Source organism: Caballeronia glebae (assembly GCF_001545035.1).
Lineage (GTDB): Bacteria > Pseudomonadota > Gammaproteobacteria > Burkholderiales > Burkholderiaceae > Caballeronia > Caballeronia glebae.
In genome coordinates, this window is the sequence record NZ_FCOJ02000025.1 from 1 (window position 1) to 55,133 (window position 55,133).

At 64.1% G+C, this 55,133-nt stretch carries 57 protein-coding genes and 2 tRNA genes; 26 read left to right on the top strand and 33 right to left on the bottom strand.

Going from position 1 to position 55,133, the window contains the following annotated elements:
* Positions 1 to 100 precede the first annotated feature (100 nt).
* The 3 genes from aroC to AWB82_RS18165 all read right to left on the bottom strand — a co-directional run bounded on the left by aroC (position 101) and on the right by AWB82_RS18165 (position 3,863).
* Entirely contained in the window at positions 101 to 1,207 is a 1,107-nt protein-coding gene (gene aroC, locus AWB82_RS18155) for a chorismate synthase (protein ID WP_086969596.1), read from the bottom strand.
* Between the two features lie 57 nt (positions 1,208 to 1,264).
* Positions 1,265 to 3,205, bottom strand: coding sequence for an MFS transporter (locus tag AWB82_RS18160; protein ID WP_086969597.1), 1,941 nt, complete (start codon positions 3,203 to 3,205; stop codon positions 1,265 to 1,267).
* 205 nt (positions 3,206 to 3,410) lie between these two features.
* Positions 3,411 to 3,863, bottom strand: coding sequence for a CBS domain-containing protein (locus AWB82_RS18165; RefSeq protein ID WP_086969600.1), 453 nt, complete (start codon positions 3,861 to 3,863; stop codon positions 3,411 to 3,413).
* Positions 3,864 to 4,115: 252 nt separating this feature from the next.
* Between AWB82_RS18165 and AWB82_RS18170 the strand changes: the two genes are divergently transcribed.
* The 3 genes from AWB82_RS18170 (at position 4,116) to AWB82_RS18180 (ending at position 6,760) form a co-directional block, all read left to right on the top strand.
* The gene (locus tag AWB82_RS18170; RefSeq protein WP_086969748.1) at positions 4,116 to 5,453 is read left to right on the top strand and encodes an O-acetylhomoserine aminocarboxypropyltransferase; all 1,338 of its coding nucleotides are present in this window, start codon (positions 4,116 to 4,118) and stop codon (positions 5,451 to 5,453) included.
* Entirely contained in the window at positions 5,450 to 6,292 is an 843-nt protein-coding gene (locus AWB82_RS18175; protein WP_086969601.1) for an alpha/beta fold hydrolase, read from the top strand. Before AWB82_RS18170 ends, AWB82_RS18175 begins: the two co-directional genes overlap by 4 nt.
* 147 nt (positions 6,293 to 6,439) lie before the next feature.
* Positions 6,440 to 6,760, top strand: coding sequence for an Mpo1-like protein (locus AWB82_RS18180; protein WP_086969603.1), 321 nt, complete (start codon positions 6,440 to 6,442; stop codon positions 6,758 to 6,760).
* Between the two features lie 18 nt (positions 6,761 to 6,778).
* On the opposite strand, the gene AWB82_RS18185 is transcribed toward AWB82_RS18180, so the two are convergent.
* On the bottom strand, positions 6,779 to 8,092 hold the full coding sequence (locus tag AWB82_RS18185; RefSeq protein ID WP_200818136.1) for a YihY family inner membrane protein: 1,314 nt from the start codon (positions 8,090 to 8,092) through the stop codon (positions 6,779 to 6,781).
* A gap of 90 nt (positions 8,093 to 8,182) precedes the next feature.
* On the opposite strand from AWB82_RS18185, the gene wrbA reads away from it, so the two are divergent.
* The 5 genes from wrbA to AWB82_RS18210 all read left to right on the top strand — a co-directional run bounded on the left by wrbA (position 8,183) and on the right by AWB82_RS18210 (position 12,386).
* Entirely contained in the window at positions 8,183 to 8,803 is a 621-nt protein-coding gene (gene wrbA / locus AWB82_RS18190) for an NAD(P)H:quinone oxidoreductase (protein ID WP_086969605.1), read from the top strand.
* Positions 8,800 to 9,210, top strand: a complete 411-nt coding sequence (locus AWB82_RS18195; RefSeq protein WP_086969607.1) for a DUF2069 domain-containing protein — start codon at positions 8,800 to 8,802, stop codon at positions 9,208 to 9,210. Before wrbA ends, AWB82_RS18195 begins: the two co-directional genes overlap by 4 nt.
* Before the next feature lie 161 nt (positions 9,211 to 9,371).
* The gene (locus AWB82_RS18200; RefSeq protein ID WP_086969609.1) at positions 9,372 to 10,826 is read left to right on the top strand and encodes an FAD-binding oxidoreductase; all 1,455 of its coding nucleotides are present in this window, start codon (positions 9,372 to 9,374) and stop codon (positions 10,824 to 10,826) included.
* Positions 10,823 to 11,626: a metallophosphoesterase gene (locus AWB82_RS18205; protein ID WP_086969612.1), complete on the top strand. Its 804-nt coding sequence runs from the start codon at positions 10,823 to 10,825 to the stop codon at positions 11,624 to 11,626. The genes AWB82_RS18200 and AWB82_RS18205 overlap by 4 nt, the downstream gene beginning before the upstream one ends.
* Before the next feature lie 49 nt (positions 11,627 to 11,675).
* A complete protein-coding gene (locus AWB82_RS18210; RefSeq protein WP_086969613.1) occupies positions 11,676 to 12,386 on the top strand; it encodes an SOS response-associated peptidase in 711 nt (236 codons plus the stop codon).
* Positions 12,387 to 12,404: 18 nt separating this feature from the next.
* Here AWB82_RS18210 and AWB82_RS18215 read toward each other — a convergent pair whose 3' ends face one another.
* On the bottom strand, positions 12,405 to 12,593 hold the full coding sequence (locus tag AWB82_RS18215; protein ID WP_086969615.1) for a hypothetical protein: 189 nt from the start codon (positions 12,591 to 12,593) through the stop codon (positions 12,405 to 12,407).
* Positions 12,594 to 12,716: 123 nt separating this feature from the next.
* Positions 12,717 to 13,655, bottom strand: coding sequence for a LysR family transcriptional regulator (locus AWB82_RS18220; protein WP_086969617.1), 939 nt, complete (start codon positions 13,653 to 13,655; stop codon positions 12,717 to 12,719).
* 166 nt (positions 13,656 to 13,821) lie between these two features.
* On the opposite strand from AWB82_RS18220, the gene AWB82_RS18225 reads away from it, so the two are divergent.
* From AWB82_RS18225 to AWB82_RS18240, 4 genes are read left to right on the top strand one after another with little or no spacing between them, the layout of a single operon-like run.
* Positions 13,822 to 15,381, top strand: a complete 1,560-nt coding sequence (locus AWB82_RS18225) for an efflux transporter outer membrane subunit (protein WP_086969619.1) — start codon at positions 13,822 to 13,824, stop codon at positions 15,379 to 15,381.
* Positions 15,382 to 15,390: 9 nt separating this feature from the next.
* The gene (locus tag AWB82_RS18230) at positions 15,391 to 17,592 is read left to right on the top strand and encodes an FUSC family protein (protein ID WP_086969621.1); all 2,202 of its coding nucleotides are present in this window, start codon (positions 15,391 to 15,393) and stop codon (positions 17,590 to 17,592) included.
* Positions 17,579 to 17,782, top strand: a complete 204-nt coding sequence (locus AWB82_RS18235) for a DUF1656 domain-containing protein (protein WP_200818137.1) — start codon at positions 17,579 to 17,581, stop codon at positions 17,780 to 17,782. The genes AWB82_RS18230 and AWB82_RS18235 overlap by 14 nt, the downstream gene beginning before the upstream one ends.
* Before the next feature lie 40 nt (positions 17,783 to 17,822).
* On the top strand, positions 17,823 to 18,686 hold the full coding sequence (locus AWB82_RS18240; protein ID WP_086969623.1) for an efflux RND transporter periplasmic adaptor subunit: 864 nt from the start codon (positions 17,823 to 17,825) through the stop codon (positions 18,684 to 18,686).
* A gap of 79 nt (positions 18,687 to 18,765) precedes the next feature.
* On the opposite strand, the gene AWB82_RS18245 is transcribed toward AWB82_RS18240, so the two are convergent.
* The 13 genes from AWB82_RS18245 to AWB82_RS18305 all read right to left on the bottom strand — a co-directional run bounded on the left by AWB82_RS18245 (position 18,766) and on the right by AWB82_RS18305 (position 32,905).
* Positions 18,766 to 19,569, bottom strand: a complete 804-nt coding sequence (locus tag AWB82_RS18245) for an ABC transporter substrate-binding protein (RefSeq protein WP_407643010.1) — start codon at positions 19,567 to 19,569, stop codon at positions 18,766 to 18,768.
* Between the two features lie 237 nt (positions 19,570 to 19,806).
* Positions 19,807 to 20,823: a succinylglutamate desuccinylase gene (gene astE / locus AWB82_RS18250; protein WP_086969625.1), complete on the bottom strand. Its 1,017-nt coding sequence runs from the start codon at positions 20,821 to 20,823 to the stop codon at positions 19,807 to 19,809.
* A complete protein-coding gene (gene astB / locus AWB82_RS18255; RefSeq protein WP_086969626.1) occupies positions 20,807 to 22,156 on the bottom strand; it encodes an N-succinylarginine dihydrolase in 1,350 nt (449 codons plus the stop codon). The genes astE and astB overlap by 17 nt, the downstream gene beginning before the upstream one ends.
* 15 nt (positions 22,157 to 22,171) lie before the next feature.
* Positions 22,172 to 23,644 (bottom strand): succinylglutamate-semialdehyde dehydrogenase, encoded by a 1,473-nt coding sequence (astD, locus tag AWB82_RS18260; protein WP_086969629.1) that lies wholly within the window; start codon positions 23,642 to 23,644, stop codon positions 22,172 to 22,174.
* Between the two features lie 10 nt (positions 23,645 to 23,654).
* Positions 23,655 to 24,686 carry an arginine N-succinyltransferase gene (gene astA / locus AWB82_RS18265; protein WP_086969631.1) on the bottom strand — a complete coding sequence of 344 codons (1,032 nt, stop codon included), beginning with the start codon at positions 24,684 to 24,686 and terminating at the stop codon, positions 23,655 to 23,657.
* Entirely contained in the window at positions 24,683 to 25,729 is a 1,047-nt protein-coding gene (aruF, locus tag AWB82_RS18270) for an arginine/ornithine succinyltransferase subunit alpha (protein ID WP_086969755.1), read from the bottom strand. The genes astA and aruF overlap by 4 nt, the downstream gene beginning before the upstream one ends.
* Before the next feature lie 16 nt (positions 25,730 to 25,745).
* Positions 25,746 to 26,972: an aspartate aminotransferase family protein gene (locus AWB82_RS18275; RefSeq protein WP_086969633.1), complete on the bottom strand. Its 1,227-nt coding sequence runs from the start codon at positions 26,970 to 26,972 to the stop codon at positions 25,746 to 25,748.
* 104 nt (positions 26,973 to 27,076) lie between these two features.
* Positions 27,077 to 28,048, bottom strand: coding sequence for a GlxA family transcriptional regulator (locus AWB82_RS18280; RefSeq protein WP_235023347.1), 972 nt, complete (start codon positions 28,046 to 28,048; stop codon positions 27,077 to 27,079).
* Between the two features lie 43 nt (positions 28,049 to 28,091).
* On the bottom strand, positions 28,092 to 28,919 hold the full coding sequence (locus AWB82_RS18285) for an ABC transporter ATP-binding protein (RefSeq protein ID WP_235023341.1): 828 nt from the start codon (positions 28,917 to 28,919) through the stop codon (positions 28,092 to 28,094).
* Positions 28,920 to 28,940: 21 nt separating this feature from the next.
* On the bottom strand, positions 28,941 to 29,672 hold the full coding sequence (locus AWB82_RS18290) for an ABC transporter permease (RefSeq protein ID WP_086969637.1): 732 nt from the start codon (positions 29,670 to 29,672) through the stop codon (positions 28,941 to 28,943).
* A gap of 22 nt (positions 29,673 to 29,694) precedes the next feature.
* A complete protein-coding gene (locus AWB82_RS18295) occupies positions 29,695 to 30,384 on the bottom strand; it encodes an ABC transporter permease (RefSeq protein WP_086969759.1) in 690 nt (229 codons plus the stop codon).
* 281 nt (positions 30,385 to 30,665) lie between these two features.
* A complete protein-coding gene (locus AWB82_RS18300) occupies positions 30,666 to 31,064 on the bottom strand; it encodes a hypothetical protein (RefSeq protein ID WP_086969639.1) in 399 nt (132 codons plus the stop codon).
* 245 nt (positions 31,065 to 31,309) lie between these two features.
* On the bottom strand, positions 31,310 to 32,905 hold the full coding sequence (locus AWB82_RS18305; protein WP_086969641.1) for an EAL domain-containing protein: 1,596 nt from the start codon (positions 32,903 to 32,905) through the stop codon (positions 31,310 to 31,312).
* Between the two features lie 273 nt (positions 32,906 to 33,178).
* On the opposite strand from AWB82_RS18305, the gene AWB82_RS18310 reads away from it, so the two are divergent.
* The 4 genes from AWB82_RS18310 (at position 33,179) to rpsU (ending at position 35,084) form a co-directional block, all read left to right on the top strand.
* Positions 33,179 to 33,718, top strand: coding sequence for a GNAT family N-acetyltransferase (locus AWB82_RS18310; RefSeq protein ID WP_086969643.1), 540 nt, complete (start codon positions 33,179 to 33,181; stop codon positions 33,716 to 33,718).
* A 54-nt stretch (positions 33,719 to 33,772) separates the two neighbouring features.
* Entirely contained in the window at positions 33,773 to 34,372 is a 600-nt protein-coding gene (locus AWB82_RS18315) for an IMPACT family protein (protein ID WP_086969645.1), read from the top strand.
* 26 nt (positions 34,373 to 34,398) lie between these two features.
* Entirely contained in the window at positions 34,399 to 34,707 is a 309-nt protein-coding gene (locus AWB82_RS18320) for a 2Fe-2S iron-sulfur cluster-binding protein (protein ID WP_086969761.1), read from the top strand.
* Between the two features lie 164 nt (positions 34,708 to 34,871).
* Positions 34,872 to 35,084, top strand: a complete 213-nt coding sequence (gene rpsU, locus AWB82_RS18325; RefSeq protein WP_006999077.1) for a 30S ribosomal protein S21 — start codon at positions 34,872 to 34,874, stop codon at positions 35,082 to 35,084.
* Positions 35,085 to 35,411: 327 nt separating this feature from the next.
* On the opposite strand, the gene AWB82_RS18330 is transcribed toward rpsU, so the two are convergent.
* From AWB82_RS18330 to AWB82_RS18345, 4 genes are all read right to left on the bottom strand, one after another.
* A tRNA-Met gene (locus tag AWB82_RS18330) sits at positions 35,412 to 35,488 on the bottom strand.
* A gap of 39 nt (positions 35,489 to 35,527) precedes the next feature.
* On the bottom strand, positions 35,528 to 37,072 hold the full coding sequence (locus AWB82_RS18335; RefSeq protein WP_086969647.1) for a peptide MFS transporter: 1,545 nt from the start codon (positions 37,070 to 37,072) through the stop codon (positions 35,528 to 35,530).
* 508 nt (positions 37,073 to 37,580) lie between these two features.
* Entirely contained in the window at positions 37,581 to 38,213 is a 633-nt protein-coding gene (locus AWB82_RS18340; protein WP_086969648.1) for a LysE family translocator, read from the bottom strand.
* Positions 38,214 to 38,277: 64 nt separating this feature from the next.
* Positions 38,278 to 39,354, bottom strand: a complete 1,077-nt coding sequence (locus AWB82_RS18345; protein ID WP_086969763.1) for a porin — start codon at positions 39,352 to 39,354, stop codon at positions 38,278 to 38,280.
* A gap of 302 nt (positions 39,355 to 39,656) precedes the next feature.
* Between AWB82_RS18345 and AWB82_RS18350 the strand changes: the two genes are divergently transcribed.
* Positions 39,657 to 40,400: an SDR family oxidoreductase gene (locus AWB82_RS18350; protein ID WP_200818138.1), complete on the top strand. Its 744-nt coding sequence runs from the start codon at positions 39,657 to 39,659 to the stop codon at positions 40,398 to 40,400.
* A gap of 17 nt (positions 40,401 to 40,417) precedes the next feature.
* Here the strand turns inward: AWB82_RS18350 and AWB82_RS18355 are convergent, their stop codons facing one another.
* Positions 40,418 to 41,098 carry a ribonuclease HI family protein gene (locus AWB82_RS18355; protein WP_086969650.1) on the bottom strand — a complete coding sequence of 227 codons (681 nt, stop codon included), beginning with the start codon at positions 41,096 to 41,098 and terminating at the stop codon, positions 40,418 to 40,420.
* 112 nt (positions 41,099 to 41,210) lie between these two features.
* On the opposite strand from AWB82_RS18355, the gene AWB82_RS18360 reads away from it, so the two are divergent.
* A complete protein-coding gene (locus AWB82_RS18360) occupies positions 41,211 to 41,717 on the top strand; it encodes a PRC-barrel domain-containing protein (RefSeq protein ID WP_086969652.1) in 507 nt (168 codons plus the stop codon).
* A 51-nt stretch (positions 41,718 to 41,768) separates the two neighbouring features.
* Here AWB82_RS18360 and AWB82_RS18365 read toward each other — a convergent pair whose 3' ends face one another.
* Positions 41,769 to 42,011: a hypothetical protein gene (locus AWB82_RS18365; RefSeq protein ID WP_086969767.1), complete on the bottom strand. Its 243-nt coding sequence runs from the start codon at positions 42,009 to 42,011 to the stop codon at positions 41,769 to 41,771.
* Between the two features lie 56 nt (positions 42,012 to 42,067).
* Here AWB82_RS18365 and AWB82_RS18370 point away from each other — a divergent pair, with 56 nt between their 5' ends.
* Complete coding sequence (locus tag AWB82_RS18370) at positions 42,068 to 42,319, top strand: hypothetical protein (protein WP_407643011.1); 252 nt, start codon at positions 42,068 to 42,070, stop codon at positions 42,317 to 42,319.
* A gap of 378 nt (positions 42,320 to 42,697) precedes the next feature.
* On the opposite strand, the gene AWB82_RS18375 is transcribed toward AWB82_RS18370, so the two are convergent.
* Positions 42,698 to 43,270, bottom strand: coding sequence for a hypothetical protein (locus AWB82_RS18375; RefSeq protein WP_086969654.1), 573 nt, complete (start codon positions 43,268 to 43,270; stop codon positions 42,698 to 42,700).
* Between the two features lie 234 nt (positions 43,271 to 43,504).
* On the opposite strand from AWB82_RS18375, the gene AWB82_RS18380 reads away from it, so the two are divergent.
* The gene (locus tag AWB82_RS18380) at positions 43,505 to 43,780 is read left to right on the top strand and encodes a hypothetical protein (protein WP_086969656.1); all 276 of its coding nucleotides are present in this window, start codon (positions 43,505 to 43,507) and stop codon (positions 43,778 to 43,780) included.
* Here the strand turns inward: AWB82_RS18380 and AWB82_RS37150 are convergent.
* Positions 43,738 to 44,028, bottom strand: a complete 291-nt coding sequence (locus AWB82_RS37150; RefSeq protein ID WP_143756766.1) for a hypothetical protein — start codon at positions 44,026 to 44,028, stop codon at positions 43,738 to 43,740. The genes AWB82_RS18380 and AWB82_RS37150 overlap by 43 nt on opposite strands.
* 235 nt (positions 44,029 to 44,263) lie before the next feature.
* On the opposite strand from AWB82_RS37150, the gene AWB82_RS18385 reads away from it, so the two are divergent.
* On the top strand, positions 44,264 to 44,788 hold the full coding sequence (locus AWB82_RS18385; protein ID WP_086969658.1) for a hypothetical protein: 525 nt from the start codon (positions 44,264 to 44,266) through the stop codon (positions 44,786 to 44,788).
* 306 nt (positions 44,789 to 45,094) lie between these two features.
* Here AWB82_RS18385 and AWB82_RS38340 read toward each other — a convergent pair whose 3' ends face one another.
* Positions 45,095 to 45,433: a hypothetical protein gene (locus tag AWB82_RS38340; RefSeq protein ID WP_235023342.1), complete on the bottom strand. Its 339-nt coding sequence runs from the start codon at positions 45,431 to 45,433 to the stop codon at positions 45,095 to 45,097.
* Here AWB82_RS38340 and AWB82_RS38345 point away from each other — a divergent pair.
* Positions 45,433 to 45,684 (top strand): hypothetical protein, encoded by a 252-nt coding sequence (locus AWB82_RS38345; protein ID WP_235023343.1) that lies wholly within the window; start codon positions 45,433 to 45,435, stop codon positions 45,682 to 45,684. The genes AWB82_RS38340 and AWB82_RS38345 overlap by 1 nt on opposite strands.
* A 157-nt stretch (positions 45,685 to 45,841) precedes the next feature.
* Entirely contained in the window at positions 45,842 to 46,024 is a 183-nt protein-coding gene (locus tag AWB82_RS18395) for a hypothetical protein (RefSeq protein ID WP_086969660.1), read from the top strand.
* Between the two features lie 143 nt (positions 46,025 to 46,167).
* Here AWB82_RS18395 and AWB82_RS37155 read toward each other — a convergent pair whose 3' ends face one another.
* The 5 genes from AWB82_RS37155 to acs form a co-directional block, all read right to left on the bottom strand.
* The gene (locus AWB82_RS37155; RefSeq protein ID WP_143756769.1) at positions 46,168 to 46,542 is read right to left on the bottom strand and encodes a hypothetical protein; all 375 of its coding nucleotides are present in this window, start codon (positions 46,540 to 46,542) and stop codon (positions 46,168 to 46,170) included.
* Between the two features lie 360 nt (positions 46,543 to 46,902).
* Positions 46,903 to 46,992: transfer RNA gene (locus AWB82_RS18405), tRNA-Ser, on the bottom strand.
* Positions 46,993 to 47,035: 43 nt separating this feature from the next.
* Complete coding sequence (locus tag AWB82_RS18410; RefSeq protein ID WP_086969664.1) at positions 47,036 to 49,060, bottom strand: sodium:solute symporter family protein; 2,025 nt, start codon at positions 49,058 to 49,060, stop codon at positions 47,036 to 47,038.
* Positions 49,057 to 49,389: a DUF4212 domain-containing protein gene (locus AWB82_RS18415; protein WP_086969665.1), complete on the bottom strand. Its 333-nt coding sequence runs from the start codon at positions 49,387 to 49,389 to the stop codon at positions 49,057 to 49,059. Before AWB82_RS18415 ends, AWB82_RS18410 begins: the two co-directional genes overlap by 4 nt.
* Positions 49,390 to 49,467: 78 nt before the next feature.
* Positions 49,468 to 51,450 (bottom strand): acetate--CoA ligase, encoded by a 1,983-nt coding sequence (gene acs / locus AWB82_RS18420; RefSeq protein ID WP_086969667.1) that lies wholly within the window; start codon positions 51,448 to 51,450, stop codon positions 49,468 to 49,470.
* Between the two features lie 333 nt (positions 51,451 to 51,783).
* Here acs and AWB82_RS18425 point away from each other — a divergent pair, with 333 nt between their 5' ends.
* From AWB82_RS18425 to AWB82_RS18435, 3 genes are all read left to right on the top strand, one after another.
* Positions 51,784 to 52,683, top strand: coding sequence for a DMT family transporter (locus AWB82_RS18425; protein ID WP_086969669.1), 900 nt, complete (start codon positions 51,784 to 51,786; stop codon positions 52,681 to 52,683).
* A gap of 203 nt (positions 52,684 to 52,886) precedes the next feature.
* Positions 52,887 to 53,474: a TIGR00645 family protein gene (locus AWB82_RS18430; protein ID WP_086969671.1), complete on the top strand. Its 588-nt coding sequence runs from the start codon at positions 52,887 to 52,889 to the stop codon at positions 53,472 to 53,474.
* Positions 53,475 to 53,524: 50 nt separating this feature from the next.
* A complete protein-coding gene (locus tag AWB82_RS18435; protein ID WP_086969673.1) occupies positions 53,525 to 55,048 on the top strand; it encodes a fumarate hydratase in 1,524 nt (507 codons plus the stop codon).
* The last annotated feature ends 85 nt before the right edge of the window (positions 55,049 to 55,133 follow it).

The window sequence follows — 55,133 nt, forward strand, 5'->3', positions numbered from 1 at the left end:
GCGGCGGCGGGCCGAATTATCCGAATATGTGATTTGTTCGACGCCGAAACGGAAACGGGCGCCGGGTTTCAAACCGGCGCCCGTTTTTCTATGACTCGATCTATTTCAACGGCGCCTGAGCCGCGATCTTCGGCGTTCCGACGACCACATCGCCGCACTGCGCACGATGCCGCAGCGCGTGATCCATCAGCACCAGCGCGAGCAGCGCTTCGGCGATCGGCGTCGCGCGGATGCCGACGCATGGATCGTGACGGCCAAAGGTTTCGACCATCGCACTCGCGCCTTCCTTGTCGATCGACTGGCGCGGCGTGCGAATGCTCGACGTCGGCTTGATCGCGATCGACACCGTGATGTCCTGCCCGCTCGAAATGCCGCCGAGGATGCCGCCCGCATTATTGGCCGCGAACCCTTCGGGCGTCATTTCGTCGCCATGCTGCGAACCGCGTTGCGCGACGCTCGCGAAGCCCGCGCCGATCTCGACGGCCTTCACCGCGTTCAGGCCCATCATCGCGTGGGCGATGTCCGCGTCCAGCCGATCGTAAAGCGGCTCGCCAAGACCGACCGGCACGCCCGACGCAACGACTTCGATGCGCGCGCCGACCGAATCGCCGTCGCGCCGCAGGTTATCCATATATTCTTCGAGCCGCGGCACGATTTCTTCATTCGGCGAAAAGAACGGATTCTCGGGCACGTGCCGCCAGTCGACGAACGGAATTTCGATTTCACCGAGCGCGCTCATGCGGCCGCGCGTTTCGAGACCGAACTTCTCGCGCAACCACTTCTTCGCGACCGCGCCGGCGGCGACGGTCGGCGCGGTGAGACGCGCCGACGACCGGCCGCCGCCGCGATAATCGCGCACGCCGTACTTCTGCCAGTAGGTGTAGTCCGCGTGACCGGGACGGAACGTCTGCGCGATGTTGCCGTAGTCCTTGCTGCGCTGATCGTTGTTGCGGATCAGCAGCGCGATGGGCGTGCCCGTGGTCACGCCTTCGAACAGGCCAGAGAGAATCTCCACCTGATCCGCTTCCTGCCGCTGCGTGACGTGACGCGACGTGCCTGGCCGGCGTCGATCGAGTTCGATCTGGATATCGGCTTCGCTGAGCGCCATGCCCGGCGGGCAGCCGTCGATCACGCAGCCGATCGCCGGACCGTGCGACTCGCCGAAATTCGTGACGGTGAAGAGCGTGCCAAGGGTATTGCCGGACATGAGCGTCGACCTGAAAAAAAGTGTCGGGGAAAGTCGCTATTATGCCAGCGGCGTCGCTTAGCGCCGCGCGCCCCGCAGCGCGCTCACCACGTCGTACAGATGCTGCGGCGTCGCGTCTTGCGGCGCGATCGGCTCGCCGACCGCGAGCGTCAGCCGCGTCATCGCTCCGCGATGAATCGGGCGCGGCCATTGCGCGTCCTCGTGGCGCGAGAACACGCTGCCCCACAGCCCGCGCAGCGCCATTGGCACGACGGGCGCCGGATGCCGTCGCAGAATCTCGGCAATGCCCTGCCGGAACGGATTGATCTCGCCCGTGCGCGTCAGCTTGCCTTCGGGAAAGATGCACACGAGATCGCCCTCTTCCAGCGCCCGCTCGCATGCGGCGTAAGCGCGTTCGAGCATGTCCGGGTCTTCGTGCGCGGGCACGATCGGGATCGCCTTCACATGCCGAAACATCCAGCCGACGAACGGCGTGCGAAAAATGCGGTGATCCATCACGAAGTGGATCGGCCGCGGACTTTCGGCCATGATGACCACGGCATCGACGAAACTCACGTGATTGCACACGAGCACGGCCGCGCCGTGCGACGGAATGCGCTCGGCATCGACTAGACGAATGCGATAGAACGTGTGGACCAGCGTCCACGCGATGAAGCGCAGCAAGAACTCCGGCACGAGCGAATAGATATAGACGGCGACGACGACATTGAGCAGCGCGGTCGTCAGAAATAGCCCCGGAATGCCGACGCCGAACGACGTGAGCGCGAGCGCCATCAGCGCCGAGACGATCATGAAAAACGAATTGAGGATATTGTTCGCCGCGATGATGCGCGCGCGATGTGTAGGCTGACTGCGCGCCTGAATGAGCGCGTAGAGCGGCACGCTGTAGAAACCGCCGAACATCGCGAGCAGGAACAGGTCCGCGAGAATGCGCCAGTGCGGCAGCGCAAGCAGGAATTCGCCGACGTTGAGCAAGTGCCCCGCGGGCGCGATGCGATGACTCGCGAAGAACAGATCGATCGCGAACACGCTGATGCCGATCGAGCCGAGCGGCACGAGTCCGATCTCGACGCGCCGCTTCGAGAGCCGTTCGCACAACAGCGATCCCGTGCCGATGCCGATGGAAAACGTCGCGAGAAGAATGGTCACGACGTCCGGGTCGGCGGAGAGCACGTCCTTCGCGAAATTGAAGAACGACGTGAGAAAGGTCGCGCCGACGAACCACAGCCACGAAATGCCGAGCAGGCTCAGAAACACAGTGCGATCGGATTTGGCGAGCTTCAGATTGCGCCACGTCTCCGAGAACGGATTCCAGTTGATGCGCAGATCGGGCTGCGACGCGTCCGACTTCGGCACGAAAACGGATGCAATGCGTCCGATGATCGCGAACGCGATGCATGCGAATGCGAGCAGCATCGCGCCATGTTCCGACGCGCCCGCCGCCGCCCCGCCGATGATCGTGCCGATCAGGATCGCGACGAACGTGCCCATCTCGACGAGCCCGTTGCCGCCTACAAGTTCATGCGAATCGAGATGCTGCGGCAAATAGGCGTATTTCACGGGACCGAACACCGTCGAATGCACGCCCATCAGGAAGGTGCACGCATAGAGCAGCGGCGCGCTATGGAGCACGAAGCCCGCGCCGCCGATCAGCATCACGACGATCTCGAAGCTCTTCACGAGGCGCGCCAGCACGGCCTTGTCGTACTTGTCGGCGATCTGGCCGGATGTCGCGGAAAACAGCACGAACGGCACGATGAAGATCGCGGAAATGAGAAAGGCGGCGGTCTTCGGATCGACGCCGGAAAAGCGCGCGGCCTGAAACGTGACAAGCGACGTGAAGCCGACCTTGAAGATGTTGTCGTTCATCGCGCCGAGAAACTGCGTCCAGAAGAACGGCGCGAAGCGGCGCTCGCGCAACAGGCGGAACTGGCCGTCGCCCTCGGCATGGGCGCGTCGGGAAGCGCGCGACGAGGCGCGCAGCGGGTTGTCACTCATGGGTCTTGCGAAAGAATGAAGTTCGGCGTCGATCGCGCACGTATTGCGACCGAATCCGAATGAAACGAAAAACCGGTCCGAGGGCGAACCTCACCCTTAGGCCGGACGAAAAAAAACGCGCCCTGAGGGCGCGCTTCGGCTGTTGATTGCGGCGCGGAATCGGCTCGACCGCGATGTCCGCGGCCTCGCGGCGCGACGTCGATGCTCAACGCGCCTCTTCCTGTTGCTCGGGCCAATCGCGGATATACGCCTTCAACATGCGATTCTCGAAGCCTTGCTCTTCCACGACTGCCTTGGCCACGTCGTAAAACGAGATTACGCCCATCAACTGACGCTTTTCCATGACCGGCAGATAGCGCACGTGATGTTCAAGCATCATGCGGCGCACTTCGTTCACGTCCGTTTCCGGCGTGCAGGTGAGCGGATGATCGTCCATGACCTTGCGGATGGTCGCGGCGCCGACCGAGCCGCCGTTATTGTGCAAAGTCAGGATGATCTCGCGGAAGGTCAGCATGCCGACCAGGTCGCCGTACTCCATGACGACGAGCGAGCCGATATCGTGCGCGGCCATCGTGTCGATCGCGTCGGAGAGCGCCGTATCGGGTGTCACGGTGAACAGCGTGTTGCCCTTCACCTTCAGAATGTCGCTCACTCGCATGACTGTCTCCTCGCGAAATGCCTGTTCAGATGCTCAAACGATGATGAAACAATAGGTCGATGCTATCGGAAAGACCCGCAAAAGGAAAGCGGACACGGCCCCCGATTCGCCCGCATTGGCCGAACGGACAAGGCTTTGCGCGATCGACGGCCGCGCGTTCGCCCTAGGTTTGGGCGCGCGCATCCGATGTTAGGATGATTGACCCTCATTTCCGCCGCACGCCGGCGCCGCCTCGCGCGCCGGCCGCCCATGATGCCAGCCAACCGTTTCGACACGCTCGCGCTGCACGCGGGCGCCGCGCCCGACCCCGCCACCGGCGCCCGCGCGACGCCGATTTATCAGACCACCTCGTTCACCTTCCGCGACAGCGATCACGCCGCCGCGCTCTTCAACATGGAGCGCTCGGGGCACGTGTATTCGCGCATCTCGAACCCGACCGTCGCGGTGTTCGAGGAGCGCGTCGCCGCGCTCGAAGGCGGCGTCGGCGCGATCGGCACGGCGAGCGGCCAGGCCGCGCTGCATCTGGCGATCGCCACATTGATGGGCGCGGGCTCGCATATCGTCGCATCCAGCGCGCTTTACGGCGGCTCGCACAATCTGCTGCACTACACCTTGCGGCGCTTCGGCATCGAGACGACGTTCGTGCCGCCGCACGATCTCGACGCATGGCGCGCGGCCGCACGGCCGAATACGCGGCTTTTCTTCGGCGAAACGCTCGGCAATCCGGGACTCGACGTGCTCGATATCGCCGGCGTCGCGGAAATCGCGCACGAGCACGCCGTGCCGCTACTCGTCGATTCCACGTTCACGACGCCCTACCTGCTGCGCCCGTTCGAGCATGGCGCGGATCTCGTCTACCATTCCGCGACCAAGTTTCTCGGCGGACATGGAACGACGATCGGCGGCGTGCTCGTCGACGGCGGCACGTTCGATTTCACCGCGAGCGGACGCTTCCCGGAGTTCACCGAGCCCTACGACGGTTTTCACGGCATGGTGTTCGCGGAAGAAAGCACCGTCGCGCCGTTCCTGTTGCGCGCCCGGCGCGAAGGCTTGCGCGATTTCGGCGCGTGTCTGCATCCGCAGGCGGCGTGGCAACTGCTGCAAGGCATCGAAACGTTGCCGTTGCGCATGGACCGGCATGTCGCGAACACGCGCAAGGTCATCGAGTTCCTGCTGAGTTCGCCGGCGGTCGAAGGCGTGGCCTATCCCGAGTTGCCGACGCATCGCGATCACGCGCTCGCCGAACGTCTGCTGCCGCGCGGCGCGGGCGCAGTGTTCAGCTTCGACTTGAAGGGCGGCGTGCCGGCAGCGCGCAAGTTCATCGAAACGCTCACGCTGTTCTCGCATCTCGCGAATGTGGGCGACGCGCGCTCGCTCGTGATCCATCCCGCATCGACGACGCACTTCCGCATGGATGCCGCCGCGCTCGCAGCCGCGGGCATCGGGCCGGGGTGCATCCGTCTGTCGATCGGACTGGAAGATCCGGACGATCTCATCGACGATCTCAAGCGCGGATTGAAAGCCGCGCAGAAAGCGGCCGAAACCGCTCAGCAGGCGGATGCCGCCGCGCCGCTCGGGAGCCGCGCATGATCCTCGACGCCCACGGCCGCGCGGCCTATGCCTACGCCGGCGGCAAACCTTTCGACGCGACCCGGCCCGCCGTCGTGTTCATTCACGGCGCGGAGCACGATCACAGCGTGTGGGCCTTGCAGACCCGTTATTTCGCGCATCACGGCTTCGGCGTGCTGGCGCTCGATCTTCCGAGTCACGGAAAAAGCGCCGGGCCCGCGCTTTCGACCATCGGCGAACTCGCCGACTGGGCGATCGCCGTGCTCGACGCGGCGGGCGTGCAAAAAGCGATCTTCGTCGGCCACAGCATGGGCTCGCTGATCGCGCTCGACGCCGCGGGCCGCTATCCCGAGCGCGCGACGGGACTCGCGCTGCTCGCGACCGCCGCGCCGATGGCCGTCTCCGACACGCTGCTCGACGCCGCACGCGAGCACGAGCCGGAGGCCATCGCGATGGTCAATCAATGGTCGCATTCGACGATCGCCGCGAAGCCGTCCAGTCCCGCGCCGGGTTTCTGGCTGCAGGGGATGAATCAGCGGCTCATGGAGCGCGTGAGCCTGCGCGGCGAAGCGCTGCTTTTTTACACCGATTTCAGCGCCTGCAACACCTACGCCGATGCGCTCGACCGGGCCGCAGCCGTGCGTTGCCCCGTTTGCATCGTGAGCGGCAAGCGCGACGCGATGACGCCGCCGCGCGCCGCCCGTGCGCTCGTCGATGGATTGAGGAAAGCAGGCGCGTCGGTGCAGACGGTGGAACTCGACGCGGGTCACGCGCTCATGTCCGAGCAGCCCGACGCGACGCTGGATACGCTATTCGCGTTCGCGCTTGCCTGCGCCAACGCGAAAACCGGGTCCGGCTGAAACTCCGCGTGCGGCGGACCGCGAAGCGCCGCCAGAGCCGCTTGCACGGCGCGACTCGCAGTCGCAGAATGGTTTTTGCTGGTCAATCATCCGACGTGCGCCACAAACAGGCGCACGGCACCAGCGCGCATCATCAGGGAGGCCGTCATGGCGCACACCGCACACGGTGAACATTTCGCGAATTTCGCCGAGTTCTATCCCTATTACCTCGAAGAGCATCGCAACGCGGTGTCGCGCAGGCTGCATTTCGTCGGATCGCTGGGCGTGATCGGCTGCCTCGCGATGGCGATCGCAACCGGCGACTGGCTCTGGCTGCCCGCGGCCGTCGTTTGCGGCTACGGCCTCGCGTGGATCGGCCATTTCTTCTTCGAGAAGAATCGCCCCGCGACGTTTCGCCACCCGGTCTACAGCCTGATGGGCGACTGGGTGATGTTCAAGGACATCTGTGTGGGCAAGATTTCGCTTTGACCCGCGCTAAATCGAAGCTCAGGCCGGCTGCTCCGGCATCGACGAGCGCGGAAGCTCGCGCAGGCGCGTGCTCGTGAGCGCCGATGCCCGCGCCGCGATCAACGAGCCGAGCGAGATCTCCAGCTTCTCGTTATCCAGCGCGTTCATGAGCGCGCCGCAATCGACCTGCGCCGCATCCAGCTTCAACTGATATTCCAGTTCGGCGCGATCGATCACGAATTGCTCGAAGAGCATCGTCACCGTGATCTGATTCGGATTGGCGATCAGCACATAGCGCGGCATGCGCGAATCTTCCAGCCGGCCGATCCAGCCGAGCGCGTCGAGCCGAGCGATCAGCCTCGTCGAGGTATCCAGGTCGCAGCGCGCCATGCTCGAAAGCTGCAAGGACGTGTAGCCAGGTTTGCCCTCGTCGCGGGCCTCGACGAGTCGCGCGAGGATTTCGAGCGCATCGAGCAGATCGCTGCCCGGAAAGTCGCGCCGATGATACTGACCCGTGCGAATCGCCGGCAGCGCGGACGTGACCATCGCACCGATGAGCGCCAACATCCAGCACAGATAGACCCACAACAGAAACACCGGCAACGCGGCGAACGCGCCGTAGACGGCCGTATAGGTCGGAATGCGCCGCACGTAATAACCGAAGCCGCGCTTGCCGAGCTCGAACGCGACCGCCGCGATCAGCCCGCCGACGATCGCATCGCGCCATTCCACCTTGCAGTTCGGCATATAGACGTAGATGAACGTGAAGGCGAGCGCGGTGAGCGGCAGCGAGACGCCCGTCAGCGCCCATTCGACGATCGGCGGCATCAGGTTGTGCGAGCCCGCGAACGCGACCGAGTGCGCGAACACGTACGAGGAGATGGACAGGCTGCAGCCGAAGAGAATCGGTCCGAGCGTGATGATCGACCAGTAGACGAGCACGCGCTGCGCCAACGGGCGCGCCTTCTTCACGCGCCAGATCACGTTGAACGCCGACTCGACCGTCATCATCGTCATGACGGAGGTCACGAACAGAATGATCATGCCGACGGTAGTGAGCCCCTTCGCCTTCGACGCAAACTGGTTCAGATACTTGAAGATCTGGTCGTTGATCTGCGGCGGCATGAGGTGCGCCGCGAGGAAATCCTGCAAGGACGCCTGGAACGAGCCGAAGATCGGGAACGCGGTGAAGAGCGCGAAGGCAACCGTTGCGAGTGGCACGATGGACAGCACGCTCGTGAACGTGAGGCTGCCCGCCACTTGCGCAACGCGGTCTTCGCCGATGCGCCGCGCGACGAAGCTGGCGAGACGCTTGACCGCCGCGAGGTCGATAAAAACGTGCTGCAAATGCATTCTCCGGTCGTCGCGGCCCGCGCGCGCAAAGCCGCGTCTAGCCACGAAAATCACCCAATACCTATAATAGCCGTTCACTAAAAAAGCCTTATGAACGACATCCTCGTGCTTTACTACAGCCGCCATGGCGCGACCCGCGAACTCGCACTCGCTATCGCGCAGGGCGTCGATAGCGTGGCCGGCATGCAGGCGCGCGTGCGCACCGTCCCGCCGGTTTCCACCGTCTGCGAAGCGACCCAGCCCGACATTCCCGCCGACGGCCCGCCCTACGCCGAATTGCGGGATCTCGAAGAATGCGCCGGCCTCGCACTCGGCTCGCCCACACGCTTCGGCAACATGGCCGCGCCGCTCAAGTACTTTCTCGACGGCACCACGCCGCAATGGCTTTCGGGCGCGCTCGCGGGCAAGCCCGCAGGCGTCTTCACTTCGACCGGCAGCCTGCACGGCGGCCAGGAAAGCACCCTGCTCTCGATGATGCTGCCGCTTCTGCACCACGGCATGATGATCGTCGGCATCCCGTACACGGAATCGCGGCTCACCACGACGCAAAGCGGCGGCACGCCCTACGGGGCGTCGCATCACGCGCGCGCGGGCGGTGACGAGAACCAGCGCCACGGCATTTCCGCCGATGAGAAGGCGCTCGCCGTTGCGCTCGGCGCACGGCTCGCGCGCACTGCCCTCAATCTTGTGCGCGGCGCCCGCCTCGCATGACCGCGCCGATCAAGGCTCCGGTCGCGTCCGGCTCACGTCCCAACGGCGCGTTTGCAATCGGCGCGCTGGCGAGCCTCGCCGCGCTCATCGTGCTCGCGCTCGCCTGGGAGCTCTGGCTCGCGCCGCTGCGTCCCGGCGCGTGGGCGCTCGCGTTGAAGGCGCTGCCGCTCGCATGCGCGCTGCCCGGCGTCGCGCGCAGGAATCTCTACACGCTGCAATGGGCGTCGATGCTCGTTCTGCTCTATCTCGCCGAAGGCATCGTGCGCGGCATGACCGATGCGCGACTCCCGGCATCGCTCGGCTGGCTCGAAGCCCTGCTCGCGCTCGCGTTCTTCGTCTGCGCGCTCGCCTACGTCGCGCCGTTCAAACGGGCGGCCCGATTGAACGCCCGTGCGAAAAAAAGCTGATACGTTCGCTTTTTCGGCCAGCGCGCCGGCAGGACGTGATGCTTTGTAGCACGAAACCCCGTCCCACGCGCAGGGCCTATGCCATTCGGCCGAGGTTCGCGCGCCGCATCCCTGCGCGATACTGTGTACTACGCTCTACCCGGAATCCTGTTCATCTGCCCATGACCGCAACTCAAGCTTTTATCGCCGCGTGCGCCGAAATTCTCGGCGCGCCGCATGTTCTGACTCACGCCCACGATACCGAGCCCTTTCTCGTCGACTGGCGCAAGCGCTACCGCGGAAATGCGTGCGCCGTGCTGCTGCCCGCCGATACCGCGCAGGTCGCGGCGGTCGTCCGGCTCGCCTGCCAACATCGCGTCGCGATCGTGCCGCAGGGCGGCAACACCGGTCTGGCCGGCGGCGCGACGCCCGATGCCAGCGGCGCGCAGGCCGTCATCAGTCTGAAGCGGCTCAATCGCGTGCGCGGCGTCGATCCGCATAACAACACGATCACCGTCGAAGCGGGTGTCGTGCTCGCCGAGGTTCAGGCGCGAGCCGAAGAAGCGCAACGGCTGTTCCCGTTGAGTCTCGCCGCCGAAGGCAGTTGCACCATCGGCGGCAATCTGGCGACGAACGCAGGCGGCACCGGCGTCCTGCGCTACGGCAATACGCGCGAGTTGTGCCTCGGCCTCGAAGTCGTGACGCCGCAGGGCGAAATCTGGGACGGCCTGCGCGGGCTGCGCAAGGACAACACCGGCTACGATTTGCGCGATCTTTTCATCGGCGCGGAGGGCACGCTCGGCATCATCACGGCGGCGGTCATGAAGCTGCATCCCGCGCCGGTCGCGAAGGTCACGGCGCTGGCCGGACTCGCTTCGCCACACGCGGCGCTAGACTTTCTGTCGCTGGCGCAGCATCACGCGGGCGCGCTCCTGACCGGCTTCGAGCTCATGTCCGATTTCTCGATGCGACTCGTCGGCAAGCATTTCCCGCAACTGCGCTATCCGTTCGGCGAGCCGCACGCCCAGACTGTGCTGCTCGAACTCTCCGATAGCGAAAGCGCCGAGCACGCCCGCGCCCTCTTCGAGCGGCTGATGGAAGAGGCGCTCGACAAGGGCATCGTGGAAGACGCCGTCGTCGCGGAAAATCTCGCGCAGTCGCAGGCTTTCTGGGGGCTACGCGAACATATTCCGCTCGCGCAGGCCGAGGAAGGGCTGAACATCAAACATGACATCGCGGTGCCCATTTCGAGCATCGGCCGCTTCATCGAAGAAACCGATGCGATCATCGCGCGAACGGTGCCTGGCGTGCGCATGGTGACGTTCGGCCATCTCGGCGACGGCAATCTGCATTACAACGTGCAGGCGCCCGAAGGCATCGACGTGCAGCGCTTCCTCGGCGAGTTCCAGACGTCGATCAACGCGCTCGTGTACGACCAGGTGCACCGGCATCGCGGCAGCATCAGCGCGGAGCACGGCATCGGCCAGTTAAAGGTGGATGAAGCGATGCACTACAAGTCGCCGGTCGAAGTGCGCCTCATGCAAACGATCAAGGCCGCGCTCGATCCGGACAACCTGATGAATCCCGGCAAGGTCGTGCGCTGGAACGCGACGCTCGCGAAGGAGAACCTCGCATGAAGATCCGCGTTTTGTCGGACCTGCATCTCGAATGCGACGAGCCGCTGGCGATTCCGTATGCCGAGGCCGATCTCGTTGTCCTGGCGGGCGATATTCACAATCACGCCGAAGGCTTGCGCTGGGCCGCCGAGAATTTCGATTCCGATGTGCCCGTCATCTACGTGCCCGGCAATCACGAGTACTACGACGCCGAGTTCGGCGCGATGGAAGCGGCGATGCAGGACGCCGCGCGCAGCGTCGACAACGTGCACTATCTGAACAACGCGTCGCTGGTGGATCGCCGTGGCGCCTGGCGCGTGCTCGGCACGACGCTCTGGACCGACTTCGCGCTGTTCGGCTCCGGCGACGCGGACATCGTGAACGCCAAAGAAGCGTGCACGAAAGTGATGCTCGACTACAAGGGTCTCATTCAGCTCGCATGGCCCGAGCCGGACGGCGAGTCGCGCGAATTCGCGCCCGACGATTCCCTCGCGCTGCACGAACAGTCGCGCGCGTGGCTCGAAAGCGAACTCGCGAAGCCCTTCGCGGGGCAGACCATCGTCGTCACGCATCACGCGCCGATGCGCCAGAGCCTCGCGCCGCGTTACGCGCAAGACCTCGTATCGGCGGGATTCGTGAATCATTTGCCGGCGCTTGCGCGCGCGCCCGCCTCGCTATGGATTCACGGGCATACGCATACGTCGTTCGATTACGAAGTGAACGGCACGCGCGTCGTGTGCAATCCGCGCGGCTACTTCAGCCGGCGTCAGCAACGGTGGGAGAATCCGGATTTCGCGTGGGACAAGGTCGTCGAAATCTGAAGCGTCGACAAAGAAGCACGAACCGTGTTGGACCTTGCGGAGGAACGCCATGTGCGGCCGAATCAGCCAGTACCGACTGCCGATGCATTACGCGCAACGCCTGCATCTGAAAAACCCGTTCGTGCTCGTCGATGCGGCCGACAGGCGTCCCGGCTATAACCTGTCGCCCGGCACGCACCCGCTCGCCGTGTATCCCGACGAAACCATCCGCGCGGTGCATTGGGGTTATTGCCCGCCGTGGGCAATCCAGAAGAAGCTGCCGCAGACCATCAACGCGCGCGTCGAAACGGCGGCGACGAGCGCGTATTTCAAGCATCTGTGGAGGAAGGCGCGCATTCTCGTGCCGGCCGATGGCTGGTTCGAATGGCGCATCGAACCGCGTCCGGGCGATCCCGCCGCGAAGCCTTTCAAGCAGCCCTACTTCATTCAGCGCGCAGACGGCGAGCCGATGTACCTCGCCGCGCTCACGAGCATCCTGCGCGACGATGACGCCGCCGCGCCCGGCGCGGGCTTCGTCATCGTCACGGCGGCGGCGGACGAAGGACTCGTCGACGTGCACGACCGTCGCCCGTTGGTATTCGCGCCCGCCGTCGCGCGCCGCTGGCTCGATCCGGAGGCATCGCCCGAGAGTCTCGCTGCGCTCGTCAAATCAGACGGCGTGCCGGCGTCTCACTTCGTCTGGCATCGCGTTTCGACCGATGTGAATCGCGCGACCAACGACGAGCCGCGACTCATCGAGCCGCTCGAAACATTGCTTTGAACGCCGCGTAACGCTGAATCAGCGGTCGTATGAATCGCGTATGCGGCGCGCAAGCGCGTCGCGACCGTCGTCGATACGCACCGGCACCAGTCGCCGTTTTGCGTCGCGCTCCGACTGGGCGCGCATGGCGTTGAAGGCGTCGCGCGACGCCGGAAGGGCGATCAGCGCGAGAAGCGCGGCGAGTGCGAACAAGAGAGGCGTACTCATGTGACTTACCCCGGTAAAAGATGCGTGAAAACACATGCAGAAGGTATCAAGCTGCGGACGAGTCGTGAGTAAGCAAGTGTTGCGCAGCGGCTTTTTTCGTAACTGAACGCACCGAGCAACACTTCACGCGACGACGAATTCCTTTAGCGATTCCGCGTCCGCCGCGAGCGTGTCGGGCAGCGCCTCGCGCAGAAACTCGACCCACGTGCGGATTTTCGCGTCGAGATACTGGCGCGACGGATAGAGCGCGTAGACGTTCAATTCCTGCATCGTGTACTGCGGCAACACGCGCACGAGCGTGCCCGCGCGCAGGCCCGGCAGCGCGGATGACGTCGGCAGCACGCCGATGCCCATGCTCTCGCGGATCGCGGCGACCATCGCCTCGGCGACGTTCACCGTGAAAGTCGAAGGTCCGAGCGTCACCGTTTCCTGACCGTTCGGGCCGTCGAAGACCCAGCGGTCCGGCGGGAATACCGGCGTCATCAGATGCAGGCAGGTGTGGCGCACGAGATCGGAGAGCACGTGCGGTGCGCCGTGTTTTTCGATATACGCAGGCGACGCGCACGCAATGCTGTACACCGAGCCGAGGCGCGCCGACACGAGACCGGAATCCGGCAGCTCGGAGGCGAGCACCACCGACACGTCGTAGCCTTCGTCGAGCAGATCCGGCACGCGCTGCGCGAGCGTCAGATCGACCTGCACCGACGGATGCCGCTGCTGATAGCGCGAGATCATCGGCACGACGTAGTGCTGGCCGAAGCTCGTCATCGAATGGACCTTGAGCTTGCCGGACGGACGCGCGTGGGCGTCGCCGGCCTCGGCTTCCGCCTGATCGACATAGGCGAGAATTTGTTCGCAGCGTTGCAGATAACGCTCGCCCGCTTCGGTGAGCGCGATGCGCCGCGTCGTGCGATTCAGCAAACGTGCGCGCAAGTGCGCTTCGAGGTCCGATACGGCTCGCGATGCGTAAGCCGTCGTCGTATTGAGATGATGCGCGGCCGCGGTGAAGCTGCCCGCTTCGACGACCCGCACAAATACGCGCATGTTCTGGAGCGTGTCCATGGCGCTGTTCCGTCTTTAAACTGTTCGTGGATGGAATTGTTGCATGCCTGGCAACAACGATTATCGCATCCTGCGTAATAATGCTTTGCATCCTTACGGGTTATTCGACAATCCCTGCAAAAATATAATCACTTCCTGGAATCTAATTCAATTTTGGGAGTGAATCGTGCGAGGGCGAGGGTCCAAAAGCGCTGCTTGCGCCACCGTTCTTACAGCAATACTAACAATTGCCGGATGCGCGAGCACCGGCAAAATCGCGCCGCAAGATTCGCTCACCGATGCATCGACGCTCGATGTCGGCAGCGCCATTCGCGCCGCCAACGCGGACGCCCAATGGCCCGAAGAGCAATGGTGGCGCGCCTATCGCGACCCGCAACTCGACGCGTGGATCGCGCGTGCGACCAACGGCAGCCCCACGCTCGCAATGGCCGCGGCGCGCGTGCGCGAAGCGCAGCAGCAGGCGGGCGTCGCGCGCTCCGAGCTTCTGCCGCACGTCGACGGTGCGATGGGCGTCTCGCGCAAAAACTGGCCCAACAACGATTTCTACGGCCCGGGCCCGTACGCCGACACGACGACGTGGGACAACACCGCCGGCCTCTCGCTGTCGTACAACCTCGACCTCTGGCATCGCGACGACAACAACGCCGAGCGTGCGCTCGATGTCGCCCACGTGCGCGCCGCCGATGCACGCGCCGCGCAACTCGAACTGGAGACGAACGTCGTGCGCGCGTACATCGGCTTCTCGCAGTCGTTCGCCCTGCTCGATATCGCGCAGCAGACGCTCGCGCAGCAGGAGCGCATCGCGGATCTCGCGCGCCGGCGTCTGAAAGGCGGCCTCGGCACGCAACTCGAAGTCAGCCAGGCCGAAACGCCGCTTCCCGAGTACGAGCGTCAAGTCGATATCTACAAGGAAGAGATCCTGCTCGCGCGCAATCAACTGGCCGCGCTCGCCGGTGAAGGTCCGGGCGCGGGCGAAGCGCTTGCGCGTCCGGACTTGTCGCTCGCGACGCCCCTGCCCTTGCCCTCGGCGCTGCCCGTGGAACTCGTCGGACATCGGCCGGATATCGTCGCGGCGCGCTGGATGGTGGCGGCACAGGCGCGCGGCATCGATGTCGCGAAGGCCGGGTTTTATCCGAACATCAATCTCGCTGCGTCGCTGACTCAGGCGTTCGCGGGCGGCGCGCTACTCAGCTTCCTGACGCGCGATGCGTCGGGCTACAGCTTCGGGCCCGCGATCTCGCTGCCGATTTTCGAAGGCGGACGCCTGCGCGCGCAACTCGGCGCGGCGTCGGCGCAATACGATCAGGCCGTCGATCATTACAACGCGACGCTCGTCGCCGCGCTCAAGGACATCGCCGATCAGCTCGTGCGCGTGCATTCGCTCGATACGCAACTCGAAGCGTCGGGCCGCTCCGTCGCCGCCGCGCGCAAGAACTACGATCTCTCGAACGAAGGCTACAAGCGCGGCCTCACCGATTATCTGAACGTGCTCGTCGCGCAGACGCAATTGCTCAAGGCGCAGGACGGCCAGGCGCGCGTGCGTGCGCAACGGCTCGCGTCGTACGCGACGCTCACGTCGGCGCTCGGCGGTGGCATCGACGATCCGTCGAACGGGCCGGAGCAGTCCGCGCTCGCGCCGTCGAAGCACATCGGGCCGTTCAGCCGCGTGAGCGAAGCACGGAACGACGCGCGAAACAACGCGCAGAACGACGCGAAGCAGAAGTAAGGCGCGCCCATGTCCACTCCGTCCACGACTCTCGACCAACCGCCGCGCGAATCGCTCATGCAGGCGTTCGCCGGCTGGGCGCGCACCGACGGTCTCGCCTGGATCTACATCTTCAAGGCCGTGTTCGCGGCGCTCCTGGCGTTGTGGATCGCGATGCGCCTCGACATGGCGCAGCCGCGCACCGCGATGACCACCGTGTTCGTCGTGATGCAACCGCAAAGCGGCATGGTGCTCGCCAAGAGCTTCTATCGTTTCTGCGGCACGATGATCGGTCTCGTCGTGATGATGATCTTCATCAGCCTGTTTTCGCAGCAACCGGTGCTCTTTCTCTCCGCGACCGCGCTGTGGGTCGGCGTCTGCACCGCGGGCGCGGCGCGCAATCGCAACTTCCGCTCGTACGGCTTCGTGCTCGCGGGCTACACGGCCGCGCTGATCGGCATTCCGGCGGCGCAGCATCCCGAGGCAGCGTATCTGTCCGCGCTCACGCGCGTGGGCGAAGTGACGCTCGGCATCGTTTGTTCCGGCGCGGTGAGCGCGCTCATTTTTCCGCAGCACGCGGGCGAACAGGTCCGCACGACGGTGCGCCGCCGCTTCACGCAGTTCGTCGAATACGTGTGCCGCGCGCTGTCGGGCAACATGGAGCGCGCGCAGATCGAGCGGACCAACCTCGCGTTCGTGTCGGATATCGTCGGCTTCGAGGCCGCGCGCAGCGTCGCCGTGTTCGAGAATCCCGAATCGCGTATGCGCGGCGGGCGGCTCGCGCGTCTGAACAGCGAGTTCATGAGCGCATCGACACGTTTTCACGCGCTGCATCAGTTGATGAACCGGCTGCGCGAAAACGCATCGGCGACGACCATCGCCGCGTTGGAACCGTTCTTCCGCGAAGTCCCGCCGCTCTTTTCGGTTTCGGGCGAACCGGTGAAAAACGCCGCCGATGCCGCGCACGCCGCCGCGCAATTGTGCGACTACAAGGCCGCATTGCCGAAGCGCGTGCGCGCGACGCGGGCGCAACTCGAAGGGAATCCGGACTTGGCGCTTCTGGAGTTCGATACCGCCGCGGAACTGCTGTATCGCTTCGTCGACGACATGCTCGCGTATGCCGATACATACGCGTCGCTGAGCGCGCCGTCGCACGAACGCGAGCGCTGGATCGCGCGCTACGTGCCGAAGACGAACATGGTCGCGGCAGCGATTTCGGGCTTGCGCGGCGCGGTCGTGATGTTCGTTCTGTCCGCGTTCTGGATCGCGACCGCGTGGCCGAGCGGCGGCACGATGGTGCTCAATGCGGCGGCCGTCTGCGCGCTCGCTTCGTCCTCGCCGCGTCCGACGCTCATGGCGGCGCAAATGGCGCTCGGCACGATGCTCGCGACGCTCACCGGCATGATCGTCGTGTTCGGCGTGTTTCCGCATGTCGACGGCTTCGCGATGATGTGCGCCGCGCTCGCGCCCGCGCTGTTGCTCGGCGCATATCTGACCACGCGGCGCGCGCTTGCCGGCGCGGGCATCGGCTATTGCATCTTCTTCTGCTTTCTCGCGGGCCCGGACAATCTCATGCACTACGATCCGACCAGCTTCATGAACGACGCCATCGCGCTCGTGCTGTCGATGATCGTCGCCGCGATCGCCTTCGCCGTGCTGCTGCCGACCGATGCGCCGTGGCTGCGCCGGCTGCTGCTCGGCGATCTGCGACGCGAAGTCGTGCGCGCGCGCCGTGCACGTCTCGCGAGCGTCACGACGCACTTCGAGAGCCGCACGCGCGATTTGCTCGCGCAGATCAACGCGCTCGCCACGGGACGTCCCGACTTGCAACGCGACGCGCTGCAGTGGCTCTTCGCCGTGCTCGAATTCGGCAATGCGGTGATCGATTTACGGCGCGAGATCGCCAAGCCGTCGCACGCGCCGCAACATGCTGCTTCGATGTCGTGGCGCAGCGCGGTCGTGGCGACGCTCGATGCCGTCGCGCGTCTTTTCGATCGCCCGGACGCGAAGCGTTTCGACGCCGCCCTCGCCGCGACCGAACGCGCCATCGACGACACGCGCGATCTGCTCGCGCTGCTCGATCCGCCGCGCGAGGAAAGGCATCGGCTGCAACGCATCATGAGTCATCTGCATTTCGTGCGAACCGCGCTGCTCGATCACGAATCGCCGTTCGCGCGCTATGCGCCCGCTCAGAAACACACGTCCGAAGGAGCGCCCCATGTTGCCGCGTAACGTCGCGATCCTCGACGCCTATGTGCCGACGATCCTGCTGCTCTTCATCGCCGGCGCGATGATTACCTGGGTCGTCGATCGCGTGCTCGCGCTGACTGGTCTTTATCGCGTGGTCTGGCATCCGGCGCTCTTTCGCGCGAGTCTGCTCGTCTGCATTTGCGGGACGCTCGGACTCATTGCGTACGCTTGAGCGGCATCACATTCATACAAGCTGAAAAAGAGTTCGCATCATGATTCTCAGAAAAATCATCGGCCTGGTTTTGACCATCGCCATCTTCGCGGTGGCGCTCATCATCGGGCGCGTGCTGTGGGTGCATTACATGGACGAGCCGTGGACGCGCGATGGCCGCGTGCGCGCGGATGTCGTCAACGTCGCGCCGGACGTGTCGGGCGCGGTCGTGCAGTTGCCGGTCCACGACAACCAGCTCGTGAAAAAAGGCGATCTTCTGATGGAGATCGATCCGTCGCACTATCGGATCGCGGTCGAGCAGGCGCAGGCCAACGTCACGGCGCGCGCGGCCGAGTTGCGCATGCGTCGCGCGGACGCCACGCGCCGCGCCGACATGGACAGCATGGTCGTGTCGAAGGAAGCGCGCGACAACGCGTTGCAGACCGCATCGACGGCCGAAGCGCAGTTGCAACAGGCGCAGGCCGCGCTCGATGCCGCGAAGCTCAATCTCGAACGCACCAGGGTGCTCTCGCCGGTGGATGGCTACATCACGAACCTGAACGTGTTTCGCGGCGACTACGCGACAGCGGGCGCGGCCAAGCTCGCAATCGTCGATAGTCACTCGTTCTGGGTGTATGGCTACTTCGAGGAAACGAAGCTGCCGCACGTGCGTATCGGCGACAAGGCTTCGATTCGTTTGATGAGCGGCGGCGAACTGAAGGGACACGTCGAGAGCATTTCGCGTGGCATCTATGACCGCGACAATCCGCAAAGCCGCGAACTGCTCGCGGACGTGAACCCGACGTTCAACTGGGTGCGGCTCGCGCAGCGCGTGCCGGTGCGCGTGCATATCGATGAGGTGCCGGACGGCGTGCTGCTGAGCGCGGGGACGACTTGCACGGTGGTGATCGCGCCGTCGAGTTGATGCGCTTTGCCGCATGACGAAAAAGCCCGCTCGCGGATCGCTCCCGAGCGGGCTTTTCTTATCAGGCGAAGCTGAGGCCTTACTTCAGCACGACCTTCACATCGAAATACTTCTGCGCGAAGCGGTCGATCGTGCCGTCGTCCTTCAGCTCTTTCAGCGCGCGATTGAGCGCGTCTTTCAGCGCCTTGTCGTTCTTGCGCACGCCGAAGCCGACGCCCGAACCCAGCAGCTTGTCATCCGCCACGGCCGGACCCGCGAACGCGAAGCCCGCGCCTTGCGGCCGCTTCAGAAAGCCCTTCGACGCCGCCTCGGCATCCTGGAACGCCGCATCGAGACGCCCCGCAGCCAGATCCGCGTAAATCTGATCCTGCGCCTGATACGACTCGATATCGATGCCCGCGGTCGCCCATTTCGCCTTCGCGTAGGTCTCCTGGATCGAGCCCTGCAACACGCCGACGCGCTTGCCCTTCAGACTGTCGACGGTCGGCTGGATCGCGCTGCCCTTCTTCGCGACGAGCTGATTCGGGACCGTATAGATCGGATCGGTAAAGTCGATGGCGAGCTTGCGCTTGTCGGTGATCGTCATGTCCGAGTTGATGCCGTCGAACTTGCGCGCCTGCAATGCGGGAATGAGGCCGTCGAACGAATTCTCGACCCACACGCATTTCATCTTCAGCTTCGCGCACACCGCATTGCCGATGTCGATATCGAAGCCCTGCAACTCGCCGCTCGGCGACTTCGATTCGAACGGCGCGTAAGACGCTTCGACGCCGAAGCGCAGTGGCTTCATGTCATCGGCCGCTTGCGCGTTCAACGTGACGACAGCGGCGCCCAGCACCGCGAACGCGGCGAGCTTGCGACCGATCAGATGCGATTTCTTCACTTCCATCTCCTTGCATTGCGGTTCGATACGGATGTCATGATGCGGCGTCGCACAGCCGACGAAGCATCGCGGCACAAAAAGCCACGATCGAATGCCAGCTGCGAATCGATGCGTCGCATCGAACACCGGGGCGCGATTGTAGCGCGCGCGAACTGGCGCTGCCTTCGACGAAGCCAGGAAGTGATCTGGCAAGCGGACGTCGCGCTCATGCAAAGCGACGAGCGCGACGAGATGAGGTCAATCGAGAGAAGCGAGCGTGGAATCGGTCGTATCGACGACCATCAGGCCGGCGCGCAGACCCGGCTTCACTTTCGGATTCGGAAACACGATGCGCTCTTCGTCGTGCGACACGCGATAGCGGTAATCGCCATCGTGCGCCAGTTCGGCGCCAGCGGCGAACGCGGTGAAGTTCGGCACATCGCTCGCCACGTTCAGCACGAAGTGTTCGCTCTGCTTGTCGATTTGCGCGACGACCGTGAACACGCGCAGCGGCGCATTTTCCTTGACCGGCTCGCCCGCGATCAGACGCCGCAACGCCGCGTCCGATGCGGCAAAACGCGCGAGATCGTTCTCGCCGAACGGGCGCACCTTGCCGAGTTCGAGCGTACAGGCCAGCGCGCCCGATTCCTCCGCCGTGAAGTGCGTGAACGTGTTGCCCTTCTCGCGATGCAGGAGCACCGCCTGCAGACGCGCATCGCGCAGCCAGTCGAACATCGCGCGGGCCAGCGGCGCGCCCGTGTGCGGCAGCAACGCGAACTGCTCGAATACCGACGCGCGGATCGCGGTGTGCATGTCGATATGCCATTTCGGATGCGCGACGCCATCGAGGAACTTCAGCGCCGCGCGCTCCAGTTCGGCCGCGCGCAATGCTTCGCGACTCCCGCGCAAACTCGCATGACGGCCGCTGAACAGGCGATTCAGATCGTCGTCGATATAACGATCGCCCGCGCGCATCGCCTCGATGTTGCCGAGGATCACGAGCATGCGCGCGACAAGCGGCGCGCGGCCGTTCGCGATGTCCGCGACGAGCGACGACAACATCTCGATCGGCGCGGTTTCATCGCCGTGAATGCCCGCCGATACGAGCATGCTATGCGTCGCCTCGCGCGCGGGTTCGAGCAACAGCATGCCTTCGCCCTGCCACGTCCAGCGCACGCCGGAAGACGCGGTTCCCGCGTGGACCGCGGGGCGCTTGCCGTCGAGCGTGAAGGCGAGAAAGTCTTCGAGCAAGGCTGAATCAGCGCTGGAAGTCATAGACGGCACCGAGTCCGAGAATGGTCGTCAGCTCGTCGAGCGCGGCGCGCGATTCGGCGAGCAACTTCGGATCGGCGAGATCCGCGGGCGCGAGACGGTCGCGATAATGTTTGTCGATCCACGCGTCGAGCTGCGTGAAGAGCGCGTCGTTCATCCATGCGCGCGGGTTGACGGCGGCACGCTCGGCATCGTCGAGCACGACGCGCAAGCGCAGGCACGCCGGGCCGCCGCCGTTCTTCATGCTTTCGCGCAGATCGAAGACGAGCACTTCGTCGATGGGCGTCTTGCGCGACGCGAGCGAATCGAGATACGCCGCCACGCGCGGGTTCTCGCGGCATTCCTGCGGCACGACGAGCAGTTGCCTGCCATCCGCGCTCGACAGCAATTGACTGTTGAAGAGGTACGACGAGACCGCATCCGCCACGCTCACTTCGCTGTCCGGCACTTCGAGCGCGTCGAACGGCGTGCCTTGCGCGCCGAGCTTCGCGCGCAGTTCGTCGTAGACCTTGTGCTGATCGACGAATGCGCGCTCATGGCAAAAGAGCGTCGTGCGGTTGCCGACCGCGATCACGTCGTTGTGGAAAACGCCGGCATCGATCACGTCGGGCGATTGCTGCGCGAACACGGTCGCTTCGGCGGATAAGCCGTGCAAGCGCGCGACCGCGCGGCTCGCTTCGAGCGTCTGACGCGCGGGATAACGCTGCGGCTGCGGACCGTGCCCGTACTCGCTACGTCCATACACGAAGAACTCGATGCCCTTCGCGCCGTACTCGCGCGCAAAACGCGTATGGTTCGCCGCGCCTTCGTCGCCGAGTGCGGGCGTGCCGGGCAGCGCGTGATGAACGCGAAAGCGCGCTTCATCCGCGAAAATTGCGCAAAGCGTACGGCGCGTTTCACCGTGTTCGATCGCGCGATGCAGCTTTGCCGCGAGATTGGCGGGCGTGAAATGCACGCGGCCGTCTTCCGTATCCGCCGATGGACTCACGGTCGCCGCATTCGCGGTCCACATCGCCGATGCGGAACTCGCCGCCGCGAGCAACTCCGGCGCTTCTCGCGCGGCGCGCGCGATCACGCTGGCGTCGTCGCCGGAAAAGCCGACCGCGCGCAACAGTTTGATCGACGGACGTTCGAGCGGCGGCAACACGCCTTGCTGAAAGCCGAGATCCGCGAGCTGCTTCATCTTGCGCAAGCCCTGCTTCGCGGCGGCCTTCGGATTCGCCACCGACTTCTCGTTGCTGCGCGACGCGACGTTGCCGAACGAGAGTCCCGCGTAGTTGTGCGTCGGGCCGACCAGCCCGTCGAAATTCGCTTCGAATGCTTTCGATGCCTGCATGTTCGATCCCGCCGCTCAGAAGTTCAGTCCCGGCGATACGCTCGCCGGCATCTGCAATTGCGCGCTTTCCACCGATGCCATCGGATACGAGCAATAGTCCGCCGCGTAGTACGCGCTCGGCCGTTGATTGCCCGAGCGTCCCATGCCGCCGAACGGCGCCGCCGACGACGCGCCATTGGTCGGCCGGTTCCAGTTGACGATGCCCGCGCGGATGGTGCGCTGGAAGTGCTTCCAGGCCGACTCGTCGTCGGCGAGCAAACCGGCGGACAGGCCGTAGGCCGTGTCGTTCGCGCGTTCGATGGCTTCGTCGAAAGTCTTGTAGCGCACGACCTGCACCATCGGGCCGAAATGCTCTTCGTCCGGCACGCCGCTCGCGTTCGTCACATCGAGAATCGCGGGCGAGACGAAGCCGAGATGCGCCGCGCGCTGCTTCATTTCGAGTGCGGGAATTGCGCCGGCTTCGATCAGACGCGCCTGCGCATCGACGAGACGCGCCGCCGCGCGCGCCGAGATCACGGCGCCCATGTACGGCTGCGGTTCATCGTCGTAGCGGCCGACGCGGATGTTCGCGCTCACTTCGACGAACCGCTGCATGAAGCGCTCGCCGTTGGCGTCGTCGGCAACGAAGAGACGGCGCGCGCACGTGCAACGCTGGCCCGCCGACAGAAACGCCGATTGAATCGCGTGATGCACGGCGGCATCGACATCCTCGACGTTCGCGACGACGAGCGGATTGTTGCCGCCCATCTCCAGCGCGAGCACGATCTCGGGCCGGCCGCCGAACTGTTTGTGCAGCAGCGTGCCCGTGTCCGAGCTGCCGGTGAAAAAGAGCCCGTCGATCTGCCGATGATTCGCGAGCGCGACGCCCGTATCTTTTTCGCCCTGCACGAGATTGAGCACGCCCGCGGGCAGACCGGCCTGAATCCACAGCGCGACAGTCGCGGCCGCGACGCCCGGCGCGAGTTCGGACGGCTTGAACACGACCGTATTGCCCGCGATGAGCGCCGGCACGATATGCCCGTTCGGCAAATGCCCCGGAAAGTTATACGGCCCGAACACGGCGACGACGCCATGCGGGCGATGCCGCAGCACCGCGACGCCATCGGCCATCGGCGCGCGCTTTTCGCCGGTGCGCTCGTGATACGCCTGCACGGAAATATCGACCTTCGCGGCCATCGACGCCACTTCCGTGCGCGCTTCCCACAGCGGCTTGCCGGTTTCGCGGCCGATCGCGCCCGCGAGCGCTTCCTTGTTCTCGTTGAGCAAGGCGGCGAAACGTTTCGCGATCGCGACGCGCTCGTCGAACGAAAGCGCGGACCACGACGCGAACGCGCGCCGCGCCGACGCCACCGCGCGATCCACGTCTTGCGCGGCAGCGCTCTTGCCTTGCCACACGGTTTCGTCGGTGCCCGGATTGCGCGATGCGAACGCCGCGCCCATTCCGTCCTGCCAGTCACCGCCGATATACAACTGGTTCGAAATATTCATGTCGTTTCTCTTATCTGGAGCGCGGATACGAGGTCAGCACGCGCACGTCGTCGCCTTCCTTCACGCGCAATGCGGCGGCTTCTTCCGCCGTCAACAGGAACGCGCCGTTCTCGATCGCGCCCGCCGTCGCGCCGCAGCGGAAGTCTTCGAGCAAAGTGTTCGATACGAGGCTTTTCGCGTCGCTGTTTGTCTGCGTTCTGTCGCCGATGCGCACGCGCGCGATCACGCTCTCGCGCACCGTGCGCAAGTCCGCGACGTGGCATTCGAGCACCGGACCCGCATCGAAGATATCGACGTGATTCTCGTAGCGCAGCCCTTCCGCTTCGAGCATCTTGCGCGCCGGCGCGGTGTCCTTGTGCGTAACGCCGACCGCCTGTTGCGCGGTGTCGGGCAAGAGGTCGAGATACACGGGATAGCGCGGCATCAACTCCGCGACGAACGACTTCTTGCCGTGCGAACTCAGGTAATCCGCTTCGTTGAAATCGATCTGATAAAAATGCGAGCCGACCGCGTTCCAGAATGGCGACTCGCCGTTCTCGTCGAAGTGACCGCGCAATTCCGCGCACAGGCGCTCCGGAAAACGATCCGTGAACTGCGCGATGAACATGAAGCGCGAGCGCGACAGCAATCCGCCCACGCCCGCCGTGCGATAACGCGGACTCAAAAAGAGCGAGCACACTTCCGCGTAGCCGGTCAGATCGTGCGAGATATTGAGCAGCGACATGCGCGTCCAGACGCGCATGTCCTGGCTCGCATGCACGGCCGTAGACACGCGATAGTTGTAGAACGGCTGCTCCAGCCCGACTTCCGTTTCGATGCCGCACACGCCCGCGACATCGCCGGTCGCGGTGTCTTCCATTACAAAGAAATAGCCCGCTTCGAAGGCTTGCGCGTCGCCGGTGAGCGTGCGGCGCGCGCGCTCCACGCGCGCCACGAGCGCGCCGCGATCGGGCTTGAACGTGGTGAGCCCCGGGCCCGTTTCCTGGGCGAGCGCGACGAGCGCGTCGACATCGCCCGGCTGCGTGCAACGCACGACGATCATTGCAATTCTCCCGATGCCTGATGCAACGGCACGCAACGCACCGTATCCTTGTCCTCCACGCCGAGCACGTCACGCGCGGACGCGGTCAATGCGGCGCCGTCGGCGCGCGTTCCCGCGAGTCCCGCGACGATGCAACGGAACGCGTGCGCGCCGCCCGCCGCGACGAGATACGGCGCACCGCTTTCGACCGCGACATCGCGCACCGCGCGCAACTCGCCCGAACTTGCCGACGCGCTCTTGTCGACGGCGATCGTCAGCACGGGGCCCGCATCGAAGATATCGACATAACGATCCGGCTCGAAACCTTCTTCCAGATGGATGTCGTAAGCGAGCAGCGTGCGTGCGTTCGGTTCGCCGAGCACGCGCTGCGCGTCGCCGGGAAGCAGCGGCACATAAAGCGGATAGCTCGGCATGACTTCAGCGATGAACGTGCGGCTGCGTCCGCCCGACTCCGATTCGACCTGTTCGAAGTCGCGGCCGAAGAACCTGCGTCCGACCGCGTCCCAGAATGGCGACGCGCCGGCGTCGTCGGTGACGCCGAGCATCAGCGAAAACACTTCGCTCGAAAAGCGCTTGCGATTCGCCGCGATGTAGATCATGCGCGCGCGTGACAGCAGATGCGCGGCCGCCTGGTTCGCTTCGTCGCGCAACGACGGATCGACATAAAAACCCGTCAGACGGCTCATGCCCGTCAGTTCGTGCGACATCGTGAGCGCGTGAATCTTGCGATTCACCTTCAGTTCGCGCGACGCGTGAATCAGCGCATCGTTGCGAAACGCATAGAACGGCTCGGAATAACCCGCCGACGCGACGATGCTCGACGTGCCGAGCAGCCTGCCCGTTAGCGAGTCTTCGAGCACGAAGAGATAGAACTCCTCGCCGGGAAATTCCACTTCGGCGCGAAACGAGTCTTCCGACAGGGCGACGCGCGTTTCGAGCGCGCGCCGGTCGCGCGGCAACGAATGCAGCACGGGCAGCGCTGCACGCGCCATCCGTTCGAGCTCGTCGAGATCGGAGAGTCTTGCGGGGCGGACAAAGAGCATCATCGAATCCCGTTGATCACTTGACGGCAGCCGCGCCGACGACCTGCTCGATCGCCTTTTCGATGCGCGCGAAGCCTTCGTCGAGATCGGCCGCCGGCATGATGAGCGAAGGCGCGAAGCGCAGCACGTTCGGCCCCGCGATCAGCATGATGACGCCGTTCGCCGCCGCCGCATTGAGCACGTCCTTCGCGCGATCCTTGTAGGCGTCGCTCAGTTCGGCGCCGATCAGCAGACCGCGTCCGCGAATCTCCTTGAACATGCCGAAGCGCTCGTTGATGCGTTCCAGATGCGCCTTGATCGCGCGGCTGCGCTCGTGCACGCCTTCGAGAAGCTTAGGTTCACTGATGAGTTCGACGACTTTCTCCGCGATCGATGCGCCCAGCGGATTGCCGCCGTAAGTCGTGCCGTGCACGCCGACCTTGAAGTGAGCGGCGATGTCGTTGGTCGTCAGCATCACGCCGATCGGAAAGCCGTTGCCCAGCGCCTTCGCGCTCGTGAGAATGTCCGGCGTCACGCCGTACTGCATGTACGCGTAGAACGTGCCGGTGCGGCCGACGCCCGTCTGCACTTCATCGAAAATCAGCAGCGCGCCGTGCTTGTCGCAGGCTTCGCGCAAGCCCTTCAGGAACGCGGGATCGGCGGGTAGCACGCCGCCTTCGCCCTGCACCGGCTCGACGATCACCGCGCAGGTTTTCGGGCCGATGGCTTCGAGCGCCTTCGGCAGATCGTTGTACGGCAGATGACGGATGCCCTGCGGCTGCGGGCCGAAGCCTTCGGCATATTTCGGCTGGCCGCCGACGCTCACCGTGAAGAACGTGCGGCCGTGGAACGACTGCGTGAACGAGATGATCTCGATCTTGTCGTCGCCGTGATTGTCGATCGCATAGCGGCGCGCGAGCTTCAGCGCCGCTTCGTTCGCTTCCGCGCCCGAGTTCGCGAAGAACGCACGGTCGGCGAAGGTGAGATCGGTCAGGCGTTTCGCGAGACGCAACACCGGCGCGTTGGTATAGCCGTTGCCGATATGCCAGAGCTTTTCGCCCTGCTCGTGCAGCACTTTCAGCAATTCCGGATGACCGTGGCCCAGCGCCGTCACCGCGATGCCGCCGGCGAAATCGACATAATCGCGGCCTTCGGTGTCCCATACGCGCGAGCCGCGGCCCCGGTCGGGCACGAAACTGGCCGGCGCGAACACCGGAACCATTACCTCGTCGAACGTACCGCGATTCACATTGATGTCGGTCATGAGCCACTCCTCGTCTGGTTCGTGCAATTCTTTCGATATTAAGCAATCGCGTGCGTTCCGTCTTGCGCGTTCGCGACATGCTTCGATGGGCTTTTTCGCGGCTTTCACGCCGCGCCGGGCGGCTCGATCAGCGCGCCGCCGCGCGGTTCGTCGATCGCCTTGCCGCTCTGCTTTTCGATCCAGTTGCGGCGCTCCTCGCGCGGCGTCACACCGAACCGGTCGCGATACGCATTGGAGAAATGCGCCGCCGATGAAAACCCGCACGCGAGGCTGATCTGCACCACGGATTTGCTTGTGCGCTGCAACTGCGTGCGCGCCTTCGTCAGACGCAGATTGAGGTAATACTTCGACGGCATCGCGCCGAGATACTGTCGAAACAGCCGTTCAAGCTGCCGTCGTGAAATGCCGACGAGACTCGCGATTTCATCGGTGGCGAGCGGGTCTTCGATGTTCGCTTCCATCAGTTGCAGCGCGTCGTTGAGCCGCGGATGCCGCTCGCCCGGCGCGGTGACGAACGGAATACGCTGACGTTCCGTGCCCGCGCGCAAGGTGCCGATGCCAAGCGAATCCGCGATGCGCTCGGCGAGTTCCGGGCCGTGATCGCGCGCGATCATCGCGAGCATGAATTCGATGCTCGCCTGGCCGCCCGCGCACGTGGCGCGGTCGCGGTCGATCTCGAAGATCTGCTGGCTCACGATCGCGCGCTCGAACTGCTCGGTGAATTGCTGATACGTTTCCCAGTTCACCGCGACGCGATACTGCGAAAGCTGCCCGGCCATCGCGAGCCACCATACGCCATGATGAATGCCGGACACGAGCGGCGTGCGCGGCGCCACGCGCGCGAGGCTCGCGAGAAAGAGCCGGTAGTCGGCGAACTGCTGATAGCGCTCCGACACGACGATAAGCCAGTCGCAGCGCACGGCGTCGTTGAATGCGCAATCGGCGGGAAGCTGCGCGCCGCCCGAGAGCGGCACGGGACGGCCGTCCCAGGAACAGATGCGCCATTCGTAGAGGCGATGCCCGTCGATCTCGTTGGCGAGCGAAAGACTGTCGATGATCGGCCCGATGCCGCTCATCGACACCGGCGGCAGCGCGACGATCGCAACTTGCAGCGTCACGTTACTTGAGGCTGCCCGACAGGAACTGGCGCAGCCGATCGCTCTTCGGCGCGCTCAGCACTTCCGAGGGCGCGCCCTCTTCCTCCGTGCGTCCCTGATGCAGAAACATCACGTGATTCGACACGTTGCGCGCGAAGCCCATCTCGTGCGTGACGACGATCATCGTGCGGCCTTCTTCGGCGAGACGCTGCATCACCTTGAGCACTTCGCCGACGAGTTCGGGATCGAGCGCGGACGTGGGTTCGTCGAAGAGCATGACGTCGGGATGCATCGCGAGCGCGCGCGCAATCGCGACACGCTGCTGCTGCCCGCCCGACAAATGCGACGGATATTGCTTCTCGACGCGCGGCGGCAAGCCCACTTTCTCCAGATACTCGCGCGCGCGGTCCTCGGCTTCCTTCTTCGATATGCCGAGCACGTGCAAAGGCGCTTCCATCACATTCTCGATGGCCGTCATGTGCGACCACAGGTTGAAGTGCTGGAACACCATCGCGAGCTTGGTGCGCACGCGCTGCAACTGCTTGTGATCCGCGACTTCGAGACTGCCGGCTTTATCGGTTTTGGTGCGCACGGCTTCGCCATCGACGATGATCCGCCCCGCGTTCGGCCGCTCCAGAAAGTTGATGCAGCGCAGAAACGTGCTCTTGCCCGAGCCGCTCGCGCCGATGATGCTGATCACATCGCCCGCTTTGGCTGCGAGCGAAACGCCCTTCAGCACTTCGTTGTCGCCGTAGCGCTTGTGAATGTCCTCGGCGACGAGCTTGGTCGCGACGTCTTTGGCGGTTGGCTGCAACGCTTTCTCCTCGGGTGATGACAAGGTCTCTTCCATGGGTTCGGATTCTACCGCTCGTCAGGCGCGGGCCGCGCGCGCCGCGCCCGCCGGCCGCAGATACGCGAGCCAGCGCTGCTCGGCGCGCCGGAACGCCGCCACGAGCGCGAACGAGATCGCCACGTACAGCAAGGCCGCGATGCCGAACGACTCGAATGACTGATAGGTCGCCGAATTCGCGTCGCGCGCGACCTTCAGGATGTCCGGCACGGTGGCGGTGAAGGCGACCGTCGTCGCGTGCAGCATCAGGATCACTTCGTTGCTGTACAAAGGCAACGCGCGCCGCAGCGCGGACGGCAGGATCACGCGGCGATACATCGTGAACGTGCTCATGCCGTAGGCGCGCGCGGCCTCCACTTCGCCGTGGGGAATGCCGCGGATCGCGCCGGCGAAGATTTCGGTCGTGTAGGCGCACGTGTTCAATGCGAACGCGAGGATCGCGCAATTGAAGCCGCTCTTGAAGAACGCTTCGAGCAGGGACTGCGTGCGCACGAATTCCAGGCTGTACATGCCGGTGTAGAGCAGCAGCAGTTGCACGTAAAGCGGCGTGCCGCGAAACACATACGTGTAGATGCGCACGGGCGTCGAAAGCCATCGGTTGCGCGACACGCGCGCGCAGGCGAGCGGCACCGCCGCGCAGAAACCGAGCGCGATCGATGCGACGAGCAGCCACAACGTGACGACGAGGCCCGACGCGCGCATGCCGTCGGAGTACAGGAACGGACGCCAGTATTCGGCGAAGATCTGGATCATGTCGGTCGCTCGCTAGCAGGGATCAAAGTTCGGCGTGCCGCACGCCGATCGAATAGCGGCGCTCCAGCGCCATCAGCACGAGGTTCGATACGCTCGTGATCGCGAGATAGATCAACGCCGCGACGAGGATGAAGAAGAACATGTTGAAGGTGCTCTTGCCCGCGTCCTGCGCGGCCTTCACGACATCCGCGAGACCGATGATCGACACGAGCGCCGTCGCCTTCACGAGCACCTGCCAGTTGTTGCCGATGCCCGGCAGCGCGAAACGCATCATCTGCGGAAAGAGAATGCGGCCGAACACGCGCATGCCGCTCATGCCGTAAGCGCTGCCCGCTTCGAGCTGGCCGCGCGGCACCGCGAGAAACGCGCCGCGAAACGTCTCGGTGAAATACGCGCCGTAGATGAAGCCGAGCGTGAGCACGCCGGCCGTGAACGGATCGATGTCGAACTGGTCCCAGCCGAACGCATCGGTGAGATTGTTCAGCGCGATCTGAATGCTGTAGAAAAGCAGAAGCATCAGCACGAGATCGGGCACGGAGCGGATGAGCGTGGTGTACGCGGTCGCGATGCCGCGCAAGGGCGCGTGGCGCGAGAGTTTCGCGGATGCCCCGGCCAGGCCGAGCAGCACCGATACCGCGAGAGACAGCACCGCGAGCGCGAGCGTCTCTTTGGCGCCCGCCCAAAGGAGCGGGCCAAAGCCGTACAAGATCAAGAGTCGCCTCCATCGTCTTTCGGTGAAAGAAGCGGAGCGCGACAGCGAGCGCTCCAGCGATTGGCGGCGATACTCGCAAGCGAAATTCAATCGCTCAATTGCGATGAAGCGCGTTTGCTGCGACGCAGCATCGTGCTCGGATGCGCAGTCGTGCGGCGAAGCGCCCGCCGTGCAACGCTGGCCGCGCGCGACAGACAGGAAAACCCGCATACGCGCGGCATACGAAAATTGCGCTTTTCAGGTCGCATTTTCGATAGGCCGCGCGCGCGGCTTTTTCAGGCTTATGCGCGCGCGACGTCCCGCACGCGTTGCGCGACCTGCCCGTTCGCGACCGCGATTTCCGGGCTGTCCTGCAGCAAGGGCAGAAATTGCTCAGCGAACGCGGGATCGCGCGTGCCGGCGCTGAACATGTCGACGACCGCCTTCGCGTGCGCGATGCGCGCGTCCTCGGTGGCTTCGTCGTCGTCGAGGACGTCGTCGATGGCGGCGATCAGCGTCGAGAACGGCGCGAGCCAGCGATACGCCGATCCGTTGATCACGATCTGCAGGAATTCGCCCGGCGACACCGGCTCGAACTCGGCCTCGTGACGCGCGCGCAGATGCGCGAGCACGCTGCGATGAAGCGCGAGCAGCGGATGCCGCACGTCGCGCAGAAAAGCGGTGGCTGTCTGGTCGTTCATGATCGTGCCTCGTCTGGAAACATATAGGGTCTGCTCACCAATTAAACGGCCATGCGTTGCCCCGTAAAGGGCCGATCGCAAGGAATGCAACGAAGCGAATATCGGGAAATATTCGCAAGGAGCATGACGCCGCGAGCGGCCCTTTACGGGGCAACCTCTGACTATGAATTCAATCTTGGGGAACGCTTGTTCGCATGGCCGTTTAATTGGTGAACAGACCCTAGATAAGGACGATTCGAAGCCGATCAAGCGCCGCGCGTCCTGCCCACATAACGGATGAATTCCGCGGCGGTGAGCGGCGCCGAGAAAAGCCAGCCCTGCCCGAACCGCGCGCCGCGCGCGAGCAGATACGCGGCCTGCTCCTCGTGCTCGATGCCTTCGGCGATCACCTGCACGTCGAGCGTCGCGGCCATGTCGACGATGTGCGACGCGACGCTGCTCGACGCCGCATCCTGCCCGACGGTATCGACGAAAGACTTGTCGATCTTCAGTCCGTCGATGCGAAAGTTCTGCAGGTGCGACAGGCTCGAATAGCCGGTGCCGAAATCGTCGAGATAAACGGCATGGCCCGCTTCGCGGAACGCGCCGATGACTTCCTTGGCGGCATCGGCGTCGAGAAAACTGCGCTCGGTCGCCTCGATGTGAATCTGCTGCGGCCGCACGCCCTGACGCGCGATCGCAGGGCCGAGCACGTCGAGAAAGCGATGCGTCGTGAGATCCTGCGCGGACAGATTCACCGACACGTAATACTCCGGGTAGCGCTTAAGGAAGTCGCCGAGTTCGAGCAGGATCGTGTCGAGCACCTGATCGGTGATCGCCTGAATCAGCCCGCGATGCTCCGCGAGCGGGATGAAATGATCGGGCCGCACGATGCGATCGTGATGCTTCCAGCGCACGAGCGCCTCCGCGCCGACGCAGCGTCGCGTGGCGAGATCGACGATCGGCTGATACGCGACGATGAACTGATGCCGCCGCACGGCGTCGCTCAACTGGCCGCGCGGCGAGAGCCGGCGCACGAAGAAGAACGCCGCCCAGCTCGCCAGCGCGACCCCGACCACGACGCCGCCGAGCAGCCAGCCCCACGGCAGCGTGCGCAAGCGCTGGCGCAGCGTTTGATGCGGCGCGCTCACGACGACCGCGAGCGGCATCGACACGGAGCGGCGCACGACGTACGGCGAGCAGTCGCGCACCGAGGGCACGGAACGCGCGGTGCGATAGACGGCGAGGATCGCGTTGGCGTCAGTGGCGGGCGTGGTCGCGATCACGCGGCTCACATCCGTGTTGATGATGGCGACGCCGCTCGCGACCTCGTCGTTCGCGTCGAGTGTGTCGACGTAGAGCGAAGGATCGGCCGCGACGTAGAAACCGTTGCGGCCCATCACGAGCGAAGTCTTGCCGCCGGGCAGACGCGCCAGGCCGTACCAGGCCATCACGCCATCGCGCGAGCGCCAGTCCGGCGGCGGCAGCGTGAGGCCGTCGAGCACGCCCGCCGACACCGCGCCCAGCAGCGACGAGCATTGCCAGCGGCCGTCGCGATCGTAGGCGCCGGCGTCGCGCACCTGCACGTGCGTGAGCGCGATGCGCCGCAGTTCTTTCAGATACGGCGGCGAGCACGGCGCCGCCGCCACCTTGCCGATTTCCCCGAGCGCGCCCGAAAGACGGCGCGTCACATCCTCGGCGCGAAAAAGCGCGGCGTCGGCGACCGTGTTCAGGCGCTGGGCTTCGTCATGCTGCTGACTGCGCTGCGCGAACAAAAAGCCGATCCCCGCCGGCGCCAGCGCCGCGATTACCACGATGACGATCAGAAGCGCCGCCAGCGCCCCACGTTGAATTTTGTTCATTGCGTGTTATGGACCGCGGCGCGATGCATGTCGCGCGCGCGTTTTATGTTCCCTGCCCGACGCGGTCGGCCCGCCTTCTGCCGCGCCCGCGAGAGTCTCAGACAAACGACTTAGTGTAGGGGTCGCGCATCGCCCGATTCAACGTTTTCTTTGCTCGAAGTTTTCGCTTTTGGTGGTCTTCCGCACGGCCCGCGCAAGCTTTTTTTGCCGCCGATGCGCCGTGCGAAAATTGACAGACCAGAAACGGCGTTTTCATTGCATCGAACGACAAATATGGCCTCCCACGATTCCGTTCTTCCGCGCGTGCGCGACGTCGCGCCCGGCGACTTCGACGCCATCGCGCGCATCTATTCGCATTACGTCGAAAACGCGCTCGCGACCTTCGAAGAGATCGCGCCTTCGGCCGACGACATGCGCGCGCGTCACGCGGCGATTGCCGCGGCGGGCCTGCCGTATCTCGTCGCGGAAATGGATGGAAAGCTGGCGGGCTATGCGTATGCGTCGACGTATCGGCCGCGTTCGGCTTATCGCCACACGATCGAAGATTCGGTCTATGTCGCCGATGGCTTCAACGGACGCGGCATCGGCCTCGCGCTGCTCGCGACGCTCATCGAGCGATGCGAGCGCGGACCGTGGCGCCAGATGATCGCGGTGATCGGCAACAGCGGCAACGCGGGCTCGATCGCGCTGCATGCGCGGCTCGGCTTCGAGCACGTCGGCGTGCTGCGCGACGTCGGTTTCAAGCACGGACGATGGGTCGATGCGGTGCTCATGCAGCGCGCGCTGAATACCGACTCGGACGTCGCCGCATGAGCGACCGCGCCGAGCGGCTATGATTCGTTATTTGCCTCCCGCGCGCGTCCCGCTTTGCCCACGTACACCCTCGCCGCTTCCGTCAGCGCTGAAATCGATATTCGCAAGAGCCGCTTCATCGCGCTCGCGATACCTGTCGCGAACCGCGACGAAGCCATGCGCGCGATCGAGCGCCTGCGCGCCGCGCATCCGGGCGCGACGCACGTCTGCTGGGCGCTGCTCGCGGGCGGCCAGTCGGGCATGTCAGACGATGGCGAGCCCTCCGGCACCGCCGGCCGGCCGATTCTCGAAGTGCTGCGGCATCACGAAGTCGACGGCGTGCTGGCCGCGGTCGTGCGCTACTACGGCGGCATCAAGCTCGGCGCGGGCGGACTCGTGCGCGCCTACACCGATGCGATCGCGAGCGCGATGCAACTGGCCGAGCGCGTCGAGCGCATCGAGCGCGGGTTGATCGGCATCGAAGTCGACTATGCGGACGAAGCGCGCGTGCGCCGCTGGATCGAGCAGAATGACGCCGAACTCGTGCAAAGCGATTACGGGATGACCGTGCGACTCGTCGTGCGGATGGCCGCCGTGGCGCGAGGGCCGGCGGCCGCCGAATTGCGCGATCTCACCAACGGCCGCGCGGGCGTTGATGTCGAGGTCGAGGCGTGAGCAACGAAGATTCGCGCGCCTTCGCGATGATCATCGAACCTGCAGGGCATTTCGTCGCCGTGAAAGATGGCGAGACGCTCCTCGAAGCCGCGCTGCGGGCAAATCTGTCGCTGCCGCGATCGTGCCGCAACGGCACGTGCCGCGCGTGCATGTGCCGGATGCTCGATGGCGAGATCGCGTATCGCGTCGACTGGCCGGGACTCACCGCCGAGGAAAAAGCCGAAGGCTGGATCCTGCCGTGCGTCGCGCTTGCGCAATCCGACTTGACCATCGCACAGCCCGACGCGCGCGAATCCGCGCCCGCTCCGCGGCCTACCCGCTCGCGCGGCTTCTGAACCCGGGTATTTCGGGATTGTCGTCTCGATTCAACGACCTACGATGAGATTCCCGAGTCCGCATGTGCATGCTTCCGTACAAAGTGCGTGCAGGGGCACTCTCAAAAAGTGTACAATTGCGTTTTGCCCTAAATTCTGGCAGGGCCAGATCAACCGAGATTTCAATGACTAAAGTACTGTTGAAAGAGAACGAGCCTTTCGACGTCGCCATGCGTCGTTTTCGTCGTACCGTCGAACGCACGGGCCTGATTCAAGAGCTCAAGTCCCGCATGGCTTATGAAAAGCCGACCACCGAGCGCAAGCGCAAGAAAGCTGCTGCTGTCGCTCGTCTGCGCAAGCAGATCCGTCGCGCGCAACTGCCGAAAAAGTTTTATTGATCGACGCGGGGCGTCGCGCCCTGGTCTGTCCGGGTAAGATCGGCATCGCAATCTGATATCGAACGGGTCGCGGTTTCGCGCGCAGGTCGCGTGAAAGCTCGCGGAGATGCGCACTTTGGTTGCGCCCCAATCGAAGGAAGCTGGCAAGATCGCACAAGGCCTGCATGAGTGGAAGCTCATGCAGGCCTTTCGTGCTTGGGGGATGAGATTTTGCGCTGACATCGACCGCGCGGCGTTGCGAATTCACTCCGATAGATCGACGACGCACGAAGACGAACGCACAAAAGCAAAGAGCCCGGCTGAACCGGGCTCTTTGCTTTTTGAAACTGGTTGCGGGGGTAGGATTTGAACCTACGACCTTCGGGTTATGAGCCCGACGAGCTGCCAGACTGCTCCACCCCGCGTCTGAAGAATTAAATTATAGACCGAAGCATTCCCCAAAGTCAAACGTTGTTTGCATTCAACTTTGCTGCGGGCTTCACGTGCTTGTTCGCGTCCGCGCCGACGGCCTGCTCCATCGCGCGCTGATGTGCCCACGACAGCTTGCCGAGCACCGGCAAGAGCGCCATCGCTACCACCGCGCCGCCGGCCGCGAGCCAGCCGAGCCCGAAGAAGAGATGCGTATAAAGCGGCAGCGATTGCAGCGGCTCCAGATTGCCGGCCGGCATGCGTGCAAAATTCGCGACGACACTGCCGAGATACTGCGACACGCCCGTGGCGACGAAATACGCGCCCATCATGAAGCCGCTCATGCGAGCCGGCACGTATCGCGCGATCATCGCGAGGCCGAGGCCCGACACGAGCAATTCGCCGAGCGAATAGAGGCCGTAGCCCGCCACCATGAACCACGACGACACACGCCCATCCACCGCATAACGCCCGCTCAGACCGAACACGAAGAAGCCGATCGCCACGACAACGAAGCCGAGCGCGTACTTCACCGCCACCGACATGGCGCGGCCGCGCCGTGCCTGTCGCGTGTAGAGGAACGCGAGGATCGGGCTCAACAGCATGATCCAGATCGGGTTGAGCGCCTGAAACTGCGCCGCGCTCCACGTGAACAACTTGGCCCCGCCGATGGAGAACGACGGATCGACGTTGCGCAGCGCGAACAGCGTGAGCGACGTCGACATCTGCTGGTAGAACACGAAGAACAGGATGACCTGAAGCGTGAGAATCAAAGCGGCGACGAGACCCGCGCGCTCGCTGCGGTCGCACCTGGTCAGCATGTAACCGAAGATCGCGAGAATTGCGGCGCCGGCGGCGTAGACGCACGCGACAGCCACCGTTTTGTGCTGCAGGATGAACACGGTCGATGCCGCCAGCGCAATACCGCCCACCGCCACCGCGAACACGTGCTTCCAGCGAATCGGCTCATCGTCCGGCGCGGAGCCGACTTGCGCGAGCGTGCGACGCATCGCCGCGAAATTCAAAAGACCGAGCGCCATGCCGCCGCTGCACACGGCGAAGGCGGCGTGCCAGCCCCAGTGATCCTTGATCCACGGCGTCGCCAGCATCGAAAACGTCGAGCCGATATTGACCGCCATGTAGTAGATCGTGAACGCGCTGTCGATGCGCGCGTCGTCGCCTTCGTAGATACGGCGCACGAGATTCGCCGCGTTGGACTTGAAAAGCCCGTTGCCGACGACGATCACGCCGAGCGACGCATACATGAAGCCGAGCGTGTCGATCGGAAGCGCGAGCATCAGATAGCCCAGCGCCAGCACCACCGCACCGGCGGTCATGGTGCGGCGCGCGCCGAGCACCTTATCGCCGATCCAGCCGCCGATCGACGGCGCCGAGAAGACGAGCGCCGTGAATGCGCCCCAGGTCAGGTTGGCGTGCTCATCGGTGAAACCGATCTTGTCGACCATGAACAGCACGAGCAGCGCGGCCATGCCGTAATAGCCGAAACGCTCCCACATTTCGATTAGACAGACGGTCGTGAACGAGCGCGTCTGCGAGGTGCGGGGCGAGTGAGTAAGCATCGGGGAAGATCCTTCAAACAGCGGTGGGCGAATCGGCGTATTTCAGGATGCCGATTGCACACGATGACGAAACAAGCGAAGCGCGCGAATTGCCCTGCGAAATCGTCATATGGACAAGCGGGCGTTTATTCGCGCATTATCGCAAATCGGAGACATTCGATTGTTATCGATCGCGAAACAGCGGTGACGCGTGGCGTTGGCTTTCATTGCTCGGGCTAAACAGGCAGACGACGAGCAAGTATCGGGGAATCGCCAAGCGGCAAGCGCGCGACGTAACGTCGCCGGGCACGCGGAGGTCGGAACGCTCATGGACCTTTCGTTTTCGCGATCGGCTTCTCGCGTATGCGCGGTTAAGCGAATCGCAAGCTTATTGCGATTCGAGAGCGGCGCATTTTGTTGTTATTCGTGTACGCGCCACTCGGGAATGGCTCAATGACTTAATGTGCCGTTAATTCCCATGACTCAATGTGATAATTCGCGCGATTAATTCAGTCTCGATATTACGGATTCAGGTCGCGGGCCGGCGCACGAAAGCGAGCATGACGCCGAAGCCGATCATAAGCGCCCCGCTCACGCGATTGAACCATGTGAAACCGCGCGCGCCGCGCGAAAGGGAACCCAGACGTGCGCCCAACGCGGCATAAATGAAGATGGCCACCATTTCGAGCAGCAGGAAGGTCGCGCCGAGAATCGCGAAGCTCGTCGCGTACGCGCTGCGATCGACGAATTGCGGAAAGAAAGCCGTGAAGACGAGTATCGCCTTCGGATTGCCGGCCGCGACCCAGAATTCCTGCTTGGTGAGCCGGGCGAGATTCATCGGACCGCGCGGCTCGCCCTCCTCTCTGGCGACGAGCGTCGGTCCCGAGCGGATCAGCTTCACGCCGATCCAGACGAGGTACGCCGCGCCGGCGAACTTGAGCGCCGTGAAGAGCGTCTGCGATGCGAGCAACAGTGCACCGAGTCCGAGTCCCGCGATGGCGATCATGATCGCGAATGCGGCGATCCGCCCGAACGATGCCACTACCGAAGCGCGCACGCCATCGCGCGCGCCGTTCGACAACGACAGCACGTTGTTCGGCCCGAACGCCATGTTGATCGCGAAGCACGCGGGCACGAAAAGAGAGAAGGTCTGGAGCGACACGGGACACCTGCTGACGGCGAAATCGAGACGTCAAGTTAGCACGCGCGCGCCGCTCCTAGAAGTGTCAGAAACGATGACGGATACCCGTGCTCAGCATCAGCTGATTGCGCCCGCTCGACGGATCGTTGGTGTTGATCACGGCCGGCGCGCCCGACGAGGCGCGCTGATAGACCGATTCCAGATACACATCCGTGCGCTTGGACAGCAAATAGTCGACTTGAAGCGCGCCCTCGTGCCAGTGCGCGCCGCCGCCGTTGGTGTACACGTACATGCCCGAAAGCTGAATGGCTGGCGTCAGCTTGTAGATGCCGTTGATCTCGTAGTTGTTGAGCGCGAGCGACGGCATCAGGTCGCCGGTATCCGCATCGGTGACGCCTGAGTTGATCGCCCGGGAAAACGCGCCGCTCAATGTGAATTCGCCGATCTCGTAGCTCATGCCGACGCCGAATGTGTTCTGCTGCTGCACGTTGGCGTTGAAGATCGAATTGCCCGGGCCGGGCAGCGCGAGCGAGTCGTATGCGCCGCTCGTCGTGTTGCCGCGCCCGTTGTTGTGCAGGTAGGCGGCGCCCGCGTTGAACGAACCCGCCGAGTAGCTGGCCCCGACGCTGTACGCGCGATTGTCCGAAAATCCGCCTGCCTGATTGGAGAACGCGTAGAGGCCGCCGAAGCTCAGTCCGCCGTAACTGGCGCTGGTGTATTTGACGGAGTTCGACGCGAGAAACGAGTTGTTCGCGTTGTCGTTGTCGAGGACGTGCGCGAACGCCGTGCCTCCCGTGTTGCCGGTCAGCGTGAAGCTCTGGAAATAATCGTGGATCGAATCGTACTGATGGCCAAAGGTGATCGTGCCGAGCGTATCGGAGCCGATGCCGACATACATCGGATGATCGTTCAGGCCTTCGCCCGTCGCGACGGAAAAGCCGCGTTCGAGCCGGAAGATCGCACGCGCGCCGCCACCCAGGTCCTCGGTGCCTTGCAGCCCCCAGTAACTACCGTCGATGGTGCCGCTCGTCAGACGATATTTCGACTGGCCGCCCACGTTGTTCGTGTACGCGATGCCGGCGTCGAGCTCGCCGTAAAGCTGCACCGAACTCTGCGCCCAGACCGCCGCCGGCGAGCCGATGAGCGTCGCGCAAACCGCCATCGAAAATGTCAGCGAGCGCTTGCCGCGCGCGACGGCGAGACCGGACTCGGAGATCGACGACGCAGTTCGCGACGCTGTGCGGTTGTTCGGCATGAAAGGCTCCGGTAGTTCTCTTATCAGGGTGATTGTCAGTTTTGTGACGGAGCTTGTCAGTCAAAAAAAGATGCCCGCTCGCATCTGTGTCCAGGAACCAACGAACGACCGTATTCCGCGCCGGACCGTCTTGCAGGAACCGCGCGTTTGAGCATAGCCGACGCGTGGCCGCTAGAATCGGTACGACTTCAGCCAACCCGATCCTGCTCATGTCCCATCCGATTCGCGTCATCCTCACTGGCCATACGCGTGGACTCGGCGCCTCGCTCGCGGCGCTGCTGCTCGCGCAAGGCGCCGAAGTGCTCGCGATTTCCCGAAAGCGCAACGACGAACTCGCCGCGCGCCATCCCGGCGAGTTGCACGAGGTCGAACTGGATCTCGCCGATCTGCCGAAGCTCACCGAATGGCTGTCGGGCGAGACGCTATCTCGCTTCGTCTCCGGGGCAACACGCGTGCTGCTCGTCAACAATGCGGGCATGCTCGCGCCGGTCGGCAGTCTCGTGGATCAGGAACCGGCCGCCGTGGCGCGAGCGGTGAGCGTGAACGTCGCCGCTCCGCTGATGCTCGCGTCGGCCGTGGCCCAGGCGAGCGGCCAAGCAACCGATACGCGCATCGTGCACATATCGAGCGGCGCGGCGCGCAACGCCTACCCCGGATGGAGCATCTACTGCGCGACCAAGGCGGCGCTCGATCATCACGCACGCGCGGTCGCGCTCGACGGCAATCGCGCTCTGCGCATCTGCAGCGTCGCGCCGGGCGTCGTGGACACCGACATGCAGGCCGAAATCCGCGGCGTCGATCTCGAACGCTTCCCGATGCGCGAACGCTTCGACGCGCTCAAGCGCGACGGTCAGCTCGCGACGCCCGAGGCGTCGGCGCGTAAAGTCGTCGACTACCTTTTGAGCGATGCATTCGGCGAGACGCCGACAACGGACGTCCGCGATCTGAAGTGATGAATCGATGAATTGAGTCAAGCCGCCTCGGCCGACGCGCGCGCCGGGTCGAGCGCAGCGCGCGACAGCGTGTCCGCGCGGGCATTGCGCGCACGCGGTATCCATTGCAGCCGCACATCGCCGATTTGCGCGATCAACGCCCGCACGCGCGCGGCTTGATGCGCGAGCGAGCGGATGCCCACGCCGCCCGATGCGTTCACGTCGTCGATCACGACGCGGCTGTCGCCGTAGATCACCGCATCCGTTACCCCTTCGCGCAGCGCCGCTTCGAGCACCGCGATCAGCGCGAGATATTCCGCCGCGCTGCTGTCGCCCATGCCTGCGGCGACGCTGATCTCCACCGTCTCTCCGAGCGGCCCGACGAGCACGCCGCCGATTCCCAGCCGCCCGGGATTGGGCAGCGCGCTGCCGTCGAACCAGCCGCGCCAGCCGCTTGTTTCGATCTCGATACCGCCCTGCTTCGTCCGGCTCGCCCGCTCGGCGCGCCGGGCTTCGCGCGAACGCAGCGCATCGGCGTTTCGGGCTTGCGCGGCGTGGCGCGCATCGATGAAATTACGCAAGGATTGCTCGCCCGCCGCTTTCTGCAATGTTCTGACGAGCGCCGCGTGCTCGGAAATCGCCGCGCCTTTGGCGAGCCGGCGGCTCTGCATGCGCTCCTTCTTGTAAGCGACAACCAGCAATTCATCTAAAGCGATCATGGGCAGCGGACGGATTGAACAAAACCCGAGCTTAGCAGAGGGCCGTGACGCGCCACGGGTACGGCCGTTGCTGACGAAAGCGTGTCCCACAACGGTCAACGAGGAGCGGATCATGAGTCAACCTATGGAACCGACTTCGGCGGGTGCGAAGATCGTCGGCAAGGGCGCGGCGACGGCCGCGGGCCCCGGACCCGATGTCATGGCGGCGAGCACGCTCGACGGCAATTCGGTGAGGAGCAGCGACGGCCACGATGTCGGCTCGCTGAAGGAAATCATGCTTGATGTGACGAGCGGACGCGTCGCGTATGCGGTGCTGTCGAGCGGCGGCTTTCTCGGCATCGGCGACAAGCTGCTTGCTGTGCCGTGGAGCGCGCTCACGCTCGATACCGACAGCCACTGCTTCCAGATCGATGCGACGGCCGAGCAAGTGCGCAATTCGCCGGGCTTCGACAAGGATTCGTGGCCATCAATGGCGGATCACGTCTGGGCGAGCACCGTGCATCAGCACTATGGCCGCGAGCCGTACTGGTCGAGCAGCCGGCCGGGCGACGTCAGCCCGAGCGGCGCGATCCCGCCCGGCGGCGTGGATGCGCCTGAAGCGGGCGGCGTGAAGCTATAACAAAACGGGAATCGCCGCCGATGGGCGGTCGTAAAGGCGCGCGGCGCGCAGTCAGTCGCGCGGACGCTCGCCGACCTGGATGTCGACGCCTTCGGTCTCGCCCATCAGCGCGCGCAGGACGTCGCCCGCGAAGTCCTCGATGGCGAAGTGCCATTCGAGCGAGCCGACCGGGAAGTCGTTGGGGCTGCACTTGCCCTGCGCGCGGCGAATCGCACCGACCGAGAGGCTCAGCGCGCGAGCGTGCTGAAAGTGCGGATCGTCCGAGTCGAGGAACGGGAATTGGTCTTTATCCATGACATCCATAACGGTCCCCGCCGACGAAACTTTAGGCCCTTCGAGCGCGCAATCGTTTGCGTGCGCTCGCGTCTGAGGACACCATGCAGCCTTATCGAAATCTCGCCGGCAATTCGGGGGTCGAAGCATTCGACATCCTGCACGACGGCATTAAAGTGCGCTTCGTCAGCGGCGGGACATACCTGTATGACTATCGCGTGCCCGGTCGCGCGCGCGTCGAGGAAATGAAGCAACTGGCCCGCGCCGGGCGCGGGCTCAGCACATACATTGCGAAGTTCGGTGCGGAGTATGCCGAAAGAATCGACTAGCCGCCCGAAGGGGCGATTCTACGCGAGATCGAGAAGTTTTCTTCGGACGAATGCGGGCGGCGTTATCGGTGGGTGGGCGAAGTCGGAGCGCTTTTACGAACGGTCGTGTTGAGTTGATGAGGATGGCGGAGTGGTTCTTGGGTTGCGCCTGCGCGGCGACGCGCTGTCGATTACGTGCTTCATCGAGCACGCGCCCTCGTCTACTCAGCAGGCTTTCACGATGGATCGCCGGCCAAGTCTCCTACCGACCTTCATGAAGTAAATTCGATGCAGACGCGGAACATCGGCATGCGCTGTTCGAATCTAATGGATGCAGGCAACAATCACTCTGCATTAGCGCGGAGAAAATCAGAATGCGCCGAATGAAACTATCACGATTCAAGAGTGACGATAAAACATCTGTTTTCCGCTCATTCTAATCTTCGCGACCTTCGCGGAGCGGGCTTTAGACATCAATGCGACCACGCGCATAATCCTGACGCCCGGCAGTCCGCACGCGACTCCCGGCGTACCGGCAACGCGCGATTCGAGCGTGCCCATTGTATGGTGCAGGTTGACGACCGCCGTGGGCATGGGCGGAATTACGCTCGCGGCTGCAGGCGCGGGCAGTGGCGTGCGGGGTGCATCGGCGTCGCGTATCTCGTCCGCGAATAAATCGGACAGAACAGTGGATGCTTCGGTACGCTGATGGCCCTTATCGCGAATTTCGAAAAACTCTTGAATCGATTCGAGATGCTGAACGGGAGTTTGCTCGACGCGCCGTGCAATCGCCGCGCAACGTTGTAGTTTCCAGTTCTCGCGCTCGCTGACCAAGGCGATCAAATCTGCGATGCGCGTGCGCAATTCCGCTTCTCGAAGCGCAATCAACGCACGCACCATTTGCGCTTCTTCAACCGACTGTTCCGGTAAGCGATCGTGCCATTCCAATAAACCGCTCAGTGTGATCAACATCAGGGACTCCGTGGCGCCCAGGCTCTTAGCAGGATTCCGGCAATTCGGGATTGATCGGATCGCGAATTGAATAGACCCGCAGCCTTAATCGCCTTTTCGACATCCTATACTTTTATCGACCATTTATTATCGTGTAAGACATAAATAAGGACAGTCTTAGTGCAACGCCGGTGGCACGTTCGATGCTGACTATCTGTAAGCGGCGCGACAGGCGTCGGACTCAAGGAGACAGACATGAGAACCACTACCGTGATCGCTGGCGCGCTCCTCGCGTTGGCCAGCACCAGCGCGCTTTCGCAAGAAATGTCGCGCGATCAGTTGATGCAGCGCCAGCAGCAAATGCAACCCGGCAAAACCGAACCGACGCCGAGCCCGCGCACGGGCGACTCGTCGCAGGGCGGCGTGCAGTCCGGCACGTCGAGCGGCGGCACGCTGATGCAGCAGCGCGAGCAAGGGATGTCGCCGGCTCAGCCGGGAGATTCGAAATCGACTGGGGCGATCAAGCAGTAAGGACCCCGGCGCGCGGTTTCGTCCACGACGCCGGCCACGCACCGGCGTTTTCGTTGACGGTTCGAGATCGCATCGAGCGGCGTCGGCGGCGCGGCATCGAATTCGCCAATATGGGCTTCGCGGGCCGCGCGTCGTATCTGCGCGAACTTGGCCTCCAGGCTTGTCGCCTTGAAGGGCCCGCGATTTGGCGGGACGGCGACAACAACGCTGCCTGCATGCGCATCCTGCGCGTCGATGCGTATGGCCAAGACGACGCGATTCGCGTCTCAGCTCACCGTTATAGGCACGCTCGAAACGCCGAACTATCCTACGCCGCCTTGCTAACCGCTTTATCCACAGTTTCGGTGGACGGGCGTGTAGATAGGTCGAGGGCCGGGCATCTATCCCGTTGAAGCGACACGCATTTTGCGGATGCTTCGACCAAACGCGCGCGTCCTTAAACCGTATATACTGTTTTTTTCCACACACGGCAGGAGAGAACGGATGAGCACACCGCAAGCTAAAGCGCCGACCACGAAGGCGTTCAATTTCCCCAAGAGCCCTGCGGAAAACGCGCCCGCATCCACGAAGCCTGACGGCAAGCTCAGCAAGAAGACGCCGACGAAGACAACCGCGACGCCGGAACCCGAGACGAAGGCCGCGACCACGACGCCGAAGACCGCGAAGAAGCCGGCCGCAAAAGCACCGGCCGCGAAGAAAGCCGAAAAGACGCCTTCGGTCGAAGCCGCCGCTGCGACCAAGCCCGTCGAGACCCAGCCCAAAGCCAGCGCGAGAACCAAGCGCGTGAAGAAGGAAAAAGTCGTGCGCGACAGCTTCACGATGCCCAAGTCGGACTACGCGAAGATCGCCAAGCTCAAGGACAAGTGCCAGAAGAGCGGCCTGCGCGTGAAGAAGAGCGAACTGCTGCGCGCCGCGCTCGCGATGCTTGACGCCGCGCCGGAGAAACGCCTGGTCGAAGCGATCAAGGCGCTCGAAACGGTCAAGACCGGCCGTCCGCCGAATGCCTGAAGGCAAGAGCCTGAGCAGTTCGCTCGGCCCTCGCCCCGCTGCGGCGGGCCTGCGCATCTCCGATCCCTTTCTCGCTTCGCGATCAAGCCATCGCGGATGCTTTCGCCATGCTAACTGCTCCGCTCGCAGACGTTGCCTTCCAGCAGACGGAACTGATGGCCGAGCGCGCCGACGTCGAATTGCTCGAACGGCTTCGCTCGACGCTTCGGCGGCTGCGCGCGCGGTGGTGGGCTCGACGAAAAGGAAGCGCGCGTAGTTCGCAAGCGCTTCAAGCGTCGTGCGGACATCGCGGGCGAGCCGCATGAACTAGACGCCGCGTGCGATCTGCTTTCGCAGGCCGACGCGAATTGCGCGCGCATCGAACCGGTCGTGCGCGCTTCGGCGGGAACGGCGCGCAGCGTCGGCGATGACGTGCGTGACGCTGCGCAACGCACACGTCGATGTGCGGCTGCGTCGCGCGCTCGCGGATGCGCGGCGGCGCGTCTCGAAGCGCGCGGTGAAGATCGCACGCTGGAGACGTTCGCGCGCCAGCGCGTCGCGCTCGCCGACGACCTGATCAGCAAGCGGAAACATCGCGCGGCGCAAATGAAGCGCGTGGATGGGAAGACGTTGCACGGCATCGAGGAAGCGGCGACGAAACTTCAATGCTGGCTGGATTGCTCGCGCCGGTGCTCGAACGCGGACACTGGCATACGCTGGCGCATCTCGTTGCGGCCGAAGCCGCGCTTGCGCGACTCCACGACGTGCTCGCGAGCGAGGCCGTCTTGCGGCGTGTCGCGCCGGGGCTGAACGCCAAGAGCGCCGTCGATGAAGCGGTGCGCTGGCTCAACAAGGCAGCCCGCGACGAAGCGCGCGCGGCGGTGAAGTGCCTGCGCTCATTGCCTCATCTCGTCTGACGCGCGCGTAGACACCCTCCTTTCGCACATGTCCGCGTGACTTTGCCCTCCCAGCGTAATTAGGGTTTCGCCATGGCAGAAGCGTCGGCATCCTGAACGCATGGCGGTCGCACACGGCGGCGCCTTTCGTCATGGATATCCGCCAAGGGAGGTTGCCATGTACTTCGGGACACTCGTCGCTCAGGCGCGCGACGAACAGGAAAAGGCAACCTGGCAGCGCGACATGGATGCAGCGCGCGTCGTCACGCCGCGTCGCTGGCGCGCATTCTGGCGCGGACTCGCGACTCTTCGCGTGAAGGCATCGCATCCGAAAGTAAAGGATCGTCGCGCGTCGAGGTAATAGGATTCGTCCGAGCGTTTTTTGGTGTCGGAGCCGCTTAAATTCAGGCCTTCCGTTCTTGCGACGCTCCGCACCTCATGCGGAGCGCGTTCGTTCGCGCCGAACGACACCGCATGCGACGTCCGGCATCGCCTCGTGATGCCTCACCGCTCAAAAACCCTCCCGACCATGCGAACACCCAGCACGCTCTTAATACCGGTGGCCGTAGCGCTTCTTTCGAGCGCCGCGCCGGCAAGCGCGACATACACGGAACAATGGATATCCGACGCGAAGATCACGCACGCCCAGCCAAAGTCCGCTGCACAGCCGCAAAGTAAGAAGACGACACGTAAAGCGTCGGCTAAAACCGCGGTCATCGCGACGGAGGACGATCCGGTTGCGGCGTTTGCCGACAAGCCGGTGCGCCGCTGAACCGTGCGGCGATTGAAAGGTTTGTCGCTCGCATAAACGCGATTGATCCGATTCCTTTCTTGCCCGCATCGACTATCCTTCTGAATGTCGTAAGAGATGGGTTGCATGGGCCGTTGCGCCCTGCCATGTGCAAGAGTTCATCGAGCATTATCAGAGGCGCATCCATACCGGCGCCCATCACTCTTACGACAATCCTTTTCGCCTGCTTCTCGTTGGCTCGGTTGTCGATCGATTGCGCGGCAATATTCGATCAGTTATCCGAATTTTTTCGGCGTCGATCGGGAGTATTCGGCGGAAACGTTGGAGCGCCGGGGAATGACGAATGGGCTCATGTTTCGATTCGCACAGCGCGAGACTCGAAGAGCGGCGCGCGGGGTTTCGCGTTTATCGGGCAGACGTGCCCTTCACGGCGGCCGACTCAGCGCGCGAAAAAAGAAAAGCCCTTGGAGATCAAGGGCTTGAGATTCTGGCGGAGAGAGGGGGATTCGAACCCCCGATAGGTTTGACCCTATACACGCTTTCCAGGCGTGCGACTTAAACCGCTCATCCATCTCTCCGGAAGACCGCGATTATACCAACTTCCCGCGCCCGCGCCAGCCCCTACGGATGACGAATGTAATCGACGAGCGCGCGCGTGTACGCATCCGGCTTGCGATCGAAAAGACTCACCACGATCGCCACCGCGAAACCGGCCGGCACGCCGAACACGCCCGAGCTGATCGGCTCGATGCCGAACCAGCGCGGCCCCGCGAAACCCGTCAGTTGCATGAAGAACGGATACGTCGACACGATGTAGTACACGCAGACCACGAGTCCCGCGATCATGCCCGCGACGACGCCCCGCTGCGTCGTGCGCTTCCAGAAAACGCCGAGCACGAGCGCCGGAAAGAGACTCGACGCCGCCAGCGAAAACGCCGCGCCGACCAGAAACAGGATATTGCCCGCATTCAGCGACGCCACATACGACGCGAGCAGCGCCACGCCGAGCAGCAGGATCTTCGAGATCGTCACGCGCCGCTGGCTGGACGCGCGGCGATCGACCATGCAGTAGTACACGTCGTGCGACAGCGCATTGGCGATCGTCAGCAGCAGCCCATCCGCCGTCGAAAGCGCGGCCGCCAGCGCACCGGCCGCGATCAGCCCGGAGATCACATACGGCAATCCGGCGATTTCGGGCGCCGCGAGCACGACCATGTCCGGCTGCATCTGAATGCCGGCCCAGCGCACGATGCCATCGCCGTTCACGTCGCTGATGCGGATCATGTACGGCTCCACGCGCCGCCATTGCGTGACCCACTGCGGCAGATCGGCAAAACGATGGCCGACGATCCCCGTCAATATTTCATGCTTGATGAGCACGGCGAGCACCGGCACCGTGAGATAAAAAAGCGCGACGAAAAACAGCGTCCACCCGACCGAGCGCCGCGCCGACGATACCGACGTCGTCGTGTTGTAGCGCGTAAGGATGTGCGGCAGGCTCGCCGTGCCGATCGACAGACACAAGAGCAGCGCCAGAAAGTTGACCTGATGCACGCGCGGGCTCTCGTCGCCGGCCGAACCGGGCGCGAACGCCTTGGCCATCGGCACGGGCGCGGCGACGCGCTCGATCAATGCATCGCGTTCGCGCGACCATTTGGCTTGCGCATCGGCGGGATCGCGCGGAAACGCCGCGAGTTCGCGTTCGCGCTCATTGATCTCGCGCAGCGGCCCGTTATGCCGGCGCAGGTCCGCGATCTCGGCGGCGAGGCGCGCATGCTCGTCGTGAAACGACCGTGGCAGCGCGCCGATGCGTTGCTGAATCTGCGCGGCCTGTCGCTGATAGTCGGCGCGCACGCGCGCTTCGTCAGGCGATGCGGCGACCGCGCGCTCAAGCGCTTCGACGCGCTCCATCACGCGCCCATAGTTGAATTGCGGAAACCAGCCGAGCCCTTCGCGATGCGCGATCATCGACACGGGAATCAGCATCGCGCTAATGAGGATGATGTATTGCGCGACCTGCGTCCATGTCACCGCGCGCATGCCGCCAAGAAACGAGCACACGAGAATGCCCGCGAGACCGCAGAAGATGCCGATCGAGAACTCGATGCCGATGAAGCGCGACGCGATCAACCCGATGCCCTGGATCTGCGCGACCAGATAGACGAACGAACAGAGAATCGCCGCGATGGCCGCGAGCGCGCGCACGAGGTTGCTGGAGAAGCGCGTGCCGAGAAAATCGGGAATCGTGTAGCGCGCGAGCTTGCGCACGTAAGGCGCGAGCAGGAACGCGACGAGGCAGTAGCCGCCGGTCCAGCCCATTACGTAAGCGAGGCCGTCGTAGCCGCTCGCGTAAATCGACCCCGCCAGGCCGATGAACGATGCGGCCGAGAGCCAGTCGGCCGCCGTCGCCATACCGTTGAACGCGGATGGCACGCGCCGTCCGGCCACGTAGTATTCGACGAGATCCGAGGTGCGCGACAACAGGCCGATCACCGCATACACCGCGATCGGCACGAACAGGAACACATAGCCGATCCACGTGCCCGGTCCGGTCGTGCGCTCCACGCGCTCCATCAGGAAGATGAACAGCAGGAAGCCGAGCGTATAGAGCGCGTAGTAGACGATGAGCCGATTGGTGAGCTTCATGCGTCGCCCTGTTCGGCGCGGACGGCGCGCGAGAGACGCGCATCGGCCATCTGCATGAGCACGATATAGACGAAGATCAACGCGACGTAGACGAGAATCGCACCCTGCGCGCCGAAGTAGAACGGCAGCGGAAAGCCGGCGACGCGCACGTGCTCGAAACGCTGGGCAAAGAGCGGTAGGCCGAACGAGACGACGAGGCCGATCGTCATCAACACGGCGATCAGCGCGATGTTGAAGCGCCAGTAACGCCGATGCGCGCGCGCCATCGCCGCCGATACGGACGGCGGCGCAGCGGACGGCGGATTGGAGGAATCGGCGGGAGAAGACATGCGGCTTTGTAGCAAAACCGCGTGTCATCGGCAATCAGGAAAGACCGCCGCCCTCGGCGGGCGGCGGCCGTTCGCGGCTTAGCGCGCTTCGCCGAGCTGATCGAGGATTGCGGGGTTTTCCAGCGTGGAGACGTCCTGCGTGATCTCCTCGCCCTTCGCGAGCGAGCGCAGCAGACGCCGCATGATCTTGCCCGAACGCGTCTTCGGCAGGTTCTCGCCGAAGCGGATGTCCTTCGGCTTCGCGATCGGACCGATCTCCTTGCCGACCCAGTTGCGCAGTTCCGTGGCGATCTGCTTCGCTTCGTCGCCTTCCGGACGCGAGCGCTTCAGCACCACGAACGCGACCACGGCTTCGCCCGTCGTATCGTCCGGCCGGCCGACGACCGCCGCTTCCGCGACGATCGGATTCGAGACCAGCGCGGACTCGATCTCCATCGTGCCGAGGCGGTGGCCGGAGACGTTCAGCACGTCGTCGATGCGGCCCATGATCGTGAAGTAGCCGGTCTCCTTGTCGCGCACCGCGCCGTCGCCGGCGAGATACAGCTTGCCGCCGAGTTCTTCGGGGAAGTAGCTAGTCTGATAGCGCTTCGGGTCGCCCCACACATTGCGCAGCATCGACGGCCACGGACGCTTCACGACCAGAATGCCGCCCTGCCCGTTCGGCACGTCCTGACCGGTTTCATCGACGACTGCCGCCATGATGCCCGGCAGCGGCAGCGTGCAGGAACCCGGCACGAGCGGCGTCGCGCCCGGCAGCGGCGTGATCATATGGCCGCCGGTTTCGGTTTGCCACCACGTATCGACGATCGGGCATTGCGCTCGGCCGACGTTCTCGTGATACCACATCCACGCTTCCGGATTGATCGGCTCGCCGACCGTGCCGAGAATGCGCAGCGTCGACAGATCGTAGCTCTTCGGATGCACCTTCGCGTCCGCTTCGGAAACCTTGATAAGCGAGCGGATGGCCGTGGGCGCGGTGTAGAAAATCGTGACCTTATGGCGGTCGATCATTTCCCAGAAGCGGCCCGCGTGCGGATACGTGGGCACGCCTTCGAACATCACCTGCGTGGCGCCGATGGCGAGCGGCCCATACGCGATATAGCTATGCCCCGTGATCCAGCCGATGTCCGCCGTGCACCAGAAGATGTCGCCCGGCTTCATGTCGAAGGTCCACTTCATCGTCTGCGCGGCCCACAGCAGCGTGCCCGCCGTGCTGTGCTGCACGCCCTTCGGCTTGCCCGTCGAGCCGGACGTATAGAGGATGAAGAGCGGATGCTCCGCGCTCACCCATTCCGGCTCGCACTTGGTCGATTCGTTCTCGACGATCTCGTGCAGCCACGCGTCGCGGCCTTCGGTCCACGCGACCTTGCCGCCCGTGCGCCGATACACGATGACGTCCTTCACTTTCTCGCAGCCGCCCGCGGCGATCGCTTCATCGGCGATGCTCTTCAAGGGCAGCGCCTTGCCGCCGCGCATTTGTTCGTCGGCGGTGATGAGCGCGACCGCGCCGACATCGACGAGACGCTCGTTCAGCGACTTCGACGAGAAGCCGCCGAACACGACGGAATGGGTCGCGCCGATGCGCACGCACGCCTGCATGGCGACCACGCCTTCCACCGACATCGGCAGATAGATCACGACGCGATCGCCCTTTTTCACGCCGCGCTTCCTGAGCGCATTGGCGAGGCGCGAGACGCGATCGAGCAGGTCCTGATAGGTGACATTGGTGACGGCGCCATCGTCGGCTTCGAAGATGATCGCGTTCTCGTTGCCGCGGCCCGCTTCGACATGACGGTCGAGACAGTTGTACGACGCGTTCAACTCGCCGTCCTCGAACCACGTGTAGAACGGCGCTTTCGATTCATCCAGCACTTTGGTGAAGGGCTTGTGCCAGGCGAGCGTCTCGCGCGCGATGCGCGCCCAGAAGCCTTCGTAGTCGCGCTCCGCTTCCGCGACGAGCGCCTTGTAGGCGTCCATGCCGGAGATTGCCGCACCCGCCGTTGCCTTGGCTGACGGCGGGAACACGCGTTTTTCCTGAAGAACCGATTCGATCGCAGACATCGACAACCTCTCCTGATGGTGTTTCCGAAATCCGGCGGCGCGCGCATCGCTGAATGGGCTGCGTGCACCGCGTGTTTGTGAGGTTCGAGAACGGAAAACGCGCGGCGTTTCCAGTTCCGACCTTGTCTCCCTTTTACCGCGCCGAAGCAGCGCTGAGGAATGTCACGGCACATTCGTGCACCGATGACATCCTGCATTGAATTCAAGATAAGCCGCTCAACTTACCCGCTTCTTACGTGGCCGGCCCAGCAGGCACGGGGTATACACGGAGTCCGCGCGGCTTCTACAATGCGTGCCCACAATCGTAACTGAACTACCCGCGCGGTATCCAGCTTGAATCGCTACGCCTTTCTTTTGATTGCAGCCATGCTGCTCGTCGGAGGCAATGTCGGCATCGGCAAATCGATCGTCGCTTCCGTTCCTGTTCCTCTGCTTGCGCTGCTGCGCTTCGTGATCGCGCTCGCGGTGCTCTGGCCGCTGTTGCGCTGGTCGAAGATGAAGCGCGTCGCGCGCGGCGAATGGGTCAACCTTTTCCTGCAGGCGTTCTTCGGCACGTTCGGTTTCACGCTGCTGATGCTAAACGGCGTCGCGCGCACGAGCGCGGTCGCGGCGGGCGTCATCACGAGCACGATTCCGGCCGTGGTCGCCCTCTTCGCCTGGCTCTTCCTCAAAGAGAGACCGGGTTCGCGCGCGCTCGCGTCGATCGGACTGGCGATCGCGGGCGTGCTCGTCATCAACGTCGCTCAGAGCGGCGATTCGGGCGCGAGTTCGTTGCCCGGCAATCTGATGGTGCTCGGCGCCGTGTGCTGCGAATCGCTGTATGTGATCCTGTCGCGCCGTCTCACGCAGACGCTGCCCGCCATCGACATCTGCGCATACACGCATGCGATCGGGCTGCTGCTGATGCTCCCGCTCGGCGCAAGTTCGCTCGCACGCTTCGACTGGACGAGCGTCGCGTGGGAGACGTGGGCGCTCGTCCTGTGGTACGGGCTCTCGGCCAGCATCTTCTCGTTCTGGCTGTGGATGAAGGGCATCCGCCACGTCGACGGCAGTCACGCCGGCGTGTTCTGCGCCGTGCTGCCGGTCGCGGCGGCGCTCTACGGCATCGCTTTCCTCGACGAACGGCCGACGCTCGCGCACGGCATCGCCCTCGCGTGCGTCGTGACGGGCATCGCGCTCGCGAGCCTGAAGGCGCGCACGACCGGCTCCGTGTCGCGCGAAACGGGCGTTTGAAACCGGCTCGGCGGATGATCGGCGGATTCTGAAAGGTTCTGGGAAGTCCACGCGTGTAAACGCTACAATAGCGGGCTTCCCGACACCGCGAATGCGCCAAAACACGCGCTCGCCGGCGCATCGCACGCGCATTGCACGTTTTGGCTCGTCTTATTCGCCAGTCATCATTTCCGGTCCGACCCGCCCCGACTGATAAGCCGCCCATGTCCGCTCCCAAGCATTCTCCCGCCTCGCGCTCGCAGGCCGGCCCGATGAAAGTGCTGCCGAAAGTCATCTTCATGAGCCGCTGGCTCCAGGTGCCGCTCTATCTGGGCCTCATCGTCGCGCAAGGCGTCTACGTCGTCCTGTTCCTGAAGGAAGTGTGGCACCTGCTCACGCACGCGATGACGCTCGACGAAACCAACGTCATGCTCGTCGTGCTCGGCCTGATCGACGTGGTGATGATCTCGAACCTGCTCATCATGGTGATCGTCGGCGGATACGAGACTTTCGTGTCGCGCCTCGGCGTGGAAGGCCACCCCGACGAACCCGAGTGGCTCGATCATGTCAACGCGGGCGTGCTGAAGGTGAAGCTGTCGATGGCGCTCATCAGCATCTCGTCGATCCATCTGCTGAAAACCTTCATCAACCCTGACCAGCATACGTTCCACACGGTGATGTGGCAGGTGATCATTCACGTCGCCTTCCTCGTTTCCGCGCTCGTCATGGCGTATGTCGACCGGCTGACCACGCATACGCATCCGAAGCACTTTCACAGCGAAACCATCGCGCCCCGCGGCGCGCTCGACTGAAGCGTCCGACAGAACGCACACAAGATATTTTGTCCCCCAGAGCCCAAGCCATGACAGTCATCAAGCAGGAAGACCTGATTCAGAGCATCGCCGATTCGCTGCAGTACATCAGCTACTACCATCCGCTCGACTATATTCAGGCGCTCGGCCGCGCCTACGAGCTGGAAGAAAGCCCCGCCGCAAAGGACGCGATCGCGCAAATCCTGACCAACAGCCGCATGTGCGCGGAAGGCAAGCGCCCGATCTGCCAGGACACGGGCATCGTCACGGTGTTCGTGAAGGTCGGCATGGACGTGCGATGGGACGGTGCGACGATGGGCGTCACCGACATGATCAACGAAGGCGTGCGCCGCGGTTATCTGAACCCGGACAACGTGCTGCGCGCATCGATCGTGAGCCCGCCCGAAGGCGGCCGCAAGAATACGAAGGACAACACGCCGGCCGTGATCCACTACGAGATCGTGCCGGGTGACAAGGTCGACGTTCAGGTCGCGGCCAAGGGCGGCGGCTCGGAGAACAAGTCGAAGTTCGCGATGCTCAATCCGTCGGATTCGATCGTCGACTGGATTCTCAAGACCGTCCCGACGATGGGCGCCGGCTGGTGCCCGCCCGGCATGCTCGGCATCGGCATCGGCGGCACGGCCGAGAAGGCGATGGTCATGGCCAAGGAATCGCTGATGGACCCGATCGACATTCAGGACGTGATCGCGCGCGGCCCGCAGGACTGGATCGAGGAACTGCGCGTGGAGTTGCACGAAAAGGTGAACGCGCTCGGCATCGGCGCGCAGGGTCTCGGCGGCCTCGCGACCGTGCTGGACGTGAAGATCATGGCCGCGCCGACGCACGCGGCATCGAAGCCGGTCGCGATCATCCCGAACTGCGCGGCGACCCGCCACGCGCATTTCACGCTCGACGGTTCCGGTGCGGCGAAGCTCGAAGCCCCGCCGCTCGACGCATGGCCGAAGGTCACGTGGCAGCCGAACACGGAGACGAGCCAGCGCGTCGACCTGAACACGCTGACGCCGGAAGAAGTGGCAGCGTGGAAGCCGGGCCAGACGCTGCTGCTCTCGGGCAAGATGCTGACGGGCCGGGACGCCGCACACAAGCGCATCGCCGACATGCTCGCGAAGGGCGAACCGCTGCCGGTCGATTTCACGAACCGCGTGATCTATTACGTCGGCCCGGTCGATCCGGTGCGCGACGAAGCCGTCGGTCCGGCGGGCCCGACCACGGCCACGCGCATGGACAAGTTCACCGAGATGATGCTCGCGCAAACCGGCCTCATCTCCATGATCGGCAAGGCCGAGCGCGGCCCGGTCGCGATCGAGGCGATCAAGAATCACAAGGCGGCGTATCTGATGGCGGTCGGCGGCGCGGCGTATCTCGTGTCGAAGGCGATCCGCGCGGCGAAAGTCCTCGCATTCGAAGACCTCGGCATGGAAGCGATCTACGAGTTCGACGTACAGGACATGCCGGTGACGGTGGCGGTCGATTCGAGCGGCACGTCGGTCCACAAGACGGGCCCGGCCGAATGGCAGGCGAAGATCGGCAAGATTCCGGTCGCGACGGCCTAATCGCTGCACAATGGCGGTAAATCGCCCTTAGTCACTGAAAAGAGCCGGGCGACATGTCCGGCTCTTTTCTTTGGAAACGCCGCCA

What these genes read in the sequence shown, in the direction of transcription:
- aroC (WP_086969596.1), bottom strand. Translation starts at nt 1,207, where the DNA reads ATGTCCGGCAATACCCTTGGCACGCTCTTCACCGTCACGAATTTCGGC.
- AWB82_RS18160 (WP_086969597.1), bottom strand. Translation starts at nt 3,205, where the DNA reads ATGAGTGACAACCCGCTGCGCGCCTCGTCGCGCGCTTCCCGACGCGCC.
- AWB82_RS18165 (WP_086969600.1), bottom strand. Translation starts at nt 3,863, where the DNA reads ATGCGAGTGAGCGACATTCTGAAGGTGAAGGGCAACACGCTGTTCACC.
- AWB82_RS18170 (WP_086969748.1), top strand. Translation starts at nt 4,116, where the DNA reads ATGCCAGCCAACCGTTTCGACACGCTCGCGCTGCACGCGGGCGCCGCG.
- AWB82_RS18175 (WP_086969601.1), top strand. Translation starts at nt 5,450, where the DNA reads ATGATCCTCGACGCCCACGGCCGCGCGGCCTATGCCTACGCCGGCGGC.
- AWB82_RS18180 (WP_086969603.1), top strand. Translation starts at nt 6,440, where the DNA reads ATGGCGCACACCGCACACGGTGAACATTTCGCGAATTTCGCCGAGTTC.
- AWB82_RS18185 (WP_200818136.1), bottom strand. Translation starts at nt 8,092, where the DNA reads ATGCATTTGCAGCACGTTTTTATCGACCTCGCGGCGGTCAAGCGTCTC.
- wrbA (WP_086969605.1), top strand. Translation starts at nt 8,183, where the DNA reads ATGAACGACATCCTCGTGCTTTACTACAGCCGCCATGGCGCGACCCGC.
- AWB82_RS18195 (WP_086969607.1), top strand. Translation starts at nt 8,800, where the DNA reads ATGACCGCGCCGATCAAGGCTCCGGTCGCGTCCGGCTCACGTCCCAAC.
- AWB82_RS18200 (WP_086969609.1), top strand. Translation starts at nt 9,372, where the DNA reads ATGACCGCAACTCAAGCTTTTATCGCCGCGTGCGCCGAAATTCTCGGC.
- AWB82_RS18205 (WP_086969612.1), top strand. Translation starts at nt 10,823, where the DNA reads ATGAAGATCCGCGTTTTGTCGGACCTGCATCTCGAATGCGACGAGCCG.
- AWB82_RS18210 (WP_086969613.1), top strand. Translation starts at nt 11,676, where the DNA reads ATGTGCGGCCGAATCAGCCAGTACCGACTGCCGATGCATTACGCGCAA.
- AWB82_RS18215 (WP_086969615.1), bottom strand. Translation starts at nt 12,593, where the DNA reads ATGAGTACGCCTCTCTTGTTCGCACTCGCCGCGCTTCTCGCGCTGATC.
- AWB82_RS18220 (WP_086969617.1), bottom strand. Translation starts at nt 13,655, where the DNA reads ATGGACACGCTCCAGAACATGCGCGTATTTGTGCGGGTCGTCGAAGCG.
- AWB82_RS18230 (WP_086969621.1), top strand. Translation starts at nt 15,391, where the DNA reads ATGTCCACTCCGTCCACGACTCTCGACCAACCGCCGCGCGAATCGCTC.
- AWB82_RS18235 (WP_200818137.1), top strand. Translation starts at nt 17,579, where the DNA reads ATGTTGCCGCGTAACGTCGCGATCCTCGACGCCTATGTGCCGACGATC.
- AWB82_RS18240 (WP_086969623.1), top strand. Translation starts at nt 17,823, where the DNA reads ATGATTCTCAGAAAAATCATCGGCCTGGTTTTGACCATCGCCATCTTC.
- astE (WP_086969625.1), bottom strand. Translation starts at nt 20,823, where the DNA reads ATGACTTCCAGCGCTGATTCAGCCTTGCTCGAAGACTTTCTCGCCTTC.
- astB (WP_086969626.1), bottom strand. Translation starts at nt 22,156, where the DNA reads ATGCAGGCATCGAAAGCATTCGAAGCGAATTTCGACGGGCTGGTCGGC.
- astD (WP_086969629.1), bottom strand. Translation starts at nt 23,644, where the DNA reads ATGAATATTTCGAACCAGTTGTATATCGGCGGTGACTGGCAGGACGGA.
- astA (WP_086969631.1), bottom strand. Translation starts at nt 24,686, where the DNA reads ATGATCGTCGTGCGTTGCACGCAGCCGGGCGATGTCGACGCGCTCGTC.
- aruF (WP_086969755.1), bottom strand. Translation starts at nt 25,729, where the DNA reads ATGCTCTTTGTCCGCCCCGCAAGACTCTCCGATCTCGACGAGCTCGAA.
- AWB82_RS18275 (WP_086969633.1), bottom strand. Translation starts at nt 26,972, where the DNA reads ATGACCGACATCAATGTGAATCGCGGTACGTTCGACGAGGTAATGGTT.
- AWB82_RS18280 (WP_235023347.1), bottom strand. Translation starts at nt 28,048, where the DNA reads ATGAGCGGCATCGGGCCGATCATCGACAGTCTTTCGCTCGCCAACGAG.
- AWB82_RS18285 (WP_235023341.1), bottom strand. Translation starts at nt 28,919, where the DNA reads ATGGAAGAGACCTTGTCATCACCCGAGGAGAAAGCGTTGCAGCCAACC.
- AWB82_RS18290 (WP_086969637.1), bottom strand. Translation starts at nt 29,672, where the DNA reads ATGATCCAGATCTTCGCCGAATACTGGCGTCCGTTCCTGTACTCCGAC.
- AWB82_RS18300 (WP_086969639.1), bottom strand. Translation starts at nt 31,064, where the DNA reads ATGAACGACCAGACAGCCACCGCTTTTCTGCGCGACGTGCGGCATCCG.
- AWB82_RS18305 (WP_086969641.1), bottom strand. Translation starts at nt 32,905, where the DNA reads ATGAACAAAATTCAACGTGGGGCGCTGGCGGCGCTTCTGATCGTCATC.
- AWB82_RS18310 (WP_086969643.1), top strand. Translation starts at nt 33,179, where the DNA reads ATGGCCTCCCACGATTCCGTTCTTCCGCGCGTGCGCGACGTCGCGCCC.
- AWB82_RS18320 (WP_086969761.1), top strand. Translation starts at nt 34,399, where the DNA reads ATGATCATCGAACCTGCAGGGCATTTCGTCGCCGTGAAAGATGGCGAG.
- rpsU (WP_006999077.1), top strand. Translation starts at nt 34,872, where the DNA reads ATGACTAAAGTACTGTTGAAAGAGAACGAGCCTTTCGACGTCGCCATG.
- AWB82_RS18335 (WP_086969647.1), bottom strand. Translation starts at nt 37,072, where the DNA reads ATGCTTACTCACTCGCCCCGCACCTCGCAGACGCGCTCGTTCACGACC.
- AWB82_RS18345 (WP_086969763.1), bottom strand. Translation starts at nt 39,354, where the DNA reads ATGGCGGTTTGCGCGACGCTCATCGGCTCGCCGGCGGCGGTCTGGGCG.
- AWB82_RS18350 (WP_200818138.1), top strand. Translation starts at nt 39,657, where the DNA reads ATGTCCCATCCGATTCGCGTCATCCTCACTGGCCATACGCGTGGACTC.
- AWB82_RS18355 (WP_086969650.1), bottom strand. Translation starts at nt 41,098, where the DNA reads ATGATCGCTTTAGATGAATTGCTGGTTGTCGCTTACAAGAAGGAGCGC.
- AWB82_RS18360 (WP_086969652.1), top strand. Translation starts at nt 41,211, where the DNA reads ATGAGTCAACCTATGGAACCGACTTCGGCGGGTGCGAAGATCGTCGGC.
- AWB82_RS18365 (WP_086969767.1), bottom strand. Translation starts at nt 42,011, where the DNA reads ATGGATAAAGACCAATTCCCGTTCCTCGACTCGGACGATCCGCACTTT.
- AWB82_RS18375 (WP_086969654.1), bottom strand. Translation starts at nt 43,270, where the DNA reads ATGTTGATCACACTGAGCGGTTTATTGGAATGGCACGATCGCTTACCG.
- AWB82_RS18380 (WP_086969656.1), top strand. Translation starts at nt 43,505, where the DNA reads ATGAGAACCACTACCGTGATCGCTGGCGCGCTCCTCGCGTTGGCCAGC.
- AWB82_RS18385 (WP_086969658.1), top strand. Translation starts at nt 44,264, where the DNA reads ATGAGCACACCGCAAGCTAAAGCGCCGACCACGAAGGCGTTCAATTTC.
- AWB82_RS38345 (WP_235023343.1), top strand. Translation starts at nt 45,433, where the DNA reads ATGCTGGCTGGATTGCTCGCGCCGGTGCTCGAACGCGGACACTGGCAT.
- AWB82_RS18395 (WP_086969660.1), top strand. Translation starts at nt 45,842, where the DNA reads ATGTACTTCGGGACACTCGTCGCTCAGGCGCGCGACGAACAGGAAAAG.
- AWB82_RS37155 (WP_143756769.1), bottom strand. Translation starts at nt 46,542, where the DNA reads ATGCAACCCATCTCTTACGACATTCAGAAGGATAGTCGATGCGGGCAA.
- AWB82_RS18410 (WP_086969664.1), bottom strand. Translation starts at nt 49,060, where the DNA reads ATGAAGCTCACCAATCGGCTCATCGTCTACTACGCGCTCTATACGCTC.
- AWB82_RS18415 (WP_086969665.1), bottom strand. Translation starts at nt 49,389, where the DNA reads ATGTCTTCTCCCGCCGATTCCTCCAATCCGCCGTCCGCTGCGCCGCCG.
- acs (WP_086969667.1), bottom strand. Translation starts at nt 51,450, where the DNA reads ATGTCTGCGATCGAATCGGTTCTTCAGGAAAAACGCGTGTTCCCGCCG.
- AWB82_RS18430 (WP_086969671.1), top strand. Translation starts at nt 52,887, where the DNA reads ATGTCCGCTCCCAAGCATTCTCCCGCCTCGCGCTCGCAGGCCGGCCCG.
- AWB82_RS18435 (WP_086969673.1), top strand. Translation starts at nt 53,525, where the DNA reads ATGACAGTCATCAAGCAGGAAGACCTGATTCAGAGCATCGCCGATTCG.